This is a genomic window from Halobacteriovorax sp. HFRX-2_2 (genome assembly GCF_043196705.1).
Lineage (GTDB): Bacteria > Bdellovibrionota > Bacteriovoracia > Bacteriovoracales > Bacteriovoracaceae > Halobacteriovorax_A.
On sequence record NZ_JBEBMT010000002.1, the window covers coordinates 436,140 to 493,810 of the forward strand.

Annotated in this window: 57 protein-coding genes (1 of these 57 only partly in view); 36 read left to right on the plus strand and 21 right to left on the minus strand. The window is 37.9% G+C overall.

Annotated features, from left to right (window positions below):
• Positions 1-937: SIS domain-containing protein (locus ABMA79_RS07325; RefSeq protein WP_393091393.1), on the plus strand; the 937-nt coding region annotated here is incomplete at its 5' end.
• Positions 938-939: 2 nt separating this feature from the next.
• Here ABMA79_RS07325 and lnt read toward each other — a convergent pair.
• Complete coding sequence (lnt, locus tag ABMA79_RS07330) at positions 940-2,391, minus strand: apolipoprotein N-acyltransferase (RefSeq protein ID WP_393091396.1); 1,452 nt, start codon at positions 2,389-2,391, stop codon at positions 940-942.
• Positions 2,392-2,454: 63 nt separating this feature from the next.
• Here lnt and ABMA79_RS07335 point away from each other — a divergent pair, with 63 nt between their 5' ends.
• On the plus strand, positions 2,455-3,114 hold the full coding sequence (locus tag ABMA79_RS07335) for a hypothetical protein (RefSeq protein WP_393091399.1): 660 nt from the start codon (positions 2,455-2,457) through the stop codon (positions 3,112-3,114).
• An 8-nt stretch (positions 3,115-3,122) separates the two neighbouring features.
• Here the strand turns inward: ABMA79_RS07335 and ABMA79_RS07340 are convergent, their stop codons facing one another.
• Positions 3,123-4,262 (minus strand): S8 family serine peptidase, encoded by a 1,140-nt coding sequence (locus tag ABMA79_RS07340; protein WP_392858845.1) that lies wholly within the window; start codon positions 4,260-4,262, stop codon positions 3,123-3,125.
• A 290-nt stretch (positions 4,263-4,552) separates the two neighbouring features.
• On the opposite strand from ABMA79_RS07340, the gene ABMA79_RS07345 reads away from it, so the two are divergent.
• Complete coding sequence (locus tag ABMA79_RS07345) at positions 4,553-4,771, plus strand: hypothetical protein (RefSeq protein ID WP_392858847.1); 219 nt, start codon at positions 4,553-4,555, stop codon at positions 4,769-4,771.
• A 55-nt stretch (positions 4,772-4,826) separates the two neighbouring features.
• Here ABMA79_RS07345 and ABMA79_RS07350 read toward each other — a convergent pair whose 3' ends face one another.
• The 7 genes from ABMA79_RS07350 to ruvX all read right to left on the minus strand — a co-directional run bounded on the left by ABMA79_RS07350 (position 4,827) and on the right by ruvX (position 14,351).
• Positions 4,827-5,198: a TraR/DksA family transcriptional regulator gene (locus ABMA79_RS07350; protein WP_392858849.1), complete on the minus strand. Its 372-nt coding sequence runs from the start codon at positions 5,196-5,198 to the stop codon at positions 4,827-4,829.
• A gap of 340 nt (positions 5,199-5,538) precedes the next feature.
• The gene (locus tag ABMA79_RS07355) at positions 5,539-9,108 is read right to left on the minus strand and encodes a hypothetical protein (protein ID WP_393091401.1); all 3,570 of its coding nucleotides are present in this window, start codon (positions 9,106-9,108) and stop codon (positions 5,539-5,541) included.
• A 142-nt stretch (positions 9,109-9,250) separates the two neighbouring features.
• Positions 9,251-10,768, minus strand: a complete 1,518-nt coding sequence (locus ABMA79_RS07360) for a hypothetical protein (protein ID WP_393091404.1) — start codon at positions 10,766-10,768, stop codon at positions 9,251-9,253.
• A gap of 127 nt (positions 10,769-10,895) precedes the next feature.
• A complete protein-coding gene (locus tag ABMA79_RS07365) occupies positions 10,896-11,705 on the minus strand; it encodes a DUF808 family protein (protein WP_392858854.1) in 810 nt (269 codons plus the stop codon).
• The gene (locus tag ABMA79_RS07370) at positions 11,698-12,795 is read right to left on the minus strand and encodes a FliG C-terminal domain-containing protein (RefSeq protein WP_393091407.1); all 1,098 of its coding nucleotides are present in this window, start codon (positions 12,793-12,795) and stop codon (positions 11,698-11,700) included. The genes ABMA79_RS07365 and ABMA79_RS07370 overlap by 8 nt, the downstream gene beginning before the upstream one ends.
• A gap of 21 nt (positions 12,796-12,816) precedes the next feature.
• Entirely contained in the window at positions 12,817-13,854 is a 1,038-nt protein-coding gene (mltG, locus tag ABMA79_RS07375; RefSeq protein WP_392858859.1) for an endolytic transglycosylase MltG, read from the minus strand.
• Between the two features lie 38 nt (positions 13,855-13,892).
• Entirely contained in the window at positions 13,893-14,351 is a 459-nt protein-coding gene (gene ruvX, locus ABMA79_RS07380) for a Holliday junction resolvase RuvX (protein ID WP_392858862.1), read from the minus strand.
• Between the two features lie 212 nt (positions 14,352-14,563).
• Here ruvX and rho point away from each other — a divergent pair, with 212 nt between their 5' ends.
• From rho to ABMA79_RS07420, 8 genes are all read left to right on the plus strand, one after another.
• The gene (gene rho, locus ABMA79_RS07385) at positions 14,564-15,811 is read left to right on the plus strand and encodes a transcription termination factor Rho (protein WP_392858865.1); all 1,248 of its coding nucleotides are present in this window, start codon (positions 14,564-14,566) and stop codon (positions 15,809-15,811) included.
• A 28-nt stretch (positions 15,812-15,839) separates the two neighbouring features.
• Positions 15,840-16,904 (plus strand): peptide chain release factor 1, encoded by a 1,065-nt coding sequence (prfA, locus tag ABMA79_RS07390; protein WP_392860228.1) that lies wholly within the window; start codon positions 15,840-15,842, stop codon positions 16,902-16,904.
• 8 nt (positions 16,905-16,912) lie between these two features.
• Positions 16,913-17,797: a N5-glutamine methyltransferase family protein gene (locus ABMA79_RS07395; protein ID WP_393091409.1), complete on the plus strand. Its 885-nt coding sequence runs from the start codon at positions 16,913-16,915 to the stop codon at positions 17,795-17,797.
• Positions 17,790-19,040 (plus strand): UDP-N-acetylglucosamine 1-carboxyvinyltransferase, encoded by a 1,251-nt coding sequence (murA, locus tag ABMA79_RS07400; RefSeq protein ID WP_393091412.1) that lies wholly within the window; start codon positions 17,790-17,792, stop codon positions 19,038-19,040. The genes ABMA79_RS07395 and murA overlap by 8 nt, the downstream gene beginning before the upstream one ends.
• An 11-nt stretch (positions 19,041-19,051) precedes the next feature.
• Positions 19,052-19,387: an HIT domain-containing protein gene (locus tag ABMA79_RS07405; RefSeq protein WP_393091415.1), complete on the plus strand. Its 336-nt coding sequence runs from the start codon at positions 19,052-19,054 to the stop codon at positions 19,385-19,387.
• Positions 19,388-19,487: 100 nt separating this feature from the next.
• On the plus strand, positions 19,488-20,492 hold the full coding sequence (locus ABMA79_RS07410) for a hypothetical protein (protein WP_393091418.1): 1,005 nt from the start codon (positions 19,488-19,490) through the stop codon (positions 20,490-20,492).
• 94 nt (positions 20,493-20,586) lie between these two features.
• Entirely contained in the window at positions 20,587-20,955 is a 369-nt protein-coding gene (locus ABMA79_RS07415) for a hypothetical protein (RefSeq protein WP_393091421.1), read from the plus strand.
• A gap of 23 nt (positions 20,956-20,978) precedes the next feature.
• The gene (locus ABMA79_RS07420) at positions 20,979-21,845 is read left to right on the plus strand and encodes an IS3 family transposase (protein WP_393091424.1); all 867 of its coding nucleotides are present in this window, start codon (positions 20,979-20,981) and stop codon (positions 21,843-21,845) included.
• A gap of 58 nt (positions 21,846-21,903) precedes the next feature.
• Here the strand turns inward: ABMA79_RS07420 and ABMA79_RS07425 are convergent, their stop codons facing one another.
• From ABMA79_RS07425 to ileS, 3 genes are all read right to left on the minus strand, one after another.
• Positions 21,904-24,738 (minus strand): hypothetical protein, encoded by a 2,835-nt coding sequence (locus ABMA79_RS07425; protein ID WP_393091427.1) that lies wholly within the window; start codon positions 24,736-24,738, stop codon positions 21,904-21,906.
• A gap of 18 nt (positions 24,739-24,756) precedes the next feature.
• Positions 24,757-25,281, minus strand: a complete 525-nt coding sequence (locus ABMA79_RS07430) for a hypothetical protein (RefSeq protein WP_393091430.1) — start codon at positions 25,279-25,281, stop codon at positions 24,757-24,759.
• A 162-nt stretch (positions 25,282-25,443) separates the two neighbouring features.
• Positions 25,444-28,575: an isoleucine--tRNA ligase gene (gene ileS, locus ABMA79_RS07435; protein ID WP_393091433.1), complete on the minus strand. Its 3,132-nt coding sequence runs from the start codon at positions 28,573-28,575 to the stop codon at positions 25,444-25,446.
• Between the two features lie 164 nt (positions 28,576-28,739).
• Here ileS and ABMA79_RS07440 point away from each other — a divergent pair, with 164 nt between their 5' ends.
• The 4 genes from ABMA79_RS07440 to ABMA79_RS07455 are packed head-to-tail and all read left to right on the plus strand — an operon-like array spanning position 28,740 to position 31,546.
• The gene (locus ABMA79_RS07440) at positions 28,740-30,176 is read left to right on the plus strand and encodes a hypothetical protein (protein WP_393091436.1); all 1,437 of its coding nucleotides are present in this window, start codon (positions 28,740-28,742) and stop codon (positions 30,174-30,176) included.
• The gene (locus ABMA79_RS07445) at positions 30,154-30,708 is read left to right on the plus strand and encodes a Maf family protein (RefSeq protein ID WP_392858884.1); all 555 of its coding nucleotides are present in this window, start codon (positions 30,154-30,156) and stop codon (positions 30,706-30,708) included. The genes ABMA79_RS07440 and ABMA79_RS07445 overlap by 23 nt, the downstream gene beginning before the upstream one ends.
• Complete coding sequence (locus tag ABMA79_RS07450; RefSeq protein WP_393091439.1) at positions 30,687-31,055, plus strand: DUF167 domain-containing protein; 369 nt, start codon at positions 30,687-30,689, stop codon at positions 31,053-31,055. Before ABMA79_RS07445 ends, ABMA79_RS07450 begins: the two co-directional genes overlap by 22 nt.
• Positions 31,052-31,546 carry a hypothetical protein gene (locus ABMA79_RS07455; RefSeq protein WP_392858887.1) on the plus strand — a complete coding sequence of 165 codons (495 nt, stop codon included), beginning with the start codon at positions 31,052-31,054 and terminating at the stop codon, positions 31,544-31,546. The genes ABMA79_RS07450 and ABMA79_RS07455 overlap by 4 nt, the downstream gene beginning before the upstream one ends.
• Positions 31,547-31,573: 27 nt before the next feature.
• Here the strand turns inward: ABMA79_RS07455 and ABMA79_RS07460 are convergent, their stop codons facing one another.
• On the minus strand, positions 31,574-31,765 hold the full coding sequence (locus ABMA79_RS07460; RefSeq protein WP_021268392.1) for a hypothetical protein: 192 nt from the start codon (positions 31,763-31,765) through the stop codon (positions 31,574-31,576).
• Positions 31,766-32,148: 383 nt separating this feature from the next.
• On the opposite strand from ABMA79_RS07460, the gene ABMA79_RS07465 reads away from it, so the two are divergent.
• From ABMA79_RS07465 to ABMA79_RS07485, 5 genes are read left to right on the plus strand one after another with little or no spacing between them, the layout of a single operon-like run.
• Positions 32,149-33,084 (plus strand): TRAP transporter TatT component family protein, encoded by a 936-nt coding sequence (locus ABMA79_RS07465; protein ID WP_393091441.1) that lies wholly within the window; start codon positions 32,149-32,151, stop codon positions 33,082-33,084.
• A gap of 11 nt (positions 33,085-33,095) precedes the next feature.
• On the plus strand, positions 33,096-34,073 hold the full coding sequence (dctP, locus tag ABMA79_RS07470) for a TRAP transporter substrate-binding protein DctP (RefSeq protein ID WP_392858892.1): 978 nt from the start codon (positions 33,096-33,098) through the stop codon (positions 34,071-34,073).
• Positions 34,074-34,075: 2 nt separating this feature from the next.
• Positions 34,076-34,570, plus strand: coding sequence for a TRAP transporter small permease (locus ABMA79_RS07475; protein WP_392858893.1), 495 nt, complete (start codon positions 34,076-34,078; stop codon positions 34,568-34,570).
• Positions 34,551-35,816, plus strand: coding sequence for a TRAP transporter large permease (locus tag ABMA79_RS07480; protein WP_392858895.1), 1,266 nt, complete (start codon positions 34,551-34,553; stop codon positions 35,814-35,816). The genes ABMA79_RS07475 and ABMA79_RS07480 overlap by 20 nt, the downstream gene beginning before the upstream one ends.
• 5 nt (positions 35,817-35,821) lie before the next feature.
• Positions 35,822-37,285 (plus strand): hypothetical protein, encoded by a 1,464-nt coding sequence (locus ABMA79_RS07485; RefSeq protein WP_392858898.1) that lies wholly within the window; start codon positions 35,822-35,824, stop codon positions 37,283-37,285.
• 172 nt (positions 37,286-37,457) lie between these two features.
• Here the strand turns inward: ABMA79_RS07485 and ABMA79_RS07490 are convergent, their stop codons facing one another.
• Complete coding sequence (locus ABMA79_RS07490; protein ID WP_392858900.1) at positions 37,458-38,090, minus strand: hypothetical protein; 633 nt, start codon at positions 38,088-38,090, stop codon at positions 37,458-37,460.
• A gap of 172 nt (positions 38,091-38,262) precedes the next feature.
• Positions 38,263-38,916, minus strand: coding sequence for a hypothetical protein (locus tag ABMA79_RS07495; RefSeq protein WP_393091444.1), 654 nt, complete (start codon positions 38,914-38,916; stop codon positions 38,263-38,265).
• Positions 38,917-39,353: 437 nt separating this feature from the next.
• On the opposite strand from ABMA79_RS07495, the gene ABMA79_RS07500 reads away from it, so the two are divergent.
• Positions 39,354-39,845, plus strand: a complete 492-nt coding sequence (locus ABMA79_RS07500; protein ID WP_392858905.1) for a hypothetical protein — start codon at positions 39,354-39,356, stop codon at positions 39,843-39,845.
• A gap of 10 nt (positions 39,846-39,855) precedes the next feature.
• On the opposite strand, the gene ABMA79_RS07505 is transcribed toward ABMA79_RS07500, so the two are convergent.
• Entirely contained in the window at positions 39,856-40,833 is a 978-nt protein-coding gene (locus ABMA79_RS07505) for a bifunctional oligoribonuclease/PAP phosphatase NrnA (protein WP_392858908.1), read from the minus strand.
• Positions 40,834-40,944: 111 nt separating this feature from the next.
• Here ABMA79_RS07505 and ABMA79_RS07510 point away from each other — a divergent pair, with 111 nt between their 5' ends.
• The 10 genes from ABMA79_RS07510 to ABMA79_RS07555 all read left to right on the plus strand — a co-directional run bounded on the left by ABMA79_RS07510 (position 40,945) and on the right by ABMA79_RS07555 (position 49,484).
• A complete protein-coding gene (locus ABMA79_RS07510) occupies positions 40,945-41,853 on the plus strand; it encodes an ABC transporter ATP-binding protein (protein WP_393091447.1) in 909 nt (302 codons plus the stop codon).
• Positions 41,846-42,598, plus strand: coding sequence for an ABC transporter permease (locus tag ABMA79_RS07515; RefSeq protein ID WP_392858912.1), 753 nt, complete (start codon positions 41,846-41,848; stop codon positions 42,596-42,598). Before ABMA79_RS07510 ends, ABMA79_RS07515 begins: the two co-directional genes overlap by 8 nt.
• Positions 42,595-44,106, plus strand: a complete 1,512-nt coding sequence (locus tag ABMA79_RS07520; protein WP_393091450.1) for a Gldg family protein — start codon at positions 42,595-42,597, stop codon at positions 44,104-44,106. Before ABMA79_RS07515 ends, ABMA79_RS07520 begins: the two co-directional genes overlap by 4 nt.
• Complete coding sequence (locus ABMA79_RS07525; RefSeq protein WP_393091452.1) at positions 44,106-44,654, plus strand: hypothetical protein; 549 nt, start codon at positions 44,106-44,108, stop codon at positions 44,652-44,654. The genes ABMA79_RS07520 and ABMA79_RS07525 overlap by 1 nt, the downstream gene beginning before the upstream one ends.
• 98 nt (positions 44,655-44,752) lie before the next feature.
• The gene (locus ABMA79_RS07530) at positions 44,753-45,373 is read left to right on the plus strand and encodes a hypothetical protein (protein ID WP_393091455.1); all 621 of its coding nucleotides are present in this window, start codon (positions 44,753-44,755) and stop codon (positions 45,371-45,373) included.
• Between the two features lie 133 nt (positions 45,374-45,506).
• Positions 45,507-46,169, plus strand: a complete 663-nt coding sequence (locus ABMA79_RS07535) for a thymidine kinase (protein ID WP_392858919.1) — start codon at positions 45,507-45,509, stop codon at positions 46,167-46,169.
• Positions 46,153-46,968, plus strand: coding sequence for a uracil phosphoribosyltransferase (locus ABMA79_RS07540; protein ID WP_392858922.1), 816 nt, complete (start codon positions 46,153-46,155; stop codon positions 46,966-46,968). Before ABMA79_RS07535 ends, ABMA79_RS07540 begins: the two co-directional genes overlap by 17 nt.
• A gap of 17 nt (positions 46,969-46,985) precedes the next feature.
• Entirely contained in the window at positions 46,986-47,498 is a 513-nt protein-coding gene (gene hpt / locus ABMA79_RS07545; RefSeq protein WP_392858923.1) for a hypoxanthine phosphoribosyltransferase, read from the plus strand.
• Positions 47,491-48,513, plus strand: a complete 1,023-nt coding sequence (locus ABMA79_RS07550) for a hypothetical protein (protein WP_392858926.1) — start codon at positions 47,491-47,493, stop codon at positions 48,511-48,513. The genes hpt and ABMA79_RS07550 overlap by 8 nt, the downstream gene beginning before the upstream one ends.
• Positions 48,510-49,484, plus strand: coding sequence for a hypothetical protein (locus tag ABMA79_RS07555; protein WP_393091458.1), 975 nt, complete (start codon positions 48,510-48,512; stop codon positions 49,482-49,484). The genes ABMA79_RS07550 and ABMA79_RS07555 overlap by 4 nt, the downstream gene beginning before the upstream one ends.
• Here the strand turns inward: ABMA79_RS07555 and ABMA79_RS07560 are convergent.
• A complete protein-coding gene (locus ABMA79_RS07560) occupies positions 49,453-49,968 on the minus strand; it encodes a hypothetical protein (protein ID WP_393091461.1) in 516 nt (171 codons plus the stop codon). The genes ABMA79_RS07555 and ABMA79_RS07560 overlap by 32 nt on opposite strands.
• Positions 49,969-49,991: 23 nt before the next feature.
• Here ABMA79_RS07560 and ABMA79_RS07565 point away from each other — a divergent pair, with 23 nt between their 5' ends.
• The 5 genes from ABMA79_RS07565 to smpB are packed head-to-tail and all read left to right on the plus strand — an operon-like array spanning position 49,992 to position 54,706.
• Positions 49,992-50,930, plus strand: a complete 939-nt coding sequence (locus tag ABMA79_RS07565) for a calcium/sodium antiporter (RefSeq protein ID WP_392858935.1) — start codon at positions 49,992-49,994, stop codon at positions 50,928-50,930.
• Between the two features lie 51 nt (positions 50,931-50,981).
• Positions 50,982-52,316: an HD domain-containing phosphohydrolase gene (locus ABMA79_RS07570; RefSeq protein ID WP_393091464.1), complete on the plus strand. Its 1,335-nt coding sequence runs from the start codon at positions 50,982-50,984 to the stop codon at positions 52,314-52,316.
• Between the two features lie 45 nt (positions 52,317-52,361).
• Positions 52,362-53,444: a tRNA (adenosine(37)-N6)-threonylcarbamoyltransferase complex transferase subunit TsaD gene (gene tsaD, locus ABMA79_RS07575; RefSeq protein ID WP_392858940.1), complete on the plus strand. Its 1,083-nt coding sequence runs from the start codon at positions 52,362-52,364 to the stop codon at positions 53,442-53,444.
• Positions 53,445-53,446: 2 nt separating this feature from the next.
• On the plus strand, positions 53,447-54,253 hold the full coding sequence (rsmA, locus tag ABMA79_RS07580; protein ID WP_393091467.1) for a 16S rRNA (adenine(1518)-N(6)/adenine(1519)-N(6))-dimethyltransferase RsmA: 807 nt from the start codon (positions 53,447-53,449) through the stop codon (positions 54,251-54,253).
• Positions 54,254-54,256: 3 nt separating this feature from the next.
• The gene (gene smpB / locus ABMA79_RS07585) at positions 54,257-54,706 is read left to right on the plus strand and encodes an SsrA-binding protein SmpB (protein WP_392858944.1); all 450 of its coding nucleotides are present in this window, start codon (positions 54,257-54,259) and stop codon (positions 54,704-54,706) included.
• A 23-nt stretch (positions 54,707-54,729) separates the two neighbouring features.
• Here smpB and ABMA79_RS07590 read toward each other — a convergent pair whose 3' ends face one another.
• The 4 genes in view from ABMA79_RS07590 to pal are tightly spaced (at most 24 nt apart) and all read right to left on the minus strand, a layout consistent with a single transcriptional unit that may run on beyond the window.
• Entirely contained in the window at positions 54,730-56,334 is a 1,605-nt protein-coding gene (locus ABMA79_RS07590; protein ID WP_393091470.1) for a multiheme c-type cytochrome, read from the minus strand.
• Positions 56,335-56,346: 12 nt separating this feature from the next.
• On the minus strand, positions 56,347-57,132 hold the full coding sequence (locus ABMA79_RS07595) for a tetratricopeptide repeat protein (RefSeq protein WP_393091472.1): 786 nt from the start codon (positions 57,130-57,132) through the stop codon (positions 56,347-56,349).
• Positions 57,133-57,156: 24 nt separating this feature from the next.
• The gene (locus ABMA79_RS07600) at positions 57,157-57,468 is read right to left on the minus strand and encodes a DUF4398 domain-containing protein (protein WP_040314832.1); all 312 of its coding nucleotides are present in this window, start codon (positions 57,466-57,468) and stop codon (positions 57,157-57,159) included.
• Positions 57,469-57,478: 10 nt separating this feature from the next.
• A protein-coding gene (gene pal, locus ABMA79_RS07605; RefSeq protein WP_392858951.1) for a peptidoglycan-associated lipoprotein Pal crosses the window boundary here: on the minus strand, positions 57,479-57,671 show its 3' portion. The gene runs 299 nt beyond the window's last position; the window shows 193 of its 492 coding nt (coding positions 300-492); its start codon lies off the right edge, out of view; it ends in the stop codon at positions 57,479-57,481.

Here is a 57,671-nt window from a genome sequence, read left to right on the forward strand (position 1 = left end):
TTTAAAACTTGAAGCTGATTCAATTCTAAGAGTTATTGATCTCTTGGATGAGAAGATGTGTAACAAACTGACAGATGTCTTCGAATATCTCCATGCTCACAACGGACAAATGGTTTTATGTGGTGTAGGAAAGTCTGGCCTTATTGGTGAGAAGCTTTCTTCAACATTTAGTTCCCTAGGTCTGCGCTCTATCTTTCTTCATCCTACAGAGGCCCTTCATGGTGACCTTGGGAGAGTCAGTGAAAATGATGCCATTATTTTCTTATCGAAGTCAGGAACGACAAGTGAGATCCTAAAACTCATTCCGTTCCTAAGAATTAGAAAAGAAAATCGTATTGCCCTTGTTGGTGATTTAACAAAGCAAATTGCTCTCGAGTGTGGGATCTCTTTTGACTGTTCTGTTGAACGTGAGGCCTGTATTAATGATCTGGCCCCAACGACTTCTTCAACGGTCGCACTTGCTATGGGTGATGCCATTGCTGTTGCTTATGAGAAATTTGTAGGCCTTTCACGTGAGGGCTTTGCTATTAACCACCCAGGTGGAAAGCTAGGGAAGTCACTTACAATGAAGGTAAAAGATCTCATGTGGATCGCTAAAGAGTGTCCAATTCTTGAATCATCTAATCTTCTAAAAGATGCGGTTCTTGAAATGACGAATAAGCCTCTAGGTGCTCTTGCTGTTATTGATAATGGTAGCTTTAGCGGAATTCTTGTGGAAGGTGATATCAGACGCTCTATTGCTAAGAATGCCAATGCACTTGAGACAGCGCTAAGTGAGATTATGACGACTGAGCCTAAGAAGGTTTCATCAGATGACCTTGCTATTGATGCTCTTACATCAATGGAGCAGAATAAGATTTATGTGCTTCCTGTTATTGATGGAAATGAATTCAAGGGATTCATCCGTATGCACGATCTTTTAAAAGAAGGCTTTTAATCTTAAAGTGAAAAATCCTTTATCTCTTGTTTGAAATTCTCAGTACGAATGAGTTCTCGTCCATCTTGCTTGATGACTGCAGAGATTCCTGTATTTGTCGCTCTAATGATTGGAAGGTTGAACTCCACAGCGCGCCACTTTGCTAAGAATAGATGCTGCTCTTGTTCTGAGTAAGGCCCATACCATGAATCGTTAGTGACGTTGACGATGAAATCAATCTTTTCTCCACGCTTCTTAACTTCTTTTATGTACTTGCCTACATAGCGAGGGAAGAGAACTTCATAACAGATTAATGAAATAAAATTCTTATTTTTGACTTCAAAATTTGTGTACTTAGTTCCACTGGCAAAGAATGAAATATTTGTTAGGTGAGGGGCAAGGTACTTATTCAGTGGACCAAATGGCAGCCCTTCTCCAAATGGAATAAGAACTTGTTTATGATAAACCTGATCAATAATTCCTTCACCGCGAGATAAGATTGTCGCATTATACGTATTTTCTAAAACGCTAGGATTAGTTGAGGCAAGATCATAGGTTCCAAAGAAGTAGCTGGCTTCACTATTAACGAAAAGGTCCATTAATTCACCCGCGAGTTTTTTATTCTCTCTTGAAAAAACAAATCTTGGGTATGATGTCTCTGGCCAAATAACGAGGTCAATATCATCAACTCCATCAGCTAGACTTAGGTCCTTATAGATATTAATAACCTCTGAAGAAGCAAGCCTAAGTCCTTGTTCAGACTTAAGTTTTAAGTCGTTCCCAATATTTCCTTGAACAATGCGAATCTTAAGATCGTCTCCAACCTTGGCCTTGATCGGGCCTACTCCAAAGTTAACAAGTAAGAGTGCTAGGATAATTCCACCTTGTGCCTTAGGGAGTCTTTGCTTTTGATAGAACATGAAAATAAGGTGTCCTATAAATAAGCTTAAGAAACTATAGAAAGGCACACCCAAGAGTCTTGCTGGCTTTAGAAATGGAGAGATCTTAAGCCATGGGTGGCCAAAAAGGGCCGGGAATTGTTGTGGAGTGAAGTACTCTAGGGCGACAAAGATTAGTGAATAGAGGACTCCTCCAGCTAAAGTATTGATCTTCACATGCTTCTTTAAAAAGAAGAAGGTGATGAGAAAGAGATAGAATTGTGGGGCAATAATAACTGAAAAAAGCTGCCATAGGATAAAGTTAAATGGAAAGAATAAATTTCCAAATTCATTTAAGGTAAAAGTTAGCCAGTAATAGCCTGCAAAATTATAGCCCCAACAGAATAAGAAAATATTTAAGAGATTATGCTTAAAACGATTTTCACTTTTTAATCCGTAAAAAAGAACGGCGGCACTTAAAAAGATTGTCGGAAAGATTGTGAACTTTCCAATGAATGGGAAATTTAATGCGTAAATGATACCTGCAAGAATGTGAACAACTGGCAGGAAGAATTTATTTTTCAGCAGGCTAGACATACTTTATTGTCGTATATGATTTAACATTTGCCAATACTAAGCTTATGAAATTACAATATTCTTATGGATAAAGAATTCTTAAACGACATACAAAAACATCAACATCTCTTCATGGAAGATAATATTGCACAGGATGTGCAACTTATAACATGTCCTAAGTGCGAAAGTGAAAATATCATTGAAGATCGCTGCCAAGAATGCGACTTCGATTTATCTTTTAATCCATTAGGAGAACCATTAGGGGAGAAGAGCTTCTATACTTTTCGTGAAAGGTATTGGCTGACACTATCTCCTCTCGAAATGGAAAATCCTGCGATTTTCCAAGGTGATGTGAAGTTTAAGAAATTCATGATCAAAGTCCGTCGCCGCTACAATAATCTTCTTGATTACTTCTACAGTGAGGAGTCGAAGAACGATGTACTTAGGCCTTTGTACCTACAAGAGCTTGTTGATATCGTTATTGAAATGATGAACTCAGGTGTAAGTGAACAGGAAATTTGGCAGCCTTATACGCAAAAGGGGATCGAGGAGATCTCTCTCTATGAGCGTATCAAAGAGGCCATTTCTGAAACGCGTGAGCTTAACAAAAGCCAAGTCGAAAGCTTTCTTGATTATAAAATGATGGGATTCTTTAAGGTGTCTTATTTATTGTATGGAATGCTTGGAGTGATTTTTGTTATGGGGACGACCCTTGCGCTTACGTCCTATTTAAGGGCCATCTAGGAATTTAATTATTTTCTGATAATTACTTTTGGAGTGTTTGCTACTTCTCTCTTGCTTCCTTTGTAGCTAGCAAGTTTTCCGTTTGTTTTCGTGTTTAGCTTTTCTGCAAGCTCAACTGCTGCTGTTGCATCAACACGTCCTGAAGACTTAACCTTTCCATTAAAAGTAATCTCTTTCTTAGCTGTGATTGAGATGATCTTCTTAATTTGCTTAGCTGAAAGACCTGGGTATCCAGCTTTTAACATTGCAGCTACACCTGAAACAAATGCTGTTGCTTGTGAAGTTCCTGTTAGTAGTCCGTTTCTAGATGTTGGGATAGCAGAGTTAATCTTATATCCTGGTGCTGAAACGTCTACAGTTTGTGCTCCCCAGTTTGAAGAGTTAAGGATCTTCATTGATTGGTCGTGAGCAGTTACTGTAATGATATTTGATAACTTGTAGCTTGCTGGAAAGTAAGCTGTGTTCTTGTTATCAATATTTTCTTGCTCGTTACCTGCTGCTGCAACAACGATAATTCCTTTTCTTTCTGCTTTCTTTAGGATTTCAAGTTCTTCTAAATCTGGCTCTGGTCCACCACCTGAATAGTTGATGATATCAACACCAAGATCAACTGCATAACGAAGTGCCTTGATTGTTGAGTTTAAGTTATCCTTACCAGAAGCATGACGGTTGTAATACTTAAGTGAAAGAATCTTAACATTTGGAAATACTGATTTAATAATTCCTGAAACGTGAGTTCCGTGACGGTTCTTATCGTATGGAGTATTTACATTATCTGCACCTTTAGAAAAGTCTAGGCCAAAGTTAGTAATGCTAGCATCACCTTTAGGTACATAAATATTATCTTTAAGGAATGGGTGAGTTGGATCAATACCTGTATCGATAACAGCTACGACAACTTCTTTTTGAGTTGTAAGCTTCTTAAGTGCTCCTGGAAGATTAATTGAACCTTGTGCAAAGTTATTCTTAATTCCCCAGCTTGAAAAACGAGATCTTAATACATCAGTATTAGATGTTTCTTTTTGGTATTCTTTTTTGAAAACACGTTGTCTTAATTGATCAAATGATAATTTCTGACCTTCACCAGCTCCAAAAGCAAAAGAGCTAGCAATTAAAGTAGAAAGTAGTAGAAAAGATTTTAGTTTCAAAAAGTGCTCCTTAGTAACTCAAACTCACTGTTATAGAATGCACAGCATGTGCCAACACTATGACAGGATTCTACCTACTTAAACCGTTCATCTATAGCCCATATGGATAGTTTATAGATAGGTGTCAAAATCTTATACACTATTTTGAAAGTGGTGGTAGAAAATAAGGCCAAAAGGCCACCGTGTTCATTACTCCACTTTATTAAGTTACCGTAATCATTATATCAGACTTTGGCATGGCCCGTGCTTAATTATGAACAGAAGAAGAACTTACCATGGAGGGTAATTCAGTGAAAACAATTTGGACACTATCAATCAGTATCTTTGTCTTTGCATATGTCATGATCGTAGCACCAATTAATAACACAAATTCAAGTACAACGAGTCCTAAGGTAGAGGAGATCCTCAAATCAAATGAACAGGTTAAGAAAGTCTTAAAAAGGGATATATCGAAATATGTCTATATAAAGAAGGAGACCTTTAGCGTAGACGAGGGGATGGCCCTATAATAAAAAAAGCCTGCAACTGCAGGCTTTTTTACTAACATTTGGAATATGAAAAAAGCTATGATGCTCTTCGCATGTGTTGTTCTTCACGCTCTCTTTCTTCAGCGTGTGTGATACATAGATCGGCCCATGGTTGGTTTTCAAGCCTTTTTTTACCAATTGGCTCGTCACAATCTTCACAGTGTCCGTAAGTACCGTCTTCAATACGGTGAAGCGCCTCTTCGATCTGTCTCAGCTTAGTCATCGCTCTAGCACGCATATTAAATGTAACCTGTTGGTTAATTACTGCGTTTGCTACGTCACCTTCATCAGGTAAATCATCTGTCGACATCTTAAGGTCTTCAGTACTTGTTAGAATACCACCGTTAAGAATCTCAGCTTTAGCGGCCAATAACTTCTTTTTAAAATATTCTAGTCTTTCAGCTTCCATTTAGTCCTCCTCCTTAACGAAGTAAAACAAGCAAAGTTTGTTGGTTAAACTATTACGCGACACTTAATTTTAACCCTGAATTTATTTAGTTCAAAAGTTGTTTTAAAAGTCGGCAATTGTTGCTTTTAATTCATTTTCAATAGTTGCCCTAAAACCTCAGCCTTTGCTTCGTTCTGAAGCTCCTTGGGAACCTATTGTAGGCACTCTTCGTATGTGGCGGGAAAATAATTAAGTTAATTTCTTTTTACCAATAATATCGGTAAGTTCTGCCGGTAATAAAAAAAGGACGCTGAACGCGTCCTTATTTTTTTCGCCTAAATTTATTGGCATTAAACTATGCTTATCGTTGATCCATCTCTTCTTTGATATATGGTCGGTTAAGATCTACTGCCCCAGTTGTTGAATTTACAACGAAGTACTTATCAAAAGTTGTCGTTGCCATATCTGAAAGGGCGTAGTTTGTTCCATTTGTAAGAATCCCTGTATCAAGAACTCCTGCAAATGAAGTTGGGTTGATAAAGACGTAGTGATTACTTAGAGAAGTTGCTGAACCAGCATTATTATTGCTGTGAATATCTGTTGGATTGTGTCCGTCTTTATGTCCTACATAGAGAACATTTTCATAACTAACATTAAATGTATTCGATCCTTTATTTGAGAAGAATGCATACGTGTTAACAGGCGCTGGATCAGTGAACATATTGCCAATAAACTCAAGGTTTCTAAAGGCAAATGTTTCAGATGATGACATTGAATAATCAATTCGATCAAGAAAGAGGGAACCAGTAGGGGACGCAAAATTATTATTTTTCACACTTATATTTTCAAATAATATCCCTTCACCGCTATTCTCAGTAGAGTAGGTACCGGCAACTAACCCTGTCGCTGCACAACCAGTACTGCTTGCAATCGTATTATTTTCTAATTGAATATTGTAAAATTGTGCGCGGTCATCACCATAGTTATTATAGCGACTGATTCTTCCCATTAATAAACCAGCATCACCAGAGGCATCGCAATCAAAACTCATAATAGAATTGGCAATTCTTAGGTTTTTAATTCGTCCGTACTCAACATAAGGGAAAATTCCATTATAGCTTTTGTATAGGCCAGTATAGTTATTATTAATATTTGAAATCGTAAACCCGGCACCATCAAGTGAGCCGTTGAATGGAATATTATCATCAGATAGCTGAAGGAATTGTCCTCCCATATCAATATTGGCCGTTAATCTAAAATTGAAATTACTCAAGAATAAATTGTTCTTAATGAATAATAAATCAGATGAGTTTGAAAGAAGAAATGGACTTCCTTCCGAGCCTGTTACTGTCGCGCGGCCATTTGTTGCAAATCTCATAAAGCGGTTAAATGCGACATCTAACTTAGAATCACCATTTGGAGTAAAGAATGGGCTACCAGTAAAAGTCGAAGGTAGAAACTTATTAGCAAGTTCGTTAAAAGTCAGGCTGATCTCACCACCAGGTGTTCCATATCTTAGGGCACTTTGAAGAAGTGCTGTTGAGCTATCAGTGTAGCCTTGGTAAACAACTTGATTTGCCGTGATTCTATCTAGGACGTTTGCTAGAGTTGTCTCATTGATAAATCCAATGAAGTCGATAATATGGGAAGTACTTGTTCCCCATCTCGTGTAGTGGTGACCATTAACCATCACGTAAGTATTTGTATCCGACATAACTCCAATAAGAGAGCCACTTGAGTTTCCTGTCGCATAACCAAGAGTTGTAAAAAGTAGTCCCGAATAAAAGTTGCTATCAAAGTTAACAGAAGAATAACTGGCCGTTGATGTTAAAGTCCCTAGGGCACCTCCAACACCTTCTAGTCCTGAAGAGTTAGCCGCTGCTCCTGTAATGGAACTTGTCTCAACATGGTTAAGTCTAAAGTTTGCAGAACTTCCATCTAGGTTAAGTCTTCCAATTAAACCACCTGCACTACCATCAGCGCTAACCCTTGTTCTTGTTGCTGAATTGTGAATACCAAATGAGTCACTAGGGTTTGTGAAAGCTGCATGACCGATAAGTCCACCAGCGTTCTTTAATGTTGTATCAATACTTCCTGTCGTGATCGAAGATCGAATTTGTAAATACTCTGGATTAAAGATTTTCCCAGCAATCCCTCCAGCACCTTGAATTGTATTGTAAGGAAGATCACTACTAATTGCTAAGTGAATATTATTCTCTCCCAATTCAAGACGGCCGTAGTAGTTGGCAGCAGTTGACTGTTGTTGCCCTAAAACACCACCAATAATCGCTGGAGCTGCAGAAGTATAAGTATTCGCGAAAGTATAATTATTACTATAAGTATTAATATTTGTATTATTCTCAGAGAATCCAATAAGTCCACCAACAGATTGTTGTGTATTTGTTGAATCAACTTCAATATTAATATTTCCTTTTACGTCATAAATTTGAACTTCACGATTATAAGTCGCATCAGTTGAACCACTTGTTAGGGCACCAACTAGTGCGCCTACATAAGCGCTATCAGAAGCAGGAAGGCCCGTACATTTTAGATTAAAATTTTCAAAAGTAATTCTTTCGAATCTCGTGTTTAGACTTTTTGATGTCGTCCCATCGTAGTATGACTGATTAACAAGTGCACCACATGAATAACCTAGACTCGATCCTGAAGGTGTTACAGATGGTGTCGAGTTAGTCATTGATCCTGAAATTGTTAGTTCATGAAACTCGGAAGAGTCACCTAAGTACTTGGCAATAACAGGTCCGCCAGTAAGAGAGTTAACATTAATATTTAAGTTCTCAATACCTGCAGACTCATCAGTTACATTACTTCCGATACTATTAAATAACGAATCTGTCGCACCAATAATATGCGGTTGCTTATTAATACTTAAAAGAATGTCACCTTCAATATATCCTGTGAAATCAGTGCTACTTGTTGCTGGAGCACTACCTGCAAAGTCGATCTTTCTTCCAATGATATATTCATCAGAAGGGTAGGAAGCAATATTGTTAAACTGAGCTGCTGTACAAATGATATTCGTTCCTCTTGAAGCCGCGCTATCTGCCGCAAACGGAGAGCTTGCTGTTGCTCCAGCAAAGGCACAAGAGTCAAAGCCTGCTAGGAGAGTTAGGCCATTCATTGAATCTTCTGTTGCTAGTAGATGCTCTTCTGAAGGAAGTCCTGCAGTTCTTGGAATCCTTTTAACTTGAGAGGCTCCAGAGCAAGCAGTATCATAGTAGGCTACAATTTCAATTGGATTATAAAAACCACTATCACTAGTAACAACGTTGTAATCAGCTGTTAGATCATAAGTAAAAATATCACCAGCATTTGGTGTTAAGCATTTTGATTCAAGAGTTAAGCTTGGATCGACAACTCCTTCAGCATTAATCGAAGGGTAGCGAATCTTAAGTGATTGAGCATTACTTGGCGCCTCATCACAACTATCTCTTTTTCCTTTTCCAAATACTTGAACAACTCCATGACAAGTTTCAACCTTAAATTGATTTCCAGTCGTACTGTCGTGAACTACTGTATTAGTCAGGGAGGCACAGTTGGCCGTTGTCATTACTAAATTCATTGGAGTTTCAGTTGAATCAACTTCAGTATTAATTTGAGAACAATACTTTGTTCCAGTTAAGTTCGTAGGAGTTGTCCCTTGGTGCCAACCAATGGCCTTTACATCGTAATTACCAAAAGGAAGCTCAATTTCAATTTCAGAAGATGAACTTGGGTCGAGTCCAATTTGAAACACTTGTTTCGTCGTATTATTTCGTCCAAAGATTAGAACACCACCATCAAAGTTAGAACTTAAATCACCAACTAAAAATTGTGACTTAGAAAAGGTAACTTTTGTGTTTGATGTTTTTACTCCACATGAAGTTAGAAGTAGTGATACTAGAAATAATCCAAAAATATGACGGTGCATACGGTCCCCAAATTCAATTTAATCCACAAAACTTATCGGTTAAGCCAATCTTAACCTTTAAAGAATAAGGGACAAAAATCTACGGGATTTCAACGCTTTAGATGAGCGATTGGCCAAGGAAATGCCATTTCTTAGTGCCATCTTAGTAATATGTGTAGTTGAAAAGCTGACCATTGGCATTTAAGTCAAAGTTACCTGAACCTGCAGGAGAGCCTGCGATTGTAAGCGTACAAGTCGTATAGGGAGAACATGAAATGTCTCCTGTGATTGATAAGGTGTCTGGAGTTGAAGAGATAGTAAAACTCACCATACTATCAGTGTTATTATTGAATGTAATTGTCGCGTTTCCACCTGTTGTAATATCAACATTTGATCCCGGTGCTGGTATGAAATCCGAATCCGGAATCATAACAATAGGATTTGCCATTACACTGAATCGCTTTTCTGGAGAATAAATTGTCATACTTGAACCATCATCATAATACGATCCAATCATTTTAAACTCAAATGTCTCACCAAGATCAAAGCTCGTTGTATTTCCATCAAGAACAACATCACCTGTGGTCATATCATATGAGATAGGGCCAGAGCCAATTGGATATCCACAGGCAACAAAAGTCGAATCATCTGTTCCTGCGACCTTGTATTCACAAGTATAATTCATGGAATTGCCTTGATAGGTATCATTTCCAACATCATATGGGCCACCAACCTGTACTGTAGTCGAAGAGTTTCTTTCAAATGAATAATTCGAATTTGTAATCGAAATTTCAAATGGAGTCGGAGGCATTAAGTAAGTAAAGTATGTCCCATCATAGAAGTGACGATCATTTCCAGCATTATCTTTTTCACCAATACTATTCATCGTTGCAAGCTTGCCATTAAGTCCCATCGAGCAATCTGTTGTCCCACCATCTTTATCTTCATAACCCTCAATTCTAAGAGGTAAGTGAAAACCTCCTGTTAGTCTTACTGGAAGAACCAGTCCAACGGAAGCATCAAGAACCATTTTTGCGTAGTCGCCACCATCTAAAAGATTACCATTAGCACTGCTATAGCAAGTATTCATCGATTCAGTAAATTTTGATTGAGTATAGATTTGGTCACGATTTATAGGTCCCTCGTAGTGAGGAATACCAAACTTTAAAGATAAGTCAGTTGCATTAAACCTTACGTATTCACCCATATTACAACTTGTTGTTTCACAGATAGACATATACTTGGCCGTTTGAAGTCCATCAATGAATTCGGCACAAGGGTGGCCTGTATCCACAACATTTGCCGGTGCCGTTTGATCGACTTTTGTCAGGTTAAAATTAAATGTTGTTTGTTCTGGAATTACAGCATTCTTTACGACAGAACAATAGAGATCACCTTCCATCATCTCGCCGGCCGTTGAACCATGCCAGCCTAAAACCATAATTTTCCAATTACCATTATCAAACTCGTGATCAAGAGTTGCCTGTGAAAGGGGAACAACATAGAGAAGGGGAGGTTTATCTGAAGGGCCACCAACTGCTAACATAACAGCACCATTATCAAAGAGACCTGCTACTTGAGAGAATGCTCCTTGAAGCTTAACTTCGACATTTGAGGATTTTCCCCCACATGAAGTTAGGATGATAGCGAATGAAATTAGTAGCATATTGATAATTTTCATAATTCCCTCAGACAGTTAACTAAATAAATTATCGTCTATCGCTATAATAAACTTTAATTTAGTGTAGACTAAATTTCTTGTGATTACAGTCGTTTAGGGAGATGCTTATTAAGAGATATGCCAATAATTAGCGTAAGAACTTTGATTTTATATGCGATAGAATGCTTAGAAGGATAAGGGCCGAAAAGCCTCCCACAAGCCCTAGAAATAGGTTTTGAAGAACTTCATAGGTATAAAGGTCCAAGTGAAAGCTATGAGCGAAGATACCGCCGGCCACAAGAAACATGGCAATTGTTCCGACAATTCCAAGTCCTCTCATAATCCAAGGCATTGAGCTGACACAGGCATAACCAAGTTTCTTATATTCTTTTCTGATTAGATAGAGCCCAAGATCATCAATTTTTACTAAGATAGCAACAAGACCGTAAATTAGAATCGAGGCCAAAAGCCCTACAATAACAAGAGTCATAAGTTGATTAACAAATGGGCCACTAATACTATTTTGTGCAATAACGATAATTTCAATTGAAAGAATTAAGTCCGTACGAATTGCACCTGAAACTTTCTTTTCTTCACTTATCTCTGCGAGATTCTTCTTACTATCCTGCTTGGTAACTTTTTCTAAAACTTTGTGAGCACCTTCATAGGCAAGATAAATTCCACCAATAAGTAGAACTACTTGAAGAGCTGGAGGGTAGAAGTAGGTAAGAGCAACAACTCCTAAAATGCTGTAGAGTTTATTTAAGAGGGAGCCTACAAAGATCTTCCAGACCATAGGGAGTTCTTGATCGGCATTTACTCCGTGAATGACTCCGGCATTAACTGCGAGATCATCACTCATAAGTGCACTGGTCTTCTTGATAGCAACTTTTGACATGATGGCCACGTCATCAAATGTTGTTGCGATATCATCGAGAAGAGACAGGAGACTAAACATATTTAACAAAAGACTTCGGGCTTAGAACTAGCTCGCCCGAGCGCTCCTTCTCATGGATGTATTTTCTTAATTCGTCTTGTGCCTTATTAATGGCTGAAGCAGGTTTGGGTTGATCATACTTCATGAGAAACTCTTCTCGTACACCAGCAGTAACTTCAGATAGAAGATCGTTGATTAACTCTTTAGACGACATCCTTAAGGCACAGGCCATAAGATCAAGGCTAAAGTTTAAGAAGAATTCACGCTTCATATCGATCGTCATATATCGAAGGCGATCGATATCTTCTACTGACTCAGAAATATTGATGGCAAGTTGAGGATTTTTATCGTGAATCTTTGCAAGTTGCTTTTGATAATCATCAGGGTTTAAACCATTAAATAGGTTTGTATCAAGCCCTTTTAATTTATTTTGTCTCTTCTTAACTAGAGAGCCGATTGAATCATATGTAATTGAATTTAGCGTTTGTGTGAATTCAACACCAATGCGAAGAAGGTGAGTTTGTAGGCCTTCTCCTGAAACGCGGTATCGGTTGACTGAAGCGATCTTAGCTTCATGTTGTTGTGGTAGCTCTTGATCCGTTATCGAAGTGATATAAACGGTTTTACCGATCTCATACTTAGCTTTTCTTTTGGCATCAATAACAAAAGCAAGCCCTCTTAGTGATATGTCGAGAATGATATCATGTTGAGTTTCATCTTCTCCTTCAACTTTATAAGAGATATTTTTGAAGTCTGGATATTTGTAAGTAAACCTCTCCACACTTCGGCGATCACGCATGCGAACTTCACTTGGCGTCTTAAATGAAAGTCCACCGTCTTCTAACTTGAAAATATCTTTTTTAAATATCATGTCCCCTGCAGGGTAGTGAAAGAAAACAGGAGAAAGGGGTGCGATTCGAGTGTAGTAAGGAGCACTTTCTTTTGTTAATTTAATCGAACATTTTTCAATTGTAACGGAGTTGAAAGTTGCAGTGTACTCTTCGCGCATGTCTTCGTTGTTTTGCCAAAATTTCAAAACAGCGCCTTCCTCATAGAGCTCATTAAGCCTTTTGAGAATATATTCTTGATCGAATGATGACCATAGTTTCATAAATTAATACTTCTTTCGTTCTTATTGTTTCTTATTAAGATCTCGCCAGCTACGCCCCTTGCGGTTTGCTCTGTTCTTTTGCCAAAAATCAACGGCCTGACTGTGTTCCTTATATGTTTTAGAAAAAACGTGAGTCCCATCATTTTTTGAAACAAAGTAAAGGTAATCGTGTTTCTTAGGGCTAAGTGCAGCTTTCAGTGCCGCAAGTCCTGGGTTGGCAATTGGCCCAACTGGAAGACCCGAGATCTTGTAAGTATTGTATGGAGTTTTCTGTCTAAGGTGTTTCTTTCTAATATTACCTTTGTATGACTCCCAAATTCCATAGATCGTTGTTGGATCAGATTGAAGACGCATTCTCTTTTTTAGACGATTGTGAAAAACACCCGAGATCGTTGGCCTTTCAAATTTTGCACCCGTTTCTTTTTCAACCATTGAGGCAAGAGTGACAAGCTGGTGCTTTGTTAGTCTTACTTTTGAAAAGTCTAAGTCTTTTGTTTTGTCTTTAAAGTTGTCATACATGCGGTGGATAATCGCACGTGCTTTCATTTTTTCATGGAATTGGTAAGTATCAGGGTAAAGATATCCTTCTACTCGGTCTGCTGGAATTCCTAGAGAGTGAACAAATTTCTTATCCTTTGCTTCTTTAATGAAATCTTTTTCATCAACAATTTTCTCATCGGCCAAGGCCTTTGCAATTTGAAAGAGGTTATAACCTTCTGGGATTGTTACTCTTACGGCCAAACTCTTTCCACTGATAAGTAGAGCAAGTAGCTCATCCATTGTTATTCCTTTAGGAATGACATAGCGGCCGGCCTTAAAGCTTGTTAGCTTTCCTTCAAATTTTACATAGCGATGGAAGAGGCGCGGAGAGTAGATGATCTTGTCTTGTGCTAAACGGTAGTTAATCGTTCCAAAAGTGTCTCCACTATTAATTTGGAATTCAGTTTCAGGGCCACCGTATTGCCAATGATAAATGTTGTAATAAGTGTGTGCCACTAAGAGGCAGATTGATAATGCAGGTGCAAGCACCAAAAAAATAAATAAGTTTTTCTTTGTCATAATAACAATAGGATATCTTATTTTTAGATTTTGTGAAATTAACTTCTTATGAAATCTTCTAGGATGATCACCGCACTAAGCTCATCAATTTTTGTTGGATCAAATTGAAAATTGTACTCCGGAGAGTTTAGCATTCGCTCCTTGGCCGACTTTGTCGTTAAGGTTTCATCTTGTTGGTAAAATTTTACACTAGGAAATTTCTCAACTAATGCGTTGAAGATGGCCTTGTGCTCTTTAGTCTTCTCACTTTCGTTACCATCGACGTAGTATGGGATACCCATGACGATAACTTCCACAACTTGGTCCTCAATAACTTGTTCAAGCTCACTGTAGAAGTGTGCGATTCCTTTATTGATAATTCGGCCGGCACCAATTGGAAATGGCTCACGTCCAGGGCAGTAGAAGCCAAGGCCTATGACCTTCTCACCAAAGTCGATGGAGAGGATATTAAGACCGCGAAACTCTTCAAATTTAGGATAGCTAGAAAACTCATTCATATTAGGTAGTTATGCCCATTTTGGCGCCGCAAGTCAATCTCTAAAGTCAGCTTGACTAGGAAAGGGGGAGGGTTTATGATGAGTTTATCTATTTAAATCAATACCAACCAATTTAATCTTATAAATCCATGCCATTAATGGATCATTAATAGAGGCAAATTCTAAATAAATCCAATTTTATATATTCAGATATTTCAGGAGTAGTACATTTTATGCATTTAAGTGAATTGAGAGAGATGGAAATCAAAGAGTTAAACAAGATTGCTGAAAAGGCAAAAATTGAAAACTCTGCGGGGATGAAAAAACACGAACTAATCTTTGCTATTCTAAAAGCACACGCAAAAGAGAAACAGGACATTTTTGGAAATGGTGTTCTTGAAATCTTACCAGATGGTTTCGGTTTCTTAAGATCTCCTGGATATAACTACCTTCCTGGTGCCGATGATATTTACGTATCACCAAGTCAAATTAGAAAATTCGCCCTTAAGAAAGGTGACTCTGTAGAAGGACAAATTCGTCCTCCAAAAGATAACGAAAGATACTTTGCTCTTTTAAAAGTAAGCACAATCAACGATCAAGAGCCTGCTGCTCACAAGAAGACAGTTCTTTTCGATAACTTAACTCCACTATACCCACAAAAGAAGATCAATCTTGAGTTTAATCCAAGCAATTACTCAACTCGTATGATCGATATGTTTGTACCACAAGGGTTTGGTCAACGTTGTCTAATCGTTGCACCACCAAAGGCTGGTAAGACACACTTATTACAAGAAGTTGCTAACGCAATTACTGAAAATCACCCAGACTCAGTTCTTATCGTTCTTCTAATTGATGAAAGACCGGAAGAAGTAACTGATATGAAGAGAAATGTTAATGCGGAAGTTGTTTCATCAACATTTGATGAGCCAGCAAACCGTCACGTTCAAGTAGCAGAGATGGTTCTTGAAAAAGCAAAACGTCTAACTGAAGCAGGGAAAGATGTTATCATCCTTCTTGACTCAATCACTCGTCTTGCTCGTGCATATAACACTGTTGTTCCACCATCTGGAAAGATCCTTTCTGGTGGGGTTGACTCAAATGCACTACACAGACCAAAGAGATTCTTCGGTGCTGCTAGAAATATTGAAAATGGTGGTTCACTTACAATCATCGCTACTGCACTTGTTGATACAGGTTCAAGAATGGATGAAGTTATCTTTGAAGAATTCAAAGGAACTGGTAACTCTGAAATTCAACTTGATAGAAAGCTTCTTGAGAAGAGAATCTTCCCAGCTCTTGATATCAACAAATCTTCAACTCGTAAGGAAGACCTACTTATGGATCAACTAGATCTACAAAGAACTTACGTTCTTAGAAAGGTTCTTCACCCAATGAGTACAATTGATGCAATGGAATTTATGCTTCAAAGAATTACGAAGACTAAGACTAATGCAGAATTCATGGACTCAATGAATAGCTAAGAAAAAGCTAAAAGGATTTTAAATGAGCATGTTTGATAAGCTTGATTCAGTAGTACAGCGCTTTGAGGTGCTGACTGAAAAAATGGCAGACCCAACATTATATGATAGGCAAGAGGAGTTCAAAAAGATTTCAGCAGAACGTGCAAATCTTGAAGAAGTTGTTATTGCTTACAAAAAATATAAGCAAATCAAAGAGGATATTGCCGAAGCAAAAGAGATGCTTAAGGAAAATGATCCTGATATGAAGGAGATGGCAAAAGAAGTTCTCGATGAGAATGAGCCATTAATTCCTGAGCTTGAAGATGAGCTTAAGATCCTTCTTCTGCCAAAAGATCCATTAGATGATAAGAACGTTATGGTTGAAATCCGTGCCGGTGCTGGTGGGGATGAGGCCTCGATCTTCTCTGGTGATGTTCTAAGAATGTACCAAAACTACGCTCGCTCAGTTGGTTGGAAAGTAGAAATCGATTCTCTTTCTGAAAACGATGAAGGGATTAAAGAAGTTGTCTTCTCAATCTCTGGTGAGAAAGTTTACTCAAAGATGAAATATGAATCTGGTGTACACAGAGTTCAACGTGTTCCAAAAACAGAGTCTCAAGGACGTGTCCACACATCAACGATTACAGTTGCAGTAATGCCTGAAACTGAAGATCTTGAGTGGGAACTTGATATGAATGATGTTCGTGTTGAGGTTATGCGTGCCTCTGGTTCAGGTGGACAGCACGTTAACACGACTGACTCTGCGGTTCGTATGACTCACATTCCAACAGGAATTGCAGTTTATAACCAAGACCAAAAGTCACAGCTTAAAAATAAAGAGAAGGCCAAAAAGATTCTTGCAGCACGTATCTTCGATAAAATGCTTCAAGAAAAGAATGCTGAAGAAGCAGCTGAAAGAAAAGGCCTAATCGGTACAGGTGATCGTTCTGAGCGTATTAGAACTTATAACTATCCTCAGGGACGTTTAACTGACCACCGTATTGGTCTAACTCTTTACTCTCTTGATAAAATTATTGAGGGAGATATGGCACCGGTTCTTGATGCTCTAATTGCTCACAACCAAGCAGAGTTGCTTAAAGGCCAAGAGGAATAAGTAGTAGCATGAGCTTTACTACACTTGGGGACTACATCGGCTCGTTCTTTAATGAGAATAAAAAATTCTTAGAGGCAAACTACCCTGGAATTACTCTTTCTCGTTTAAAGGCCGAGCTGAAAGACTTCTGTCGCATCCTCGAGTCTCAATTCGATGACATTTATATTTCTGAAAATAAAGGTGTCATCGAAGAATTCTTAAAAAAAGTCAGGCAGGGAATCCCCCTCGAATATATTAGCAATCGCGCTTTCTTTTACCGCTCATCTTTTTATATAAATGAAAATGTTCTAATCCCTCGAAGTGAAACTGAAATCATGGTGGAGTGGACCTCGAAGTATATTAAAAAGAATAAGCTCAACGATATCTCTATTGCTGATATCGGAACAGGAAGTGGTGCCATTGCTCTAAGTTTAGCGGGAGAAATTGGAGAAATTGAAGCGAGAATTGTGGCCAGTGATATTAGTCCAAAGGCCCTAGATGTTGCTCGTGCCAATAAATTCTTTCACCGATACCGCTATCCAAAGACTGTAAAAATCGTCTTTGAAGAATCTGATTTATTAACAAATCTCAATGAAAAATTCGACATCATAATTAGCAACCCTCCATATATTAAGGAGGACGCTGATTTAAGTGAAGTGCATGGACAGGTTCATCGTTTTGAGCCCCATCTTGCCCTTTACTTAAAAGATGAAGATTACGATAATTGGTTTAGAAATTTCTTCCAACAAGTGGAGGAGAAGTTGAATGCCGGTGGCCTGTTCATAATGGAAGGTAGTGAATTGCATTTAGAACACTTAAAAGATATTTTAGGTGAATATCAATTCTCTAATCTTGAACTGATTAAGGACTATACAGATCGCTACCGTTTTCTAAAAGGAATTAAAAATGGATAAAATTATAGTTAAAGGACCAGCACGTCTTTCTGGTGAAGTTGAAATATCTCCGGCCAAGAATGCCTGTCTGCCAATCTTAGCGGCAATCCTTTTAACAGATAAGAAAGTTACATTAACGAGCCTACCAAAGCTTCGTGACATTAATACAATGCTTAAACTTCTTGAGATGATGGGTGTGCAATGTGATCGCAATGGTAAGAATATTACTTTCGACGCTTCAACTCTTAGCTCTCATGAAGCAACTTATGAACTTGTAAAAACAATGCGTGCATCGATCTTTGTTCTTGGCCCACTTCTTTCGCGCCTTGGAAAAGCAAAGGTTTCACTTCCTGGTGGTTGTGCCATTGGGACTCGTCCAATCGATATTCACCTCGATAATCTTGAGAAGATGAATGTTAAGATTGAAATGAAAAGTGGTTATGTTTATGCAGAAACGGATCACCTTAAGGGCGCTCATGTAAAACTAAAGTTCCCTTCAGTTGGTGCAACTGAGAACCTAATCATGGCCGGAGTCTTTGCTGATGGTCAGACAATTATTGAGAACGCGGCAATGGAGCCAGAGATTGATGATCTTGCAAACTTCCTAAACGCATTAGGAGCGAAGGTTTCAGGAATTGGAACGTCTCGTATTGTTGTCGACGGAGTTAAGGAACTCAACGGCGGAACTTACCAAGCAATTGGTGACCGTATTGAGGCCGCTACTTATATTATCGGAGGCCTTATGACGAAGTCTGAGGTTACGGTAAAAAACTTCAACCCAAAGCATCTCTTCAATGTTCTTGAAAACCTTCAAGGCATGGGAGCAAAGCTTGAGATCGGTGATGATTTTGTTAAAACATACCCGTCTTCACTAAAAGGTTCAAAAGTTATTACTGAGCCATTCCCTGGTTTTCCAACTGATGTTCAAGCGCAAATGGTTGCACTTTTAACAGTTGTTGAAGGGAACTCACTAGTAACAGAAAATATTTTTGAAAATCGTTTCATGCATGTGCCAGAGCTTACTCGTCTTGGTGCAAGTATTGAGCAACTTGGTAGCTCTGTCTTTATTGAAGGTGGAAAGCCTCTAACGGCTGCTCCTGTTATGTGTACTGATCTTCGTGCATCAGCGGCCCTCGTTCTTGCGGCCCTTTGTGCATACGGTGAAACGAAAATTGATCGTGTCTACCATCTTCAGCGTGGTTATGAAGATCTACCAGAGAAGCTTAAGAAGCTTGGTGCAAGTGTTGAACTCGTAAACGAATAGGGAGAAGCGTAATGAGTGATTGTTTATTTTGCAAAATTCTAAATGGTGAGATTCCTTCAATAAAGGTATTTGAAAACGAGAATGTCTATGCATTTCAAGATATTCAACCGTTAGCAAAAGAGCACTACTTATTTATTCACCGCAACCATTCAAAGAATATCAATGAGATGAATCGCGATGATATGGCCCAAGTCTTTGATGCCATCAAGGAATTCACGCAGTCGAATGATCTCGAGAAAAATGGCTTTCGTGTCGTTTCAAATGTTAATCAGCATGGCTGTCAGAGTGTTTTTCATACGCATTTTCACCTAGTTGGAGGTGAGCAGCTTAAGGGATTTGGCGCTTAGGTATCCCAAAATTAAAAAGATCTATTTCAAATTAGAAATATAGTCTCCTTAGGATTGATTTTAGCTATAACGGCAAAAATTAATTCTAAGGAGATTTTTTATGCGTTCAATTTTTCTGATTCCCATGATCCTACTTCTTTCCTGTGGGAAACCAAATGAAAGAGCATTTTTTGGTCAAAATCTTAATCCGAGCTTTAAAGGCCAGTCACTTATTGCAACTCAAATCCAATGTCAGTCAATTCAAACCAACTTTTCAAGTGAAGAAATTTCTTGTCCAACGTCATTTATTAATGAAGATAAGCTGTTCTTATTCTCTGTTAATCAAGAAGATATCGATTTAAGTACTGTAAATGGTCTTTCTCTTATCACTCTTAGAGTCTCTACTAACACTGATCTCCAGGCCCGTTTCTACCTCGTTTCAAAATATGGAAAACGTCTAAGTGAAACAGTTTTCTTTGATGGAAAGAGCGACCTGAGCTTTAAGGAGAAGAATGTTGGAGACTTCTTTGCACATGAGGTTTATCTAAAATTGGAAGATTATTATATAGGTGGAGTAAAGCCGATATCTGTACGTGATGAAGATGACCAAAATTGTGATACAGGGCTTTTCAATGTCGAGGATGTTAATCTTGAGGACCTTCGTGGTCAATGTCCTAATCTTAAAGTTATTTCTAATCTTAAGGCCCGTGTTCAAGCACCTGTTTATCAAGAAAATGATGATTTTGATATGACTGGAGTTAATCCAATTCACGTATCTTTTGGGAAATATGGGAGTGCAGACTATCGGATCAACTACAGAGTTTTTAAATACATGCAAGAAAGGGAAGTTGACTATGAGAGATTTTATGAAGTCGAAACTAATGAATTTGGTTTTAAAGCTGCTCTTGTCAGTCGTGAGCTATGTGAAATAGAGGGGGTCCTGGACATTGAATCTTCTAGTCTAATAGGTGGCTGGATCCGTATAAAGGAAGATCAAGTTTCAAATTTAAAAATTAAGAATGTTGTCATCTTAGGAAAGAGCTATCCATTTTATGGAAATTATAAAAGAAAAAAATGTTACCCCGTCGATCCAAAATTATCGGGAACAATTTTAATTAAAGAATAAAAAAAGCCTCCGTAATGATCTGTACCCCTTAAATGGGACACAATAAAAAAGCCCCATCTATGATATGATGGGGTTTGTTTTTTGGAGTACAGATATGCAAGAATTATCAGATTATCAAAAAAGAATTCTAAAGAAGAATTCGTCAGTAGAGAAATTGACTGAAAAGCACGTTGTTTATACTGCTAAATTCAAAATTTGGGCAGTTGACCAATATCTCAAAGGAAAATCACCAGAAGAGATTTTCACATCTAAGGGGATCAACCCTAATTTTTTTAAGCCAAAGTATTGTGACTATTGTTTAAAAAGGTGGAAAAAGAAATACATTGAAGAAGGGAAAGATACTTTCAGAATTGAATTCCGTGGTTCAAGTAGCAAAGGTGGACGACCAAAGAAACCAACGTACGAAGAGCTAGAGGCTATTGTAGCAATTCAGAGAGAGGCCTTGGGCTACGCAAAGAAGTAGGCCTTAGCTTTGAAAAAGCTTGTTTGGATTTAATAGTTAAGGCCATAAAGAGTAATCCAAAATTACGAATATCAATACTTCTTAAAGAGTTTAGTGTTGCTAAGAGTACTTTCTATCGCAATCTCACAAAGTCATATGAAATCGACAAGGATAAACAAGACTTTGAGTTGATTAGCTTCGTATTTCAACAAAGAAAAAGAAAAGTTGGAATAAGACAAATAAAGATGATTCTTGAACGAAATTTTAGTGTAGTGATGAATAAAAAAAAGATTTATAGAATCATGAAAAAATACAATTTAAAGACAGAGATAAGAAGAAAGAATAAATATCGTTATTTTTTAAAGAAGAATCAAGAACATAAAACAGTAAAGAATATCCTAAATCGAGAATTTGACGTTAAAACTCCTGATACTGTCTATTCAACAGATATAACAGAATTAAAGTACGGCACAAAGAAAGCCTACTTAGCCGTCTTTAAGGACTTATATTCAAAAGATATTATTGCAAAAAACATATCTAACAGAATTGATATAAATTTAACAAATATTGCTCTGGATAAAGCATTAAAGAGACTGACAAAAGAAGAAAAGAAAAATTTGATGATCCATTCGGACCAAGGCTTTCATTTTACACACTTTAGTTTTCAAAAAAAGCTTCAAGACAATGGAGTTACACAATCAATGTCGAGAAAAGGAAATTGTATCGACAATGCACCTGTGGAAAGTTTTTTTGGATACTTGAAAGATCATTTAGAACTGAAGGGATGTAAAAATTTAGATGATGTAAAAAAAGAAGTGACGAGAGAAATTAATTACTATAATCATAGTCGACCACAGTTAGGACTAAAAAAAATGCCCCCGAGTGAATATCGGAGGCAATTAATTTCTTAGTAAGGCCTTTTTAAACCTGTCCCAAAAATGGGGTACAGATCATAATGGAGGCATTTCTTTAATTCCAGAAATCCCAAAAGTCATCATTATCATCTGATGTATTATTGGTCTTTTTAAAAATACTATAGGGAAGCGAATAAGAAATGAGATCAATATTTGCTTCAGTGTTTAATGGGTAATATGAAAGTAAACGGTATATTTCCATCTTAAGGTTTCTAAGTGAATAGTAGTCGCTTGTTTGTAAATACTTAAACTCCTGTAAACTAGCTGGATCAGGGATAACGTTATTTGTTAATAGACCGCCCAAATCTCTTTTAAGCTCATTCAAATTCAATTTATTTTTGTTGTAGTTTTCTGTGTATGTATTTAAGTTTGTGATGAAAACAGTTTCAAGGCTATCGCTGCCTTTTAACGTATCATTTCTTCTATTAGAGACGAGATCACTATAGATTCTGTATCTAATATAGTTTTTTAGTAGTAATGGAGAGCTCTTTAAGATATTTAAAGATGCCTTCTTTTCATTACTTCCATTTGTTCCAAGTAAATCCTGATGTAGTCTTTCTAGAACTAACATTCCACTAAAAACCTGCTGTTGCGCCATCGCACTGTTTACGATTGGGATGAGCTTCTTTAAAGAGTTAAATGTCTCTTCACTTCCATCCACAAAATTAGCTTGATCAATATTCTCTTTTGAAAGAAGTTTGTCATTACTTCTAACTAAATCATGGTATGGCAGAGTTTCTAAAAGCATATGGCCATATTTTATGATTTTAGGAGGATGAAGAATATTTTTCATGGCCATTTCAATATTTGAAGAGTTGATATCATCGCTTTCTTCAAGGGCCTTACTTAGTTTTTCTTCTGTTAGATGATTTGAATACTCATCATAAGAACTTAAGAAGTGATACTCACTCGTTGCTAAGGTCATATAGGCCTTAAGAGCCTTGTTGAGTACAATATCTTCATTCAATTGGTACGAAATAGGATAAAGGTGTAATAGCTTCTTTAGCAGTGGATTATATACAGGTGCTAGAACCTGTGAGTTTAGAGAAGTTGAGTCTTTTACGTAACTTCCCATCAGTAGTGGTGAGCGGTAAAAAGAACTTCTTTCTTTTGAGGTTGAAAAAAGGGTTTGTAGTGGATACATACAATTTGCTTTAAAAGAAAAATCACGCTTTTCTTTAAAAGTTGAGTAGTGATTCTCTAAATCTTTCCATTCTACAAAGTAACCCTTGTTGAAGTTTAGATATTGTTCAAGAGAAAGTGGATCATGTGTCGTCTCAAAAGAAGCGTATCTTTGCTCTTTGTACATATTGAGCTCAGACCTCGATTTTAAAAAGTCATTACATAGATCTAACTTTCTTACTGTTTGATCATTTTGATTGAGCATATTTAAGATGAAAGCAAGATCACCTTGGATGAAACCAACTTCTGTTAAAAGATTCTTTTCAACTTCTTTTAGGCTTGTAGCTAGCTTCGAAATACTTTTTTCGATTTCACCAAGTTTTTCATAGATCAATTTTTGATTTTCGAGAGCCTGATTTAATTTTTCATCGATGATACCTAGTGTTTCCATCAGTTGCTGATGTCTTAACTCTTCAGCACTAGGTCCACTGTTCTTTCCAAATAGTCCTGTAATAGCAACTGCTGCACCGAGATAATTACCTGAGGCAATTGATGCCGTAATATTGGCCGCTGCAATTCCATATTGGAGAACTTCTTTTATCTCTTTTGAGTTCTTTCCTTTAAAGCCTAAGTTATCAGCAATTTTTAAGATATCACTAGCTCCCTGAGCTATCTCTTGAGACTGTTGAGCAATCTCAACTCGTGTTTTTACTAATTCAAGTTTTTCTTTGATAATTTCTCTTTCGATACCATTTGGGTACACTTCAGAAAGGAATCTTGGGTTATCAAGTGCCACAAGCTTTTGGGCGGCTGACATATCATCGAATAAGAGTAGTTGGTTAAAGGCAACATCATCTTGAAGTAATGAGACAGAGTTCTCCAGTTCATCAATACTAATTTTATTATCAAAAACAGAATCTGAAAGCTCTTCAATCATTTCGCGGTTTAGATTTATTTGTGATCGATTAGTTTGAATCCTCTCGGTGTTTTTTTCGATATCGACTTCTTGTGAAGCAATTTGTGCTCTTAAGTTGGCCGAGAAAGTATTGTATCTCTCCTGGAATTCATTAATATTCTTACTGAGGTTATTGATAGCCTCATCTTGTTTAACATCGTATGCGATGCTTGCTTGAATCGTCTGATTCACTTTATCGAAGTCTTCTGAAACTTCTTCTCTAAAGCTTCGCCAAGCTTCACCTTGTTGCTGAATAAAATCATTTTGATTTTGGGCAATGAATTTAGCAACTTCTAAGCTATTCTTCCCTAATTGATAGGCAAGCTTCTGCCTTTCTTCATCATTTAGATTTAATGTCTCATCAGTACTTCCATATTCAGATGCAAGTTTGACAAGTGCTTCAGCTCTATCTTTTGCGGAAGACATTTCAAGTATATTTAGAAACTCAGCCTTTTGATTTTGTGACATTTCAAAAAAGATATCTTTTACCTTTTGAGTATAGATGAATTCCTGTTCTGCGACTCGTGCATCTGTTAGTCGTTGTCCGACTTTTGTTAAGATACCAACGGCAATTCCTGTTTGGGGAGGAAGTACAGCTGATGTTACATCTGCTACATCATAAAATGCTTTCATCCATAGTGCAGAAGTTTGATGCATTTGAATATTATCTCGACCTTCTTTTAGTCGCTCTAGAAGCTCATCTGTTTTTCCATTCATTTGGTATTGCTTTGAATAGAGGTAATTATTTATATTCTGTGGTGCTTGCGCCATTACATTACTAAGTAAGATGGAGCTTATCATTATCTTTTTCATTTCTTAACTCCGAGAGGATTACTTACAGTTTTTTGTTTGGCACTTTTCAACTTTTACAAAATAATTTACTGCAATATTTTTTGGGCGAGTTTCATGCCCGCCAGTTGATCCTGTATTCTTACCATTTCCTTGAAAGCCAGCATTCCCACTGTGGTCCTCAAGGCCCCAGCCAAGATGAGTATTAGGGACAGTATCTGAATATGAGTGAGTATGAGATTTTAATGTGTCTTTTTGATAGTGCCCAGGGGTTCTATTTTCGACATCAAAGTCACAATTATTCTTATCACCACAGTTAGCACCATTATTTGCCATTCTTAAAAACTTTCCTCTGGCATCAGGAAGTCTATCGCCAAACATAGAAGCTAAGTGTGATCCATTAATTTTAGAACCATCCATCAGACGCCACTCACTTCCCATTTCTCTTTGAAACTGCACTGGTTGCAGGAGAGAGGTAATAATAGTTCCTACTGGTAACTCTGAGTTTTGAGCTGCGAATGTTGAAATTGATGATAGTAGAATAGTGAATACGAGTAACTTCTTCATTTGATCTCCATTGTATAAAAATTGAACAAATAAATAAAAAGTGTCTAAGATATAAACTGTTTATTTACAATATTCTTAATTTTAATGATATTGGAGATATATGAAGCAAGTGAGATGCCAAAAAAAAGCCTCCGTAATGGAGGCTTTCTTTTTATGTGCTTATTAAGCTTTTACAATCGTCATTTTTAGATTCTCATCATCAACTTTGAACTCATGCTCAAGAGTATCTGTGCTAACAGTTAGAGAGTTAGCAAGAGTTTCTTTTGTGATGTAGTCAGTGTGAGTTTCAATTGCTTTTGCAAGAAGATCAGTAGCAGCAAAGCTAACTTCAATTCTATCTTCAACATTAAATCCAGAATCCTTTCTCGTTCTTTGGATTCTATTAACAACCTCACGTGCAAGACCTTCAAGGATTAATTCCTCTGAAAGGTTTGTGTCGATATCAATTGAAATATAACGGTTTGATAGGGCCTGAGTTCCTTCCTTTGCTTCTCTAAAGATTAGGATATCTTCTGGCGCAAAAGTTTCACCTGCAAGCTCTAAGCTTCCTTTTTCTTCTAATTCATTTAGTTCAGCTGCACCAAGTTTTGAAATTAGTCCCATGAACTTACCAAATTCTTTTCCTAGACGTTTACCAAGAACTGGAGAGTTTGGTTTCGCATAAAGCTTGATGTAGTGGTCTTCATCAGTTGTGTACTCAACAGACTTAACGTTAAGCTCTGATTGGATATAGCTTTCAAGTTTCTTGATCTCATCAAGTAAAGCTTGGTCTTTATGAATGACACTTAGACGAGCAAGTGGCGTCTTAACCTTGATTTGTACTTGGTTACGCTTTTGACGTCCAAGTAGGATAATCTGTTGCATTCTATCAACCGCATCTTCAAGAACTGCATTCTTAAGTTCAGTGTTAGCAACAGGGTAGTCACAAAGGTGAACAGAAAGAGTTTTTTCACTTGAATCAAACTTCTTAAGCTCGCTAAAGATATGTTCCGATAGGAATGGCGCAAATGGTGCCATGGCAATCGTTACTTCTTTAAGAGTTGTAAAAAGAGCAGTGTATGCTTGATTCTTATCACTTGTTAGGCCTTCTCCCCAGAAACGTGAACGGTTCAGACGGATATACCAATTCGTTAAGTCTTCAATGAAGTGGAATAGGGCCGGTACAACGTTGTAAAGTTGGTACTGTGCCATTTCTGATTCAATATTTTCTTTAAGAGTTTGTAGCTTTGAGATAACCCAATTGTCAGTGATATTATCACCGCTTTCAGCATGCTCATTAAAATTCCATCCATCAATTGATGCATAAGTTTGGAAGAATTTGAAAGAGTTTAGCCAAGGAAGTAGGGCACGACGAACCATGTCCTTAACACCAGCATCAGTAAAGCGCTGCTCTTCACCTTTCACAAGTCCTGAGTTGATAAGATATAGTCTTAGAGCATCTGATCCGAACTCCTCCATTAACTCATCTGGAGCTGTGAAGTTTCTTAGAGACTTACTCATTTTCTTTCCATCTTCTGCAAGAACTAAACCGTTAACGATAACGTTCTTGAAAGCTGGCTTATCAAATAGTGCCGTTGAAAGGATTGTCAGTGTGTAGAACCAACCACGTGTTTGGTCGAGACCTTCAGCAATGAACTCTGCTGGGAATCCGTTTTCAAAGATTTCTTTATTTTCAAATGGGTAGTGAAGTTGTGCGTATGGCATTGAACCAGACTCAAACCAACAGTCAAATACATCTGGAATACGCTTATAAGTTCCTTCTTCGCCTTCAATTGTAAATGTCACTTCATCAGTGAATTCACGGTGAAGATCTGAAAGTTCAACTCCTGATAGTTCTTTTAGTTCTTCGATTGAACCAATACACTTCATGCTTCCTGTTTCGTCATTAATCCAAACTGGAAGTGGAGTTCCCCAAACACGTGTACGAGATACGGCCCAGTCACGAGCATTCTCTAGCCACTTACCAAAACGGCCAGCTTTGATGTGTCCTGGTACCCAGTGAATTTCTTTGTTATTAGCAACAAGCTTGTCGACGATCTCTTCTACTTTTACATACCACTGAGGGATTGTACGGTAGATTAGTGGAGTCCCTGAACGGTAGCAGAATGGGTAGCTGTGAACGAGGTTTCCATGATCGTATAATTTTGTATTATCTTTTAACGCTTTGATGATTTCTTTATCAGCATCTTTTACGTAAAGACCTGCGTATGCTGGAACTTCTTTTGTGAATTGACCAGCATCATCGATTGGGCAAACTTCTGCCATCATGCCAGCTTCTTTACAGATTCTATTATCGTCTTCACCAAATGCTGGTGCTTGGTGAACAATACCTGTACCACTATCAGTTGTTACGTATTCGTCATTAAAGATTGTAAACGCACCTTCTTCTTTTAGATTTGCAAAGAAGTCAAATAGTGGCTCATATCTAAGACCAAGAAGTTCAGTCCCTTTGAAAGACTCACCAACAACTTCAAGGTTACGCTTCTTAGCGAATGCTTCAACTCTTGCTTCAGCGAAGATAATAGTAACACCACGGTCGTTATCTTTTACACGAACGTAATCAACATCCGGCCCAACACAAAGTGCAAGGTTAGATGGAAGCGTCCATGGAGTTGTTGTCCAAGCTGCGACGTAATCGGCACCTGCTTTTTCTGGATCATCTAATTTGAAAAGAACAGTAACTGCTGGGTCCTGAACATCACGGTAATCAAGACCTGCTTCAAAGTTTGAAAGTCCTGTACCAAGACCAGTTGAGTAAGGAACAACTTTTGTTCCCTTGTAGACCATATTCTTATCCCAAAGAGATTTGAATACCCACCAACATGATTCCATGAAAGTAGGGTCCATTGTCTTATAGTCATTGTCGAAGTCTACCCAACGTCCAAGACGGGTAACAGTTTTACGCCATTCAGTTGTGTAGCGATCAACAATTGAGCGACACTCTTGGTTGTATCCAGCAACACCAAGTTTTTCGAGTGCTTCGTGTGCCGTCATTTGTAATTTCTTATTAATTTCTTGCTCAATTGGAAGTCCGTGTGTATCCCATCCAAATCTTCTTTGAACGTAGCGACCTTTCATTGTCCAATATCTTGGAACGATATCTTTTAGAGTTCCAGCAAGTAGGTGACCGTGGTGAGGAAGACCAGTCGCAAATGGAGGGCCATCATAGAAAATATAAGGCTCTTTCTCTTTTGTTTGCTCTAGTGATTTTTGGAAAATTTCATTCTCTTCCCAAAATTTTAAGACTTCATGTTCTGTGTTAACAAAAGAAAATTGTCCGTTATCCTGACTCATCGTATCAACCTTGTCTGTTATAGTTTTGTGTAAATTAATATTTGGCCCAAAATTTAACACGAAACCTATGATTTTGACAGTTTGGATAGGGCATAAAGTGCCGAAAAAGTCTCAATTTCTTACAGATTTAGGGCCAGTGGCCGAAATTGTCGATAAACTTCATGATGCTACGTATTTTATTGATTTTAACCATTACACTTTCAACCTTTGCTGGCCCGTCGGATCTTGAAACTAAATTCAAGGATGATAGAAAGTCCCTAATTAGGTGGGATCAAATTAAGGCCAAGAAATGGTTAGACTTTGATGAGTGGAAAGAAGAATTACGCTTTAAGGAAAGTTACCCTTTATGGCGTGACCTTGAGAAAATCTCTGGCATTGATGAAGAAATAGGACGTGTCATAAAATGCGTGGGTGAGTGTACTCTTTTTCGAGCTCTTGGGAATAATCAAGTTGGATACCGTTCTCTTATAAAAGAAAATGATGATATCGAAACAGGAGTTGATAGCTATCTTTGGCTTATGCTCTTTGATGGGACGCTTATTCGTATGGCCCCTGAAAGTTCAATTTCACTCAAAGAAATGAATATTCTAAGAGAAGAGGTCTTCTTCAATATTCGAATGAACGTCGGAAATATTCTTTTAATTTCACGCTCAAAAGAAAAGCTTGCAGACCTTGAACAAAGAGACACTGATGCAGTTTTCTTTCCGTTGCCAATTAATAAAACGAACCCTGTTGTTTTTGATAAAGAGGTCTCTTTAAATGAATATCTTTTTCAAGATGGGCTACGTTATAAATCTCGTACACGCTTTATTAATGAGGCGATTGAAAAGAATAATAAGAGTGTTGTGAGAAAGAGTCGCTTCTTTATTCAGTCTCCACTATATTCTTTTGAAGCCTATGCCCCATCTTTTGAAACATATGTTTCGATAGGGGATGACAGTTACTTAAAGTTTAGAGATGAGGAACAACTTGGTTATAAAAATGAATTGGCAACGACTCCCAAAATAAACCTACGCGGTTATGAAAATGATAGTTTTGAAGACCTAGAATATGGAAGCTGGTATAAGTTCTCATTCATTAATCGCAATATGTTTGTCACTAAAGACACTGAAGTTTTAAGTCAAAATGAATTATTTACCAAACGTATCTACGGTATCTACTACACGAGGGAAATATTTTTAGAACGCTATGGGAAGCCACTCTTTGCTACTGGCAACGAAGTTCAGCTTGCAAGAAATTTTGGCCTAAGGCTGTGGAGCAAAGAAGAGCTCAAGAAGCGTATTGATTTCTTATGGACTAATGTCAGAGAAGTTGAAACGACTAATCTTGCTATTGCTGATCGCTATCGTAAGTCAGTCCTAAGTCGTGCCAATCGACGCGATAAAGAGGTGTTACGAAAAGATTTTTACACGAAGGCACAAGAAAGTTACTATAAAGTTGGTGCGATGGAGAATGCGAAAAGTTATTTTCCAAAGCTCAATTCTGAAAAACAAGAACTATGGAAGAAGTTAAATGGTATCTACACTGAAATTTATCCTGGCCTCAGGAAGTCCACGTCGCAAGGAACTACTATCTTGGATGAAAGTTCCGATTCAAATTAAACCATCAGATGTTGAAGAAATAACAACGAAAGAACATCCTAAAGATATTGTCGAAGAGTTGGCCGAGCTAAAAGGGCGAGACATCTTTTCACAAGAATTTCCAAAAGATAATCAGGTCTTTGTTGTCGCTTCTGACACTCTTGTCGCCATTGGTGATAAGGTTTTAGGAAAGCCAAATGATCGTGAGCATGCAAGGCAGATGTTATTAGAACTGTCTGGGAAAGAGCATGATGTTTTCACTGCTGTTTATATGGCATGTGGTGATAAAGAATATACTTTTTCAAGATGCTCAAAAGTTAAATTCACAGATATCTCACCTGAGATCTTAGATCTTTATCTTGAAAGTGATGAGGCGCTCGATAAGGCCGGATCATACGGGATTCAAGGACAGGGCCTTCTCTTTGTTGAGCATATGAGTGGCTCATATTCAAATGTTGTTGGCTTCCCACTTGCTGACTTTATTGCGGAAATGAAAACCTTTCTCAATGAGATGGGACTCGATAGCAAGAATTGGAGACAACTATTCCAATAGGTGACTTTCTCCATTCAAAAAAACTGAATTTTACTACGGTCTCAAGTCATGCAGATGAGCTGGTTCTTGAGGTCGAAGTCTGGGCAAAGCCTGGGGCAAAGGTTGAAAAGGTGAGTGTTGCCGAAACGGGACAACTTATTGTTAGCACTAAAGCTCCGCCTGAGGATGGTAAGGCCAACGCCGGTATTGAAAAGCTTGTTGCAAAGAAGTTTGGCGTAGCAAAAAATCAGGTTCAACTTACTCATGGACTCCAGTCGAAGTTTAAAAAAATGGCCATAAGCTTCGTCTTTGCGCATAATAAAGATACTGAATATTACTTAGCTAAGATAAAGAAGGCCCTAAATTGAAATCAGTTTTAATGACTCTTTTATTCATACCGACTCTGACTGTTTATGCTCAAGCAGAAAAAGGTGAGACTCAATCTGAAAAAGAGATGAGTAAGGTCATGTATGCGAAAATCGAAGAGGTGAAGAATATCCCACCAAAGGATTACGTGACAAAAACTCAGGTCATCAGAAAGGAAATTGATAAGTATATTGATCTTAAAAAAGGCGTTTGTTCTGGGGATTACTCGACATTTGTTTTAGATCATAAAGATATTGAGTCCAGCCAGCATAAGTTAACAAAGATAGAAAAAGACCTATGTTACCGAGAGCTAAGAGCTTTCCAGGTTACCTATATCAATAACTTATTTGTTGCCAAAAAGAATTACCTCAACCATTTACATGATGAAAGGCTAAAGAAATTAGAAGAAATACGCGAGGAAACGCTACGTAGCTTAAAAGCTACGTACGACAAGCAGCTAATTTCGCCTAAGCGAAACCGCAAGAGAAGATAAATAAGAAGAAAGCTGTAAGCTTATTTCTTATTCCGCGTCTTCTTGAGTTGCTGTTCTACCAAGAACTGCGCGAGTTGGTCTTAAGCTTCTCACTTTTAAAAGTGATTTTCTTGGCTTAAGTGAAGCTGACTTACGAAGAGTCTGCTGCTTAATCTGTCCAATTACGCTGTTGTTAGTGTTAGACGATAATTTTTCGTTAGATGTTTCTTGTGATGACATCTCCATCTCCTTATTAAACGATTAAAGGTTAAAAAATCACTTACCTTAATCGTAATAAGATTCAAGAGACTCCAGAACTCAAATCCGATTAGGTAAGTAGTTCATCTACTCGTAGAAAAACTACTCTCAATGGTCACTCCGTGACAAAGTTTAATAACTTAAATATCTTCTCGGCGCAATCTCGTTAGAAATTAAGCCTTTCCAAATATTTTCCAATTATATCACGAGGTTAGAAATGGTGCAACACAGCTATCACTAAGGGATTTGGGCGTCAATGAAAATGCATTAACCACTTGTAATTACTAAATAGATAAGGCAAATTACTACTATATTAATTATAAGGATGGGCCGTGAATCGCAAAAAAATATTGGCAGTGGTGATATTGTTCATAAATCTAGTTTCTTGCTCAAGTATCAAGAAAGTTGCCACGAATCAGATGGGGGATATGATTTTTGAAACATCTGAGGCCGTTTTCACTGAAGACAATTGGGACTTATTTGAATCGACAATCGATAGCAATATCAAATTAGTTGAAAACCTCTACGCCGCTGATCGCGAAAATCCTGAATTCATTGTTACTTTAATTAAAGCTTATAGTGGTAAGGCATTTGCTATTGATGAAACTTACTATCTTAAAGATCAACTACAAGAGTTATCAAATTCAAAGTATCGCACTAATGCCTTAGCAAATTACACTCGTGCCCTAAATTACTCAGCTCTCTTTTTTGAAGTGAAGGGATTCAAAGATTTTGATTTCACTCGCTATATTTCATCACCTGAAGAATTTCAAAAATTATTAAATGATAACTTCAGTGATGATGCCACAGATATTGAAGGTGTTTTCTACACAGGACAAACACTTGCCGCAATCATTAATCTTCAAAGAGATAATATGCGTGCCGTTGCTTACCTACCTCTTGCAAAAGTTATGTATGATTGGTCATGTGGGAAGAATGCTAATCTTGCCCAAGGTGCTTGTGATATCTTCAATGCTTCTTATGCCGCTTCCAGACCACGTGGTCTAGGAGGTGATCCAATTAAAGGTAAGCGCCTATTTGAAGAGGCGATCCAAAAGTGGCCAAATAATATGCTCGTTAGACTCTCATATATTCAATTCTATGCAGTACCAATGTTTGAAGAAAATACTTACCGTGCTCAAAAGTTAGAAATGAATAAATTTAACAGAGAGAATATGGAGCCAACTTATTGGAGTGGGGGAAAGATCGAAACACCAAAAGTTGATTACAATAACCTATTTAATTTAATTGCACGTAAGAGATTAAAAATAATTGAAGGCTTAGAAGACGAGATCTTCTAATTGGAAAAATCATGTCAAAATTGAAAGCATTACTAATTCTATTACTAACGACTAATGTTATGGCCCTAACTTTAAAGGTTGGTGTTCTAACTCCTGAAGGAACGAATTGGGCGAAGAATTTAAAGAAGATGGCAAAGGCCATTAAGAAAGAAACTAATGGTGAAGTAAAAGTGAAGTTCTACTTTGGTGGATCACAAGGAGATGAGCCTGATGTTTTAAGAAAGATTCGCGTTGGTCAGCTTCATGGCGGTGTTTTTACTGCAAAGACATTAGGTGATATCAACGGCGATGTTCGCGTTGTTGAAATTCCATTCAACTTTTTTCATGATCGTAAAAAGGCCCTAAAAACTCTTGATGATTTAACACCATTTTTAAATAAGAAAATTAACGAAAGTAATTTTGTAAACCTAGGCTTCTTTGATATTGGAATGGTTTACTTTGTTTCAAAAACAAAAATCTCTTCAATCGATAGCCTTAAAGGTGTAAAGATTTGGTCATGGGAAGGGGACCCTCTTGTTGAAACAATTCTAGAAGAAATGAAGCTTGTTTCAGTTCAACTTCCTCTTCCAGATGTTCTCTCATCACTTTCAACTGGTATTATTGAAGCAGCTTATGCTCCGCCATTAGCTATTCTTTCAATGCAGTGGAACACAAAAGTTAAGTACTTAATTGATTTCCCATTAACAATGTCTGTTGGGGCATTCTTGGTAAATGATAAGGTATTTAAAAAGATTTCACCTGCAAATCAAAAGAAGGTTCTTACAATTTCTAAGAAGTATATTGATCTTGTTAAAGCAACGAATGAAAAAGATAATCAAGATGCTCTTGATCTAATGAAGGCATCAGGTGTTGAATTTGTTAAGTTTAGCGATGCAGATATCAAACGCGGTTACGAAGTTCGTGAAGCAACAATTAAAAAGCTTAAGGGAAAACTATTTTCTGAAGAAGCTTATAAGAGATTAGAAAAGAGTTTAAAAGCTCAGAAGTAAGTATGATACGAAAAGTAGAAGAAGTTACAGATCAAATTGTTGGTTGGCTCGTTGTGGCCAACGTCGCTATTATGCTAGGACTAAGTGTCTTGGCCATTATCTTACGTTGGTTTGATATTTCTTTTTCTTGGGTGGATCCTGTTGTTCGCCATCTGGTCTTTGCTCTAGCTTTCTTGGGTGCAACTCTTGCCAGTGGTAAGTCGAGGCATATTTCAATTGAGATTCTCCCAAAGTACTTGGAGAGTGAAGGTAAATATCGCACCTTATTCTTTTTAAATAAGCTGACTCAATTATGTATTATTGTGGGAACAACTTGGCTCTTTGCTTCAGGTGTTCAGTTCTATAATGTTGAAAAACAATTTGGAAATTTAACTTCGCTTGGTCTACATTCTTCTGTCTTAGTTGCAATTATTCCATGTGGTTTTGCCTTGATTTTTTTTCGTACGATCTTGGCCTTTTTAAATTTTAAGGAAGAGTATGAGCCTCATAACAATTAGTATTGCCGCACTTGTTTTGGCACTAATTGGAGTGCCTTTATTTGTCGTTCTAGGTGGACTTGCACTTGCTGCATTCTTTCATAACGGTATTGAGCCGTCGGCCGTCTCTGTTGAGATTTACCGCCTGGCCTCTGCTCCGACAATCCTAACGATTCCACTTTTTACTTTTGCAGGTTACTTACTTGCTGAATCAAATGCACCAAAGAGATTATTTCGTTTCACAAATGCACTCCTTTCTTGGATGCCTGGTGGCGTTGCGATTGTAGGGCTTGTTCTTTGTGCCTTCTTTACGGCCTTTACTGGGGCCAGTGGTGTAACAATCGTAGCTCTTGGTGGACTAATTTATCCAATTCTTATGAATCGTGGGCATGATGATAAATTCACGATGGGATTTATCACGACGTCGGGATCTCTAGGGCTACTATTTCCGCCAAGCTTACCAATTATTCTCTATGGAATTGTTGCTGGTGTTGATATTGATCAACTCTTTAAGGCCGGAATTGTACCAGGGATGCTTCTTATTATTGGACTTGCAATTTATTCAATTCTAAAGGCCCCGAAACAGCGTAGTGAAAAAGGGAAGTTTGATTTAAAAGAAGTATTACTTGCACTTAAAGGTGCATCCTTTGAGCTATTCTTAGTGCCAGCTGTCCTTGTCGGAATCTACGGTGGGGTTGTAACGGTAACTGAAGCTGCGGCCTTTACGGCATTTTATATTTTAATGATTGAGTGCTTTGTCTATCGTGACCTTAGCTTTACAAAAGATGTCCCAAAAATTGTTGTGGACTCAATGACGATGGTAGGTGCTATTCTCATTATCCTATGTTGCGCTCTTGGGCTGACAAATTTCTTAGTTGATGAAGAGGTTCCAAATCAGCTTTTTGGTGCCTTCAACCATATCCTTACGAATAAGTATGCCTTCTTAGCATTTCTGAACGTCTTCCTCTTAATTGTAGGAAGTTTAATGGACATTTTTAGTGCGATAATTGTGGTCGTTCCACTTATCCTACCACTGGCCCAAGAATTTGATATTCACCCAATTCACTTGGCCATTGTCTTTTTAACAAATTTAGAAATCGGCTATATTACTCCTCCTGTAGGAATTAACCTGTTCATTAGTTCAATTCGATTTAAGAGGCCAATTACTGAACTGTATCGCTCGGCCTTGCCGTTTCTCTTTATTTTACTAATTTGTTTGGCCATTATTACCTATGTTCCTGCTCTGAGTCTTATCTGGGTAAAATAAAGAGGATGAATATTTTTAAATACTTACAAATTTTAACCTTGGGATTTTCTGCCTCGGCCTTAGACGTGAAAAAGGGTGAGTGGGATTTTGAAGTCTATGAAGGTCCACTCGATCCAAGATTAGTTATTGATTATCAGAATGAAAAACAAGAGTTCTTAGATGAAGTCACTGGGCGCACTTATTTTAGTCAAATGCTTGAGCCTGCTATCTTTGATCTAACACAAGAATTTGATCGCTATATCTATCCAAACTTTGCTTGTTCAAAGCACGAGATGGCCGAGAATATTGAATATATGCGCTACCTTGTTCGCTTAACAAGTATCGCAAGTCTATATGAATTCTATCGCCAGTCGAGTATTGCTCTTTACCAATTAGGTGATGAAAAAAGCTGCTCACTAAATTACGATGGGATTTTTAAGTCATGTAAACCAAAGTCAAAAGATATGAAGCTCTTTATTAAAAGGGTTTCAGACTATTTTCCTGATATTGTGGACTGGGGGAAGTACCCAATCAAGTTACAAACAGATCGTCGCTTTGACCTGGCCAATTACCATCCAAGCTTAGTTAAGATTTTAAATAAGAGCTTTGGTGGAGATAGTAAGTCTTCGCTTATTAAAAGCTGTCAGTTTGTTAAAAGCGAAATTCAAAGTTTATGTAGTGAAGAAGATTACTACCTATCTGCGATTAACGTTGAAGAGATTAAAAAAGAAATCCTAACGACTAGTGCTTATAAAATCATTAATGCTAGTGGAAAGGGAGAGGCCTGTTTTTCTCGTTATGAAGAAATGACGAAGGATCAGGTTGCCATTGATAATAAGAGTGCTGAAATCATTCGTACCGCTTTAAAGGGTGAGGATGACTTAAAGGTATTCTGGTTTGGTTCTCTGCGTGAATTTGATGAGAAGGGAATTACTCTCGTTGAAGAAAAAGTCGTTAAGGAAGAACCTAAGATCGTTGCCAAGGTTGAAGTGAAGAAGCCTAAGGTGGTAAAGACTGTTGATATTAAAACGATTAAGATTGTCAGAAAGCCTAAGCCTGAACCAAAGAAGCCAGAACCTGTTAAGGAAATTGTTTTCTCGGCATTTGAAACGGCCGTCTTAAATTATGAGAAATCAAAAAAGCAGACAGAAGTTGCTATGACTTCTTTCAAGCATGATTATAAATTCTCAAAGAAGACTCTTGAGAGATTCAACGGTTCTTTAAGAAGCTATCAAACAAGAAAACAACTTTCTAAAATGAAGAGAGTTGATAATCTTGGAAGCCTTCAGGCGCCAATGAGTTTAACGTTTATTAAATACCTAATCGATTATAACCTTCACCAAGGTCTTTATAATATGACAAGCATTCTAGGGAATGAGTTCTTTGTTATTAATGACCTCGAGGGGAGAAGTCGTCCAATTAAGATTGTTCTTGATAATAATGAAGAGACGAAGTTTAGGTGGAAGATTTGGGTTACACAAGCTGAATAAAAAAGGCCCGCTTTAAGCGGGCCTTGTTTTTTGTGCTTTAATTTTCCCATTGCTCCTGAGTCGAACCGCTCGGGCTTGAACCCTCGCTCTCGCTCATATTGTCTAGCTAAAGAGCAGGGGAGCTAGCACCGCAAACAATAGACTGGCCTATGCCAGTCAATTTTGCGGATGCTTAATACTTTCTAGAAAGTTTTTTAAGTCTCTTCTCATATGCTGATTTAACAGATAGAGCTAGGAAGAAACCTGCATTTTCACCATTCTCATCTTGACCAAATAGTGAGATGTTTCCAACTCTCTTGTCACCAGCTTTGAATGATTTTGTCCATGCAAATCCGTAAAGGTTAAAGTTTTGTAGTGGTACCCAAATACCAAAAACTTTTGGACCTACGTAAAATGCCATATTCTTAACTTTTTCAACAGTGAAAGCTACTGCTGGTAGAGCACCTGCTGCTACACCTGGGATCATACGTCCACCAGGAAGAGTCTTAGGGTCTAGTCTGTTTACATCTGATGAGAAGATATCATCAAGTGAAACTGTAAAAGTTAGAACTGAACCTGCACCTTCTAGGTTAGGGTTAAGTCCGATAAATGACTTCTTGTACTTAGGTACTTTGTAAGTAGCACCTGCCATAATTGAAACATCTTCAAGTACCATTGAAACAACAACATTATCTTCTAGAAGATTAACATTTGGTCCATCAACACCTGGGATGTCAACATTTCCTTCTCCACATGAAACAGAGAAGAAAGAGAAGCTTAGTAGAGCTACGACTGTCAGTAGTCTTTTTCTTAATGTGATTTCCATATCCATACCTCACTAGTTTATAGGAAAAAATTCTCTCGTATGTTCATCTATCGACAGATATGAAGGGGTTCTTAATTTTTTTTGAAGAAAAAAAAAGCCCCTAGATTCCTAGGGGCATTTTTCCTGTATAGAATGTTTTGGTCAGATATTACAGAATTTTTTGGACTACTAATTAGTATCTATCAGCAAGTCTCTCTAGTGATCTTTCTTGTGAGCTTGAAACTGTAAGCGCTAGGAAGAAACCACCGTTTTCACCATTTGCATCTTCACCAACAAGTGAAAGGTTACCAACTCTCTTACTATCTGTGTAGAAACGAGTTGTAAGCATTGCACCTGCCATATTAAGGTTATTTACTGGAACCCAAATACCAAAGATTTGTGGACCTACGTAAAAAGCGATGTTCTTAATACTTGGTACTGAGAAAGCAACTGCTGGAAGGGCACCACCAGAAACACCTGGGATGGCACGTCCACCTGGCAGAGTAAGTGGATCTAAACGATCAACTTTATCTCCAAAAATATCATCTAGCGATACAGAGAAAGCAAGTAATGTACCGTTAGATTGAAGGTCTGGTGAAACCTCAACATAAGAGTTGTTGTAGTTAGGGATGTTGTAACGAGCACCACCTTCTACAGAAATGTTTTCTAGAACGATATCAACTAAGATATCATCACCTAGAAGAACAACTGTTGGGCCATCAACACCTGGAATGTCCATGTTCTTTGAACTGTCCCCTGAACCACATGACGTCGTAAGTAGCGACAGAGTCATAAGTGCAGAAGTGATTAAAAGTTTCGATTGCTTAAATACTACAGAATTTTTCATAATTACCTCAAATGACTTTCTATTGATTATTAATTTTCCTTTTAATAGAAGTCTCTTTGAAGGCTTGTGCTCTTTTACAACTAATTGAACTCCACTGACGTACGACAAAGACCACAAATCGTTCTCTCTTCAATTTCGATAAATGCATTATGAAGAAATCAAGAATTTAAACAAGGTGATGTTGGGGCGAATTAACTTTTTTTGAAAAAAATGTAAATTTTTTGAAAATTCTTTGAATGATTTTAGTAGGTTAGCGGAGGGGTCCATGACTTTTTTTGAGGGGTGACGGCCGGATGACTACTTGAGAATTTTACTTTGAAAACTGCCGTAGAAAATGGCCACCGCCTAGGTAACTGGTCGAAACCTTGTGCGATGAGGGGGGATCCCACGAAATTTTCCACCTAACATCTGCTAGGGGAAAAGGTTAAAATAGAAGGGTGAGATTATTAAGTGACAGAACAAATTTACGAACGAATTCAAATCCTGCAACAAAGAGAGTTAGTCGCAGCGAGGTTTCTTCGGATTCTGTAGCTCCTAGATCAACTAGCGGACAAAAGATTGTTCGTCGTGAAAGGCCTTCTGAGCTAAGTAGAGGCGAAATAAAGGCCAAGATCGAAAATCACAAAAGAGAAAAAGAAGAAAAAATGAAAGCTGCTATCGCTGAACACAAGGCGAGTAAGCAGGCACAAGCGGCTCCAAAGCCACCTGCTGCTGCACCTGTTCCTGCTCAAGAGAAAGCAGAAGTTATCAAAGAGGCAACAAAGGCCGAAGTAAAGATTACTCCAGAAGGTGAGCCATTTGGCGATATCGCAAAGAATGATCCAAAGGATCCAGCAACTCAAGAAAAACTTAAGGGTGTGCTAACTGCAGGAGCATTTAATTTTTCTGATAAAGAAAGAGATGTTCTAGCAAAGATTCTTAATCAATAAAGAGTCGTTTCTACTCAATCATTAATTCAATTTTTTCAATGACCTCAGGAATAACCTTAGCAAGGTTTCCATCAATGATTGTCGCTGCAGAGTGATTATGCCCACCACCACCAAGGGCCTGTGCAATCACACCAACATCAACTGTCTGGTTAACTGAACGAAATGAAATCTTAACCTTGTCGCCAACTTCTCTAAACATACAAGCAACTTCGATTCCTTCAAGAATAAGAAGGTGATTGATAAAGCCATGAGTGTCTTCAGTTTCACAACCAAAGCTTTCAATTTCTTCTTCTGTTAAAGAAATCCAAGCGACCTTGCCGTTTGGACTCATCTGACAAGATGAAAGAACCTTTCCAATGAGCTTCATATACTCAACTTGTTTAACACCGTTGATTTGATTGAAGGCTTGCGGAGGCGAGATTCCCGTATCCATAAGCTTGGCAACAATTCGGTGAGTATTTCCAGTTACTGTAGGATAGCGGAATGAGCTTGTGTCGATAATGATAGAAGTATAAAGGGCCAAGGCCATCTTCTTATCAAATTTTACACCAAGGGCCTCGATTAATTCGCCAACCAATTCTCCTGTTGCTGCCTTTGTTGAGTCCACGCAGTGAATGGCCGCGATCTCTTTAGGGCAAGGGTGGTGGTCAATAAATAGAAGTTCACTTGATTTTAAAACAAGCTCTTGAACGTTCTTTCCAATTCTTGGAAGAGCGTTAGTATCTGTTACGATAAATAGATCAATTTTATCAAAGTAGTCTTTTGAATCATTGTAATTTGTAATCACACCATCTGGATCTAGATAGCGATAGCGATCGAATAATTTTTCTTCGTTAATACAAATTGCATTCTTGCCTAATTTTCTTAAGGCCATACACAGGGCAATCTCACTTCCAATACCATCGGCATCTGGAAAGATGTGAGTTGTAATAACAATATTATTAGCTTTTTCAATAAGCTTCTTAAAGCGATCTACATTTCTGGTCATATTTATCCTAGTCGGCAGAGTTAGGTAAATGATTAAATTTTAAGACTTTTCTTATTGTTTCATTTTTTGTTAGGATTTTAAAGAAGGATTTTTAATTTAAGGACTTATGGAATGAGTGACAATAACCTTGTAGAGTTGTCGGACATTAGAAAAACATTTCCTGGTAAAGATGTTCTCAAAGGGGTGAATCTCACAATCGGTCGCAAAGGAGTTTTAGGATTTCTTGGGCCAAATGGTGCAGGTAAGTCGACTCTTATGAAAATCATCCTTGAAGAGCAGGAGTATACAGCTGGCAGTCTTATTAAAGATAGCCAGCTAACGATCGGCTACCTACCTGAAGAGCCTGCTTTATATCGCCATATGTGTGTGAGGCCATTTCTAAAATTCGTCCAAGAGATTTATCAGATTGCAGATAAGACTTATTCAATTGAAGAAGTTATCGACAAGTGTGGGCTTAAGGAAGTCGCGCACCAAAGAATTGAAAATCTATCAAAGGGATATAAACAAAAAGTAGGGATTGCTGCTGCAATTTGCCACAACCCAAAGCTTCTTGTTCTAGATGAGCCATTAGTTGGCCTTGACCCTCATGCCATCATTCAAATTAAAGATGTTATAAAGGATCTTTCTAAAGATCATACAATTTTTATTTCTTCTCACCAGCTAAGTGATCTTGCTTCGATTTGTGATGATATCGCAATTTTACATGAAGGGGTTATCGTCGCTCATGGGCCAATTAAAGATATTGAGAAGAAGCTTGAAGTTTCTCAAAGAGTTGAAGTTGAGTTTGAATCAGTTGATGAAGCTAAGCTTCAGGGCCTAAAAGAGATGGGAATAAGTTTTATTAATAAGGATGGCGTTTACGAGTTTAGTGGGCAAACACAAGATAGTGACTTAAGAATTACACTTTCAAAGTACTTTGCTCAAAATGACTTAGCTATTTTATCGCAACAAAATATTAAGGTTGGGCTTGAGGATATCTTTAAGAAGCTAACGGCAAAGAAGGAGGAGACGCATGAATAAAAAACTTCCTCTCTTTAAAGGTATTAAACTTATATATAAGAAAGAAATTAGCGAAAGCTTTTCTTCTCCGATTATTTATATCTTTGCGGCCATTTCAAATTTTATTATGTCTGCAATTTTCTATAATAATCTTCAGATGGCACCACAGTTAACAAATAAGACAATTGTGGACTTTGTGATCGCTCCGACTTTTTCGGCCCTCAATTTTATTCTACTCTTCTTTGCTCCAATGCTAACGATGGGAGCCTTTGTTAAAGAGAAGAGAGAAAATACCTTTGGGCTTTTAAAGCTTTCAAATTTAACAGATGATTCAATTTTCTTTGCCAAGTACTTGGCAGCTGCAACGAAGCTCGTCTTTATTACTTTACCTATTTTTATTCTTCCACTTTTCTTAGCGCCAAAAGGCTTTAATGACTTTGCCATTTTATTTACGAATATGCTGGGAATTTATGGACTAGGGCTTTGTTACTTAATTGTTGGGCTTAACGCTTCATTATTAAGTCGCTCTTATATTGCATCCATTGTTATTTCATTTGGTGCACTTTTTTCTTTCTTAATTATTTATGCAAGCTCGAATGTTATTGATAATGAAATGATTCAGGCCATGATGAGATACTTTAGTTTTAGCTCACATATCTTCTACTTTGCTAGGGGAGCAGTCTCAAGCTTTGACTTAGTTTATATCTTCTCTTTTATCGGCTTCTTTAGCTTCATTGGCATTCGTAATTTGGGGGTTAGAAAATGAAAAAGGTTTCCCTAAGCTTATGTGCAATTTTCTATCTAATCGCTTGTTTCTTATTTCTCATTATCCCTGAGCATATCTTCTTAGTAGGTGCGACATTTATTATCGCTCTTTGCCTAACTGTTCTAACTTTTTACTTTCACCTTGAAGAAGTTAGAAATTTTGTAAAAAGTACTTTTGGAAAGAATCTTCTTTCTAACTTTACGGCATTCTTCTTACTATTTTGTATCCTTGCCGTTTTAAATCTTATTGTTTTTAAACGTGGGCCAATCTGGGACTTAAGTAAGAGACAATTAAATACTCTTTCTGAGCTGACTGTTAAAACAGTTAAAAAGATTGATGATAAGGTTGAGATGGTGGTCTTTTCTAATAAAGACTCAAAGAACGCGATCCTTTCTCTTCTTGAGCTTTATAAGAATCAAAATCCTTCTCTTGTGACAAAGTTCTATGATCCAGAGTTAAGGCCAGATATGATTGCTCAGTATGGAGTGACTGTTTCGCCTTCAATTGTTTTGGCCAAGCAAGATGGTGCAGAACTTAAGAAAGTTGTGGTGACTCGTATTCTAGAGCTAGGAATTACCAATGGCCTAATTCGTCTTGAAAGAGAAAAAGATCCTGCAATTTGTTTTAATTATAATGCGAAATTTCAAGATAGCTCAGATAATGGCTTCACTGGACTTCTACACGTATTAAAGCAATCTGCTTATCGCTTAAATATTGTTGATCTTCTAAAAGCAAATGAGATCCCAAAATCTTGTGATGTCTTCACAATACTTGAGCCAACAAATGATTTTTCAAAAGAAGAGATTTCAAAATTAGAAAGTTATTACTTTGATGGTGGCCGTATCTTCGCTGCGATCATGCCTAATTTTCACGGAGAAAAACTTCCAAATCTTAAGAAGTTCTTTTCTACAAACGGTCTTAATATCGCTAATGATATTGTGATGGACCCTGTAAATGGGCTAGAGTCATCAAAGGGAACAGCGCCAATTATTTCTCGCTTTGATTCTTTAAATATTAACTCTGACTTTAAAGAGAGAGTTTTCTTTCCACTTGTATCATCAATTTCATCAACTCTTTCTCAAGAAGAGCAGGGAAGTTACCACGCGCTAGCGACATCCACACCAGAGAGCTGGGCCGAGAAGAAGATGATCTCTGTGATTGCAGGGGATGTGAAAAAAGATAGTGACGATGTCGAAGGGCCAATTGATATGGCCGCGGCCCTTACAAAAGATGGTGTTCCTGCAATGGTGGCCATTGGGAATTCGGCCTTCATTTCAAATAAATTCTTTAGCTATCAAAGTAACTTTAAGTATATTTCAAACCTTTATCACTGGCTATCAGGTCAAGGACAATTAACATCACTTCACTCGGTGGTATTTAAAGAGATTCCACTTCTCGTTTCAGATATTGAAAAGAAAGTGATCTTCTACTTTTCGATTGTTGTTCTTCCTCTAGCATACCTTGTGATTGCTCTGGTTCTTTTCCAGAGAAGGAAGTTTTCAGCTTAATGAAAAATCGTTATCTCTTTATCATATTAGTTCTTTCTATCTTTGCTGCTTACTTCTTAGTTGAAAAAGATGAGCAAAAAGAAGTGGCCCTGATAAATCAGAAAAGAAGTATTCTAAGTTTTTCAACTTACGGAAAAATTAATTCAATCAGCGTTGCGGGAAATATAATTGAAGTAGAAAATGCAATTGAAGAGAATCTTAATCTTTTCTACGATGAGCTTCAGAAGCTAAAGGTTGATCGCATCCTCGATAGTGAAGATATTAACGAGGCCATATTAAAATTTGATGGGGCAGAGACTATCACATTTAATTTTGCTAATGGAAAAATTGTTAGCTTCATGGTGGGCAAAAAGATTGAATTAAATCAGTCATTTTATTTGGCCGTTAAAGATGGCACAAAGACGACGTGGCTTATTGCTCGCTTTGAGACCGCCTTTCCAGCAGATGCAAAGGATAAGAATCGAGATCGCTCAAGTATTCCATACGAGAAATTTCGTGAAGTTTTACAAACACCAAAAGAGTTCTTCTTTACTGAACTGAAAAAGTAGGTCATTGCCTAGTTTCAATTTATTAGGAACTCGATTAAAATAAAGACGTGCTAGAAATATATATTCAATACATTAAATATCTTCTCTATCCTAAACTTGTGAACTCAAATATTGCTGAGCATAGGTTAGAGATTGAGCGTATCAAAGAAGCGAGACTTTTTGAGATCGTAAAAGAGGAGAGTGAGCGCGGAATTAATTTAAAATTCGCTGACTTCGCCCTAGCTTCTTGGCCATTTGTTTTTATCTATGGCCTTTACTCTCTAGCACAAATCCATATTGGAATTAACCTCGCAGGGAAAATGGCAGAAGATGGATTCTTGCCAGCTGTTTTTTCATCGAGTGAGTTTCAGCAAAAACTTTTTCTATTTTCGACGCTATTTAAAGTCGTTTTCTTCCCGCTTTCAGCTTGGGTATTTGTTAAGTTCTGGCGTTTAATTATCACGATATTTGCCAGTCTCTTTGATAAAGACCTAAAGGATATTGAGTTAGAAGACGTGATAGCAGGTGCGTTAGTTGGGAATTTCTTCTTAATTATTCCAATCTTTGGAGATTTTTTAAAATTTATTTCTCAGGCAATCTACCTATACTTTGGTCTGCGTTATAATCTGCGCTTCTCATTTGTGCAGAGCTTCTTCATTCTTATGTCTCCGATTTTACTCATTGTAGGCTTCATGCTCTTTATGATGATGTACCTTATGCTCATGATAAGCTTTATTTAGTCTTTACGCGTTGAGCGCGTTGCCTTCCAGTTTTGAAAGAAGATGTAAGTGGCCTAAAACTGGCCCGGCCGTCATAATAGAATTTAGAGACACAACACAAAAAAATATCTGACATTAAGAGGAGTTTAAGTCAATGTACGCAAGTCACGCACACGCAACTGGTGGCATTGAAGTCGTATGCGGCCCAATGTTTTCTGGAAAAACGGAAGAGCTTATCCGTCGAGTAACTAGAGCACAAATTGCTCGTCAAAAAGTTCAAATTTTCAAACCTGTTATTGATGATCGCTATCACAAAACGAATGTCGTAAGCCATTCAGAGAGACACGTGGAAGCTGAACCAGTCAAAGACGCTGTTGAAATCTTACAGAAGGTATATGATTCAACTCGTATCGTGGCAATTGATGAGGTTCAATTCTTTGATGCAACTATTATTAAAGTTGTTTCAAAGTTAGCACGTCGTGGAATTCGCGTTATTTGTGCTGGTCTTGATCAAGATTTCAAATCAAAGCCATTTGGCCCAATGCCTGAGCTATTATGTATTGCTGATGATGTGATGAAGATTCAAGCAATCTGTACTGTTTGTGGAGCACCAGCTTCGAAGTCATACAGATTACCAACTGACAATTCAAAAACTGTCTTAGTAGGTGAAGCCGATCTTTACGAAGCACGTTGTCGAGCTCACTTTGATTACTACGAAGAAGATGAAGATGTTAAGGCATTTTCGATTTCACTTGGAGGCCTAAAAGAGGTAAACTCTAATGGCGAGGTGAAATTGAACAATGAAAACACAATCTAAAAATTCGAATCATTACAAAATAAGTCAAATCGAACATAAATATGGAGAGAATGTTTTCATTCTCTCCAATCCTCTTGCTGAGAGTTTACTTGCGCGCTTTTCAAGTGAAGGTGTCATTCAGCCAGAACTAAATCACTTAATTCATAAACTCTATTTCATTCTACTTGAGTCTGTACTTGGAAACTCTTTTCCTAAAGAAGTTGTAGAAGTTCGCTCTCGTATGGCCGGACTTACAGATAAGGCCATCTTCAAGCAAGAAGTGATAAAGAGGGAGCAACCTGTTCTTTGTGTCGACCTTGCACGAGCAGGAACTTTTCCAAGTCATATCTGTTTTGAAAACCTAAATTACTTTTTAAACCCGGAACTGATTCGCCAAGATCACTTCTATGTTCAACGTAAGGTTGATGAGAATGAGCAGGTGATAGGTGTTGATGTTTCAGGATCAAAGATTGGTGGTGGCCAAGAAAACGCTATCGTTCTCCTTCCTGATCCGATGGGTGCCACAGGTGGTTCAATGTCATTTGCCATTGGACACTATAAAGACAAAGTTAAGGGACGTGCACTTAAGTATATTTCACTTAATCTTATCGTCACACCTGAGTATATTAAGAGAATGCAAAAGGACCATCCTGATGTTGAGATCTATGCTCTGCGCTTAGATCGTGGGCTATCTCCTGATCACGTCTTAAAGACGATTCCAGGAACTCTATGGGATGAAGAAGTTGGCCTTACTGGAAAACAATATATTGTTCCTGGCGCAGGTGGCGTTGGAGAAATTTTAAATAATTCATTTGTATAGGAATTAAGGAAGAATTCATGGCAATCGAAACTTACTTCTCTGAAGAGAAAATTAATGAAAGAATTAAAGAATTAGCAGCTAAGATCGATTCAGACTTTCAAGGAGAGGAAGTTGTTATCATCGGAGTTTTAAACGGTGCTTTCATCTTCGTGGCCGACCTCATTCGCCAAATGAATTCTCCAGTATATTTTGACTTCATTGGAGCGAGCTCTTACAAGGGTACTGAAAGTACTGGAAAGATCTCAATCACCAAAGATATTAAAGTTGATATCAAAGACAAGAATGTCATTCTTGTGGAAGATATTGTGGATACTGGTTTAACAATTAGTGAGCTTACTAAGATGTTAAAAGAGAGAGGACCTAAGACAATTAAATTAGCGACTCTTCTCCATAAGAAAGTTAAAACACAACATAATGTTGAAATCGATTATCTCGGTTTTGAGATTGAAGATAAATTTGTTATCGGTTACGGGCTTGATTACGATGGCCGCTACCGAGAGCTTCCGTATATTGGAATTTATAATGGATAATATGATTGCCAAGGCCGAAGGTTCAGTTCGCGTTGACCTTCTTGGTGGAACACTTGATATCGTTCCTCTAAATCAGGTCTTAAGACATACAATAACTCTAAATCTTGCGACCTCACTTAAGGCCAAGGTTATGGTTGAGGAAATTGAATTTGAAGGCGTTGAGTTTGTTTCAATTGACTACGATTCTGTCACAAGACACTCTAGCGTTGATTTTACTTATGAAGATTTTGATAGTGACACTTTTGGGCCACTCTCTTTTCTTGCTCAGATCCTTCATCACTTTAAGTTAACAAGTGGGATTCGTTTAACGACGGAGTCAGGTTCTCCTCCAGGTGCAGGCCTTGGTGGTTCTTCATCGATGGGAGTAACTGTTTATAAGGCGCTATGTGATTACGCTGGTGTTGAGTTTCATCGTCAAACCGCAATTAATACAGTTCAAAATATTGAGGCCAAGATTTTAAATAAGGGCCCATGTGGATATCAAGATTACTATCCTGCTCTTTATGGAGGGGTGCTTGCTCTTAAGGCAACAAATAGTTGTATTGAAGTTGAGCAGCTCTACAATGAAGAGTTTAAAAGTTTTGTGGAGTCACATCTAACACTTGTGTACTCGGGACAACTTAGACTTTCGGCCATTAATAATTGGCAAGTCTATAAAGACTTCTTTGATAACCAAAATGGTGTAAGAGAAGGGCTTGGAAAAATTCGTGATCTGACTTTTAGTGCTTACAACGCCATTAGAAATGGTGAGTACGATGACTTTCTTGGAATGCTTTGCCAAGAAGGTGCTCAAAGAGAAAAACTTTTCTCAGGTATCGTCACAGATGATATGCGTGAGATCTATAATAAATTACGTGAAAAAAATTTGGTTATTGGAATGAAGGTATGTGGAGCTGGAGGAGGCGGATGCTTCTTACTTGCACATGGACCTCAACACAAGGGCCAAGTTTTAAAAGAACTATCACGTGCAAAAGATATGCAGGTGTTAGAATTTAGTGTCGAGAAACCATTATGAATTTAAGCTTCAATCGTGTTGCAGGACTTTCAATGAAGGGTGGACGAAGAGATAATTTCTTCTTCTGTCTTCTTGATCACCACGAGGGAAGCGGACGCTGGTTTCTTAAATCGATTCTTCATGTAAAAGACGAAGTTCGCGATGAAGATGTTGAGGACGGAGATGATATCCTCAACCAGTGGATTGATAAGTATAATCTTGAACACGTTATTATCGACTTTCCACTTTCAAAGCCTCCTTGTCACAATTGTGACCTTAAGTGTCCTGGTGTTGCAAAATGCCCTGTGGGGGATGTGAAGAAGGTGCGCGAAGATATTGCATCAATCCTAGAGATGGATCGCAAGATGGAAGAAGAGAATCCAAAAGAGTATGAGCGCAAAAGAAATTTTGAGGATCTTACTCACTTTGATCGCGACACATTTGGAAAAGAGTCAAATGACTTTATGCTTTCAAAGTCTTTTAAGAGAAGGCTTAAGAAAGGCTTTATCCCTTATTGGAACCGCTCACTTGATTTTTGGATTTGGTGCTCTTACCACGACCAACTCTTAGAATTATTTAATACAACTTTCGATTCATTTGGAAATACATCTCTTATGATGCTTTCACGCTTCTCTTATATGAAGAGACACTTTCCTGAAGAGTGCCAATTCTATGAAGGGCATGTGAATCTTATTCTACTTGAACTGCTTAAGAGTCGTATCATTCTTAAAAAGAATATCGTCAACTTAACGGATCTTGACCTTGGGGTAGAGGCCCGTCTTGATATTGTGAAGAAGATTGAAAATAAGTTAGGAATCTTTATTTACGATAATGACCTCGAAGTTATTGTAAAGAATGTAAGGGCCTTTGATTCATTCTTACTTGCGGTTTGTGGACTACAAAAAGCAAAGGGGCAAGCTCGTAGCATGCCTGATTGGACCCTTCCTCACTTAACAAATTTTATTCTTCCTTCATTTGACTCTCGTGCTTAAATCCTAGTGCATTAAAGAGTAGAAGTAATCCTGGAATTAAGAACATGGCAACCCTTGGTGTCCCAAGGTTAAAGAGCGCTATAATTGTCATGAGCACCCCACCTGTCCAGGCATAGAATTTGATATAGCCGTGAGCAAATTTCTTATTATAGATACGAAAAATATAAATAATAAAGTGAATGACAAGGTAGAGACAAATAATTGAGATCACAGTTTGAATCATCAGTTGGATAAGCTGATTTTGAAAATTTGGATCCTTAATCCCATCTGCAATGCTCGGGTCAACAAGTCTTAGTGATTGATAAGCAATCTTAAAGCTTTCGTGATAGGTCTTCGGGTTAGCATATACTAAATAAAGGTAAAGAGCGATAAAGGCATCTGCAATCAAGCATGTCGAAATATTTAGATATTTGAATGTCTTTTTGTTAAACTTAGAAAAAATATCGTTGAGATTTTTATTAGATGTCTTATTTGAATTAGTCATAAGCTAATTATTGGAAATAAAATATGGTTTTACAAGTTGTGTTATTAATTCTTGCTATTGTTATGCTTTACTACGGTGCGGAGTTTGCTCTGGAGTCCGCGGAAAAGATTGGATTGGCCCTTGGATTATCACCACTTGTTATTGGCCTTCTCATTGTTGGTTTCGGAACATCACTTCCAGAGTTCTTTGTTTCTCAGCTGGCAAGTTATCGCGGTGAGCCGGGGATTGCTCTGGGAAATATCGTGGGCTCAAATATTGCAAACCTCTTTCTGATTCTTGGTGTGTCGGGACTTATGGGACGCCTTTTCATCTCTGGACAAGAGATTAAGAAACAACTTCTACTACATCTAGCGCTTACGGCCATTCTTGCAATTGTTCTTTTGCAAGACCAGGTTTACTGGTGGGGAAGTGCACTACTTATTGGTTTTATGGCCTTCTATCTATGGGATACATTCGCTTCAATGAAAAAGGAACGTGCTCACCTTGGAGACCAGAAACAGCCTCAAAGCCAAGAAGAGAAAATTGGGCCAAAAGAAATCATTCATCTCTTTGCTGGGTTCGCTCTTTTATATGGTGGGGGAGAGTTACTTGTTAAGAGTGGAACAGCTGTCGCTCTAGAGTTTGGAATTTCAAATTATGTTATTTCGGCTATCTTTGTTGCCTTTGGAACTTCATTTCCTGAACTTGTTACGGCCATCATGACAAGCAAGAAGGGGAAGAACTCGGATATCATCACAGGAAATATTATCGGTTCAAATATTTTCAATGCGGCCTTCGTTCTGGGAAGTTTAGCATTTTACAAAATCAAAATTGCAGAAAACTTTATACCTGAGATGTCTGCTCTGATATTTGCGGCCCTATTCTTACTTGCACTTTGTTTTGCAAAAAGGTCTTTCTACCGCATTGCTGGTGCTGTCTTTTTAAGTTGCTATATCGCCATGGTTTTATACTGGGTTCGTTAAAGCACAAAGTTCCTTCTAGTTTCTAAGCATGGAAGTGTTAAAATATCCTCTATGAGTTTTAACGTACTAGTGGCCGAACCAGATTTTGAACTTAGTGATATTTATGTCTTGGGAATCGAGAATGCTTTCCAGGGTGTGAATGTTGTTCGTGTTTCTAATTTTAAGGAATTAAAAGCAAAGCTTCAGTCATCTAAAAATTTCAAGCTAATCGTTTCAGATTACTTCCGAGAAGGGGATGAGGATATCTTCTCTTTTTGTGATGCTATCGATTGCAATATTCCATCTCTTATTATCACTTCATATACTGAAGCAGAATTTGTAAATTTTGAAAGAGATGTAACTTATCACAAGAAAAGAGAGCATCTACCAAAGCCATTTTCATTTGTTAAATTTGAAAAGCTCTTAACACAACTTGGTGGGATCTCCACTTTTGTTCAGTCTAGTAGTGCCTATAAGAAGATCAATACTGAGTACTTCCTTAGGGGAACACTGGCCATCTGTGATACTTACGTAAAACTTAGTGATTCAAAATTCGTAAAGGTTATTCACCGCGGAGATACATTTACAATTTCTCAAATTGAAAGCTATCTGGATCGCGATATTAATTACCTCTATATCAACAAAGACGATATTGATGAGTATGTGAATAAAGCAGGAGAGGTTTCATTCTTAAAGTATGATCCTTCCACTCCAGCTGAACACTTAGATATTGCTCAGAAGTCAATGATGACTCTTAAGCGTCTTGTTGGCCGCTATGGAATTAGCACTGGAACATCGACTGTTGTCGATAGCTATGTTTCAAATATTTCAAAACTTGCGCAAGGAAGTCTTAAGCTTAAAACTCTTTTAAAAGAGCGCGAGAATATGACTAATTATCTCTATGACCACTGCTATCTGACGAGCCTCTTTGGGGTTGAGATCTTAAAGCAGCTAGCCTGGGGAAAGAAGGATAATATTGAAACCATTATCCGCACCTCTGTCTTTCACGATCTTCTTCTTGAAGATGAGGCGCTGGCCCGTATTTCTTCTCAAGAAGAACTACTTAAGGCCGAGCTTTCTGATTATGATAAGAACGTCGTTCTAGGGCATGGGCGCTTAATGAGTGAGATGCTTGAGAAAGAAGGGCTAACTGATCAGAATATGTATGAGATTCTAATCAATCACCATGAAAGGCCGGATGGTTCAGGATTTCCTCGTGGACTTTATGCCAATCAGATCAAGCCACTAACGGCCGTCTTTATTGTTGCTCATGAACTTGCTAAGCAGATTGAGCTTCGCAATTACAACCTCGACGAAAGCCGTACTATTTATCAGTACTTAGCGGATAATTTCGGACGCGATCACTTTGAAAAAATCATCAAAATTGTCGATAAAATCTTAAAATAATGATAGGGTGCATCTTATTATTTACTCGTAAGATCGGAATATTTCGTGGCCACTAAATATATTTTAGGTATTGAAACAAGTTGTGATGACACATCAGTTGCAGTTCTCAAGGGAGATCCAGATAAGATTTCTCAAGGAGAGGTTCCTGAAGTGTTGGCCTTTGAGCTATTTTCTCAAGAGCAGATGCTTGCCCAATGGGGTGGAGTTGTTCCTGAGATTGCCTCGCGAAATCACCTCGAAAAGCTAGCTCCTCTTATCAAGCAGACAATTGCTAAGGCCGGTGTGAAGCTTTCAGATATTGATCTTGTTGGCGTGACAACTTTCCCAGGACTTCTTGGGCCACTTTTAACGGGACTTAATGCTGCTAAGACAATTTCTCTTTTAAAGAAAGTTGACCTCTTTGCAGTAAACCACCTCTTTGCTCACCTTGAAGCAATTCATCTTACAGAGAAAGTCTCATATCCATACTTAGGACTTTTAGTCAGTGGGGGACACAGTCTCTACACACTTGTGACAGCAAGTGATGAGATTGAAGTTCTTGGCTCGACGATTGATGATGCCGCAGGTGAAGCCTATGACAAGGGTGGAAAGCTTATGGGCCTTGGCTATCCAGCTGGCCGTATTATTGATGACCTTGCCAAAGAAGGTGATATCAATCGCTTTGAATTCCCAATTGGTTTAAAGGGATCAAAAGATTGTAACCTTAGCTTTTCAGGGGTGAAGACGTCTTTAAGAACGTTCCTTGATAAGAATCCTCAGTATCTTGTGAAGTCACCAGAAGATATCAATCAGGATACCAAAGATATTTGTGCTTCTTACCAGCACGCCATTGTTTCTGCTCTTAAGCTTAAGCTTCGCTACGCCCTTGAGGCAGCAAAAGAGAAGGGATTTAATAACCTTCCAATTGTTGTTGGTGGTGGAGTTGCTTGTAATAGCTATCTGAGACAAGTTTTAAAAGAAAAGTATAAGCAAGTGCATTTTGTGCAGCCAAAATTCTGTACTGATAACGGTGCCATGATCGCAAATTATGCTTTTAGAAATTATAATAGTCGTATTCAATATCCAGACACACTAAGTATCGATGCGAGATCACGTTTTATTAATAAGAAAGAACATAGGAAGGCCTAATCATGGATGAGTCAAAAACAAAACTACCTTGGGCCAATAAAGATCTCGGTCAGCACTTTTTAAATAATCAAAATATTATTTCAAAAATTACAGACGACTTTGCTGAGTCTGCAGGCAATATTATTGAAGTCGGGCCAGGCCCGGGAATTCTGACAAAGAATTTAGCTGCTCATAATGAAAACCTTCACGTGGTTGAAAAAGATGAGCGCATGATTGAATATCTAGCGCCAATTGTTAAGGCCGAAAATATTAATTTTACAGATGCCTTAGCATTTGATTTTGAAGCCTTTATCGGTGAAAAGGGGCTAGGGGATAAGACATGGCTTGTTTCAAACCTGCCATATAATATTTCAACTCCACTCCTTCTTAAGTTCTTACAAACTCCGTCTATTAAGTATATGACGCTGATGTTTCAAAAAGAAGTGGCAGATAAGGTCTTTGCCTTCGCTTCAAAGAAGAATTTCATGGGCTCTCTAATGGCCTTATCACAAACATACTTTAAGACATCTCTGCTTGTTAAAGCGCCTCCTGGTGCCTTTACTCCTCCGCCAAAGGTTGACTCAGCTGTTATTAGTTTTGAACGCCTGGAGAGTCCAGTGATCCCTCTTTCTGAGTTTACGAAGTTTGAGAAATTCTTAAGAGCAGTCTTTCAATTTAAGAGAAAGCAGCTTGGTAAGGTTCTTAAGACCTATGCTCCTGCGGATAAGATTGAACAGGCCTTGGCCAAAATCAATCAGCCTTTGACAGTTAGAGCAGAAGCGCTAAAATTAGAGGACCTTCAAAATTTATATAAGTATTTAAATGAGTAAATTATGGGAAAGAAAATAATAGCCAAAAATAAGAGAGCGAAGTTCGACTATCAATTACTTGAACTTTACGAAGCAGGAATGTCCTTAGTGGGAACTGAGGTTAAGTCTCTACGTGCGGGAAAGGTCTCGATTGGTGAGGCCCATATTACAATTGATAAGAACGGCGAAGTTTGGGCCAATAATATCAAAATTCCTGAGTATGAATTTGGAAATCAATTCAATCACGAAGAGGCGAGAAAGAGAAAGCTACTCTTACATGAAAAAGAGATTGCTGAGATCGCTCACCGTGCAAAGGCCGAAAGGCTTACGATTGTTCCAACGATCATCTATTTTAAAGGCTCACGTGTTAAGCTTGAAATCGCCCTAGCAAAAGGGAAGAAGCTTCATGATAAGAGATCTGATCAGCAGAAAAAAGATGTGGAAAGAAAGTTAAGAAAAGGGGACTATCAGTAAGAACTGAGGCCCCCTTATAAATTTTAGTGTGTCATTTTTTGATACATTTTATCGAAGTACTCGTCATTTACTCCAGAATAAATTCCATCGCGATCTTTCTTATACCACTCAGGTGATTGGTCACTTGTGTGACAACCAAGACACTTATTCTTAATCGCGGCCTTTGTATGGGCCTTCTTTTGAGTCTCGTCTTCAATAGCAAATGGGTGATCTGTAACCATAGCGTGACAGTTAAGACACTGTACATTGGCAAATGAGTGCTCCACATTGTGTTTCTCATTGGCCTTATCCCATGCAACGCGAATTGATTTAATTTTCTTAGAATCAAGCTTACGAACAGAAGTCACACCACTAAAGGCCTTTGTTACATCCTGCCAGTACTTGTCTTTGTGTGCCTTAAATTTTGCATCACTTGTTTTTAAGTCTTTAAAGTGCACAATATCGTTGTGGTTGATATAACCACCTTCTTCATTCATTCCAAGAGAATGGCACTGCATACAGCTTGTTTTATTCTCTTCCTTGGCAATCATAAGCGTTCCAAAAGAAATCGCGTGAGGAGTCTTTGCCCAGTGATCACCTTGATCAGAGTGACACTCAAGACAACTCTTAGTATCTGCAAGCTTCTTGATTCCAGTGTCAGTAAAGCTTAGGCTCTTTTGTTCCTGGTCACGAATCTTATCAAGCTCTTGCTTGTGGTTATTGATAAAAGTTGTGAATGGATTATTTGGAATCTTTTCTCCTAATTGCTCGCGCATCTCATGGTAAGAAAATTCCTTTTCTAGCTTTTCAGGCCCTGCAGAGAAGGCGACTTCTCCAAGGTAGTGATTCTTAGAAAGAACTTGAACGATTTGAGTTGTTCCAACATCAATTGAGTAATTAGTGAAGCTTTGTGAGTGAGAGCCAATGATCCAGTCAATAACCGGATATGCTTCAGCAAACTTCTTATCATAATCAAGTCCAGCGTGAGACATAAGAACAAGTTTATGAAGAGGATTCTTTTCATCAAAACCTGCTTTTTTAAGCTTCGTTATTGTGTCCTTAAAGTTTTTAACTGGGTTAACAAATAGGTCTCTGTACTCAGATTGTAGGGTTCCTCCGGCAACGATTCCTGTTAGAAAGATTGTGCTCTTTCCAAAGGTAATCTTAGCAAACTCTTGGTGGGGTAGTGAATTTTTATCAGCAAGGTTTGAAACGAGGACTTTAAAACTAACTTGAGAAAGAACTTCTTTGTAGAAGTCGAGTCCTGCTGCTAAGTCCTGATCACCTGGAATTGTATACTTTAGGCCAAGTTTATCTAATCCCTTTGCCAGCGAGACCGCTGCAAATTTTTGAGACTTTTCAATATGTCCTGGGACAACAGATGAAGGAAATAGCATATCACCTGTGTCGATATAGAGGTATTGATGATCCTTTTTAAATTCACTCATAAAACCCGCTACTTGAGGAAGACCTCCGAGAGGGAATTGGCGACAGCCACATGGATGAGTTTCACCAGAGATTGAGTGAGAAAAGAGGATCGAAAACTTCGGTCCTTCAATCTTGATCTCTTCACTATCACGATCTAAGTCAATAATACTTTGGCAAGAAAGAGCAAAGGTTAAGCCTAGGAGTCCTAAAATTCGTTTCATTATTTACATACCTTATTTTTTGTAACTAGCTAATAGCTTCTTAGCAGTAGGGACGTGGCGACTTTTTGGAAATGACTTAAGCATCTCTTCAAGAGTCACAATGGCCTGTTCTGTTTGCCCTTGTCTCTTAAACGTTCTTGCTAGATAGACTAGTCCGTTACCGTTGTAAGCAGAGCTTGGCATTGATGTATAAAGAGTCGAGAAGTATGTAACAGCGTCGTCATTTCTCTTTTGGATATAAGAAATCATTCCTAGATTGTGAATGATACGCCCACGTCTTTTTCCTTTGATTTTACCTTCTTTATAAAGCTTTTCTAGGATTGGACGAGCTTCACTGTATTTACCTTTTCCATAAAGGAACATGGCCTGATTATAAGGCGAGCGATTTTTAGCTTTTGCTAATTCTTTTCGCTTACTTTCTTTTTTTTTTAACAGTGCCAGCACTTCTTTGATGAATTTATCTTGTTCTTCAATCTTAGCAGTAAGCTTTGTTACTTCGTCAGTAAGAGCAGTGTTTTGTTCTTCAAGTTTTAGAAGTTTTTGATCAACAGTTTCAAGCTTTTGATCTTTTCCGTTAGTGTACTCTTCAAGTTGTCCTTGGAATTGGAGAACACTATCTTGCAGCTCCTGCATCTTTGAAACAGAGTCAGCGTTTAGTTTTTGATTCTGTTGCATTTGCACAGACATGGTATTGATTTTTTGTTCGCGCTCAATTTGTTCTTGTGTTTTACAAGACGTCATTGAAGCACCCATTAATGTTGTTAATGTAATTGTAGTAAGTAGGGAAGTTTTCTTCATGAGAAATTCTCCGAATAAGATATATTAAATGCTATCGAGAGTTTTCTTACGATATGCCTTGAATTCGGCCTTTTCTGAGAATTGCTTAGAAAGAATGGCGTACTTCTTAGCTTTATTAAAGAATTTTCTCTTGTAGCTTGATTTCGCTTTTAAGTAGTAGAATTCGGCCTTTCGGTAGAGGTTAGGGGCGAGTGTTTGTCCGCCTGCTTCCTTGGCCGCAAGGAAAGCAACCTGTGCATAAGTCATTTCTAACTTCGGGCGTACGGTCGTAAGACCGCAGCTACCCAAAGATAGAAGTAAAATTAAAAATGTGATTTTATTTTTTAATTTTTTCATTTTTTAAAGATTACTTTGCAATAATTACGAAGTTTCCTCTTCTGTTTTGTGACCAAGAATCTTCATTGTGACCAAATGAAATTGGTCTTTCTTTCCCGTAAGAAGTTGTTGAGATTCTAGATGCATCAACACCAAGAGCTACTAGGTAGTTCTTAATTGCACGTGCACGGTTTTCACCAAGTGCCATGTTGTACTCACGTCCA

Coding starts and splice junctions, on each gene's coding strand:
- ABMA79_RS07525 (WP_393091452.1), top strand. CDS start 44,106: ATGAAAAATCGTTATCTCTTTATCATATTAGTTCTTTCTATCTTTGCT.
- ABMA79_RS07440 (WP_393091436.1), top strand. CDS start 28,740: ATGCTACGTATTTTATTGATTTTAACCATTACACTTTCAACCTTTGCT.
- ABMA79_RS07555 (WP_393091458.1), top strand. CDS start 48,510: ATGAATTTAAGCTTCAATCGTGTTGCAGGACTTTCAATGAAGGGTGGA.
- mltG (WP_392858859.1), bottom strand. CDS start 13,854: ATGACAAAGAAAAACTTATTTATTTTTTTGGTGCTTGCACCTGCATTA.
- smpB (WP_392858944.1), top strand. CDS start 54,257: ATGGGAAAGAAAATAATAGCCAAAAATAAGAGAGCGAAGTTCGACTAT.
- ABMA79_RS07535 (WP_392858919.1), top strand. CDS start 45,507: ATGTACGCAAGTCACGCACACGCAACTGGTGGCATTGAAGTCGTATGC.
- ABMA79_RS07570 (WP_393091464.1), top strand. CDS start 50,982: ATGAGTTTTAACGTACTAGTGGCCGAACCAGATTTTGAACTTAGTGAT.
- ABMA79_RS07515 (WP_392858912.1), top strand. CDS start 41,846: ATGAATAAAAAACTTCCTCTCTTTAAAGGTATTAAACTTATATATAAG.
- ABMA79_RS07600 (WP_040314832.1), bottom strand. CDS start 57,468: ATGAAAAAATTAAAAAATAAAATCACATTTTTAATTTTACTTCTATCT.
- ABMA79_RS07540 (WP_392858922.1), top strand. CDS start 46,153: ATGAAAACACAATCTAAAAATTCGAATCATTACAAAATAAGTCAAATC.
- ABMA79_RS07560 (WP_393091461.1), bottom strand. CDS start 49,968: ATGACTAATTCAAATAAGACATCTAATAAAAATCTCAACGATATTTTT.
- ABMA79_RS07590 (WP_393091470.1), bottom strand. CDS start 56,334: ATGAAACGAATTTTAGGACTCCTAGGCTTAACCTTTGCTCTTTCTTGC.
- ABMA79_RS07485 (WP_392858898.1), top strand. CDS start 35,822: ATGAATATTTTTAAATACTTACAAATTTTAACCTTGGGATTTTCTGCC.
- ABMA79_RS07405 (WP_393091415.1), top strand. CDS start 19,052: ATGAGTGATTGTTTATTTTGCAAAATTCTAAATGGTGAGATTCCTTCA.
- hpt (WP_392858923.1), top strand. CDS start 46,986: ATGGCAATCGAAACTTACTTCTCTGAAGAGAAAATTAATGAAAGAATT.
- ABMA79_RS07415 (WP_393091421.1), top strand. CDS start 20,587: ATGCAAGAATTATCAGATTATCAAAAAAGAATTCTAAAGAAGAATTCG.
- ABMA79_RS07445 (WP_392858884.1), top strand. CDS start 30,154: ATGAAAGTTCCGATTCAAATTAAACCATCAGATGTTGAAGAAATAACA.
- ABMA79_RS07355 (WP_393091401.1), bottom strand. CDS start 9,108: ATGCACCGTCATATTTTTGGATTATTTCTAGTATCACTACTTCTAACT.
- rho (WP_392858865.1), top strand. CDS start 14,564: ATGCATTTAAGTGAATTGAGAGAGATGGAAATCAAAGAGTTAAACAAG.
- ABMA79_RS07395 (WP_393091409.1), top strand. CDS start 16,913: ATGAGCTTTACTACACTTGGGGACTACATCGGCTCGTTCTTTAATGAG.
- dctP (WP_392858892.1), top strand. CDS start 33,096: ATGTCAAAATTGAAAGCATTACTAATTCTATTACTAACGACTAATGTT.
- lnt (WP_393091396.1), bottom strand. CDS start 2,391: ATGTCTAGCCTGCTGAAAAATAAATTCTTCCTGCCAGTTGTTCACATT.
- ABMA79_RS07430 (WP_393091430.1), bottom strand. CDS start 25,281: ATGAAGAAGTTACTCGTATTCACTATTCTACTATCATCAATTTCAACA.
- ileS (WP_393091433.1), bottom strand. CDS start 28,575: ATGAGTCAGGATAACGGACAATTTTCTTTTGTTAACACAGAACATGAA.
- ABMA79_RS07370 (WP_393091407.1), bottom strand. CDS start 12,795: ATGAAACTATGGTCATCATTCGATCAAGAATATATTCTCAAAAGGCTT.
- ABMA79_RS07595 (WP_393091472.1), bottom strand. CDS start 57,132: ATGAAGAAAACTTCCCTACTTACTACAATTACATTAACAACATTAATG.
- ABMA79_RS07480 (WP_392858895.1), top strand. CDS start 34,551: ATGAGCCTCATAACAATTAGTATTGCCGCACTTGTTTTGGCACTAATT.
- ABMA79_RS07510 (WP_393091447.1), top strand. CDS start 40,945: ATGAGTGACAATAACCTTGTAGAGTTGTCGGACATTAGAAAAACATTT.
- ABMA79_RS07490 (WP_392858900.1), bottom strand. CDS start 38,090: ATGGAAATCACATTAAGAAAAAGACTACTGACAGTCGTAGCTCTACTA.
- ABMA79_RS07495 (WP_393091444.1), bottom strand. CDS start 38,916: ATGAAAAATTCTGTAGTATTTAAGCAATCGAAACTTTTAATCACTTCT.
- ABMA79_RS07410 (WP_393091418.1), top strand. CDS start 19,488: ATGCGTTCAATTTTTCTGATTCCCATGATCCTACTTCTTTCCTGTGGG.
- prfA (WP_392860228.1), top strand. CDS start 15,840: ATGTTTGATAAGCTTGATTCAGTAGTACAGCGCTTTGAGGTGCTGACT.
- ABMA79_RS07520 (WP_393091450.1), top strand. CDS start 42,595: ATGAAAAAGGTTTCCCTAAGCTTATGTGCAATTTTCTATCTAATCGCT.
- ABMA79_RS07350 (WP_392858849.1), bottom strand. CDS start 5,198: ATGGAAGCTGAAAGACTAGAATATTTTAAAAAGAAGTTATTGGCCGCT.
- ABMA79_RS07425 (WP_393091427.1), bottom strand. CDS start 24,738: ATGAAAAAGATAATGATAAGCTCCATCTTACTTAGTAATGTAATGGCG.
- ruvX (WP_392858862.1), bottom strand. CDS start 14,351: ATGAATGAGTTTTCTAGCTATCCTAAATTTGAAGAGTTTCGCGGTCTT.
- rsmA (WP_393091467.1), top strand. CDS start 53,447: ATGGATGAGTCAAAAACAAAACTACCTTGGGCCAATAAAGATCTCGGT.
- ABMA79_RS07475 (WP_392858893.1), top strand. CDS start 34,076: ATGATACGAAAAGTAGAAGAAGTTACAGATCAAATTGTTGGTTGGCTC.
- ABMA79_RS07365 (WP_392858854.1), bottom strand. CDS start 11,705: ATGTTTAGTCTCCTGTCTCTTCTCGATGATATCGCAACAACATTTGAT.
- ABMA79_RS07460 (WP_021268392.1), bottom strand. CDS start 31,765: ATGTCATCACAAGAAACATCTAACGAAAAATTATCGTCTAACACTAAC.
- ABMA79_RS07335 (WP_393091399.1), top strand. CDS start 2,455: ATGGATAAAGAATTCTTAAACGACATACAAAAACATCAACATCTCTTC.
- ABMA79_RS07505 (WP_392858908.1), bottom strand. CDS start 40,833: ATGACCAGAAATGTAGATCGCTTTAAGAAGCTTATTGAAAAAGCTAAT.
- ABMA79_RS07565 (WP_392858935.1), top strand. CDS start 49,992: ATGGTTTTACAAGTTGTGTTATTAATTCTTGCTATTGTTATGCTTTAC.
- murA (WP_393091412.1), top strand. CDS start 17,790: ATGGATAAAATTATAGTTAAAGGACCAGCACGTCTTTCTGGTGAAGTT.
- ABMA79_RS07550 (WP_392858926.1), top strand. CDS start 47,491: ATGGATAATATGATTGCCAAGGCCGAAGGTTCAGTTCGCGTTGACCTT.
- ABMA79_RS07360 (WP_393091404.1), bottom strand. CDS start 10,768: ATGAAAATTATCAATATGCTACTAATTTCATTCGCTATCATCCTAACT.